The 55,873-nt window shown below is 69.5% G+C and carries 52 protein-coding genes (2 of these 52 cut by a window edge); 19 read left to right on the top strand and 33 right to left on the bottom strand.

Annotated elements, in window-relative coordinates; genetic code table 11:
- The 6 genes from paaB to JSQ98_RS11130 form a co-directional block, all read left to right on the top strand.
- On the top strand, positions 1 to 159 hold the 3' portion of the coding sequence (gene paaB, locus JSQ98_RS11155) for a 1,2-phenylacetyl-CoA epoxidase subunit PaaB (RefSeq protein WP_090145939.1). Its footprint begins 147 nt before the window's first position; 159 of the gene's 306 nt are visible here — the last part of the coding sequence; the start codon falls outside the window, past its left edge; it ends in the stop codon at positions 157 to 159.
- Positions 156 to 995 (top strand): 1,2-phenylacetyl-CoA epoxidase subunit PaaC, encoded by an 840-nt coding sequence (gene paaC / locus JSQ98_RS11150; RefSeq protein ID WP_211649728.1) that lies wholly within the window; start codon positions 156 to 158, stop codon positions 993 to 995. The genes paaB and paaC overlap by 4 nt, the downstream gene beginning before the upstream one ends.
- A complete protein-coding gene (gene paaD / locus JSQ98_RS11145) occupies positions 989 to 1,498 on the top strand; it encodes a 1,2-phenylacetyl-CoA epoxidase subunit PaaD (RefSeq protein ID WP_211649726.1) in 510 nt (169 codons plus the stop codon). Before paaC ends, paaD begins: the two co-directional genes overlap by 7 nt.
- 7 nt (positions 1,499 to 1,505) lie before the next feature.
- The gene (gene paaE, locus JSQ98_RS11140; RefSeq protein WP_211649724.1) at positions 1,506 to 2,609 is read left to right on the top strand and encodes a 1,2-phenylacetyl-CoA epoxidase subunit PaaE; all 1,104 of its coding nucleotides are present in this window, start codon (positions 1,506 to 1,508) and stop codon (positions 2,607 to 2,609) included.
- Between the two features lie 16 nt (positions 2,610 to 2,625).
- Positions 2,626 to 3,417, top strand: coding sequence for an enoyl-CoA hydratase/isomerase family protein (locus JSQ98_RS11135; RefSeq protein WP_211649723.1), 792 nt, complete (start codon positions 2,626 to 2,628; stop codon positions 3,415 to 3,417).
- A 77-nt stretch (positions 3,418 to 3,494) separates the two neighbouring features.
- The gene (locus JSQ98_RS11130) at positions 3,495 to 3,869 is read left to right on the top strand and encodes a PaaI family thioesterase (RefSeq protein WP_211650516.1); all 375 of its coding nucleotides are present in this window, start codon (positions 3,495 to 3,497) and stop codon (positions 3,867 to 3,869) included.
- Here JSQ98_RS11130 and pdxR read toward each other — a convergent pair.
- Positions 3,842 to 5,341 (bottom strand): MocR-like pyridoxine biosynthesis transcription factor PdxR, encoded by a 1,500-nt coding sequence (pdxR, locus tag JSQ98_RS11125; RefSeq protein ID WP_211649721.1) that lies wholly within the window; start codon positions 5,339 to 5,341, stop codon positions 3,842 to 3,844. The two genes, JSQ98_RS11130 and pdxR, sit on opposite strands and share 28 nt — an antisense overlap.
- A 126-nt stretch (positions 5,342 to 5,467) precedes the next feature.
- On the opposite strand from pdxR, the gene JSQ98_RS11120 reads away from it, so the two are divergent.
- Positions 5,468 to 6,364 carry a dihydrodipicolinate synthase family protein gene (locus tag JSQ98_RS11120; protein ID WP_211649719.1) on the top strand — a complete coding sequence of 299 codons (897 nt, stop codon included), beginning with the start codon at positions 5,468 to 5,470 and terminating at the stop codon, positions 6,362 to 6,364.
- The gene (locus JSQ98_RS15105) at positions 6,342 to 7,598 is read left to right on the top strand and encodes an MFS transporter (protein ID WP_249290814.1); all 1,257 of its coding nucleotides are present in this window, start codon (positions 6,342 to 6,344) and stop codon (positions 7,596 to 7,598) included. The genes JSQ98_RS11120 and JSQ98_RS15105 overlap by 23 nt, the downstream gene beginning before the upstream one ends.
- On the opposite strand, the gene JSQ98_RS11110 is transcribed toward JSQ98_RS15105, so the two are convergent.
- Both JSQ98_RS11110 and JSQ98_RS11105 read right to left on the bottom strand, forming a co-directional pair.
- Complete coding sequence (locus JSQ98_RS11110) at positions 7,552 to 9,642, bottom strand: YhgE/Pip domain-containing protein (RefSeq protein ID WP_211649717.1); 2,091 nt, start codon at positions 9,640 to 9,642, stop codon at positions 7,552 to 7,554. The genes JSQ98_RS15105 and JSQ98_RS11110 overlap by 47 nt on opposite strands.
- Positions 9,639 to 12,536, bottom strand: coding sequence for an MMPL family transporter (locus tag JSQ98_RS11105; protein ID WP_211649716.1), 2,898 nt, complete (start codon positions 12,534 to 12,536; stop codon positions 9,639 to 9,641). Before JSQ98_RS11105 ends, JSQ98_RS11110 begins: the two co-directional genes overlap by 4 nt.
- Before the next feature lie 188 nt (positions 12,537 to 12,724).
- Between JSQ98_RS11105 and JSQ98_RS11100 the strand changes: the two genes are divergently transcribed.
- Positions 12,725 to 13,387 carry a TetR/AcrR family transcriptional regulator gene (locus JSQ98_RS11100; RefSeq protein WP_200330662.1) on the top strand — a complete coding sequence of 221 codons (663 nt, stop codon included), beginning with the start codon at positions 12,725 to 12,727 and terminating at the stop codon, positions 13,385 to 13,387.
- Here JSQ98_RS11100 and JSQ98_RS11095 read toward each other — a convergent pair.
- Positions 13,374 to 14,000 carry an FMN-dependent NADH-azoreductase gene (locus JSQ98_RS11095; protein ID WP_090145919.1) on the bottom strand — a complete coding sequence of 209 codons (627 nt, stop codon included), beginning with the start codon at positions 13,998 to 14,000 and terminating at the stop codon, positions 13,374 to 13,376. The genes JSQ98_RS11100 and JSQ98_RS11095 overlap by 14 nt on opposite strands.
- A gap of 57 nt (positions 14,001 to 14,057) precedes the next feature.
- Here JSQ98_RS11095 and dcd point away from each other — a divergent pair, with 57 nt between their 5' ends.
- Positions 14,058 to 14,663: a dCTP deaminase gene (dcd, locus tag JSQ98_RS11090; RefSeq protein WP_090145917.1), complete on the top strand. Its 606-nt coding sequence runs from the start codon at positions 14,058 to 14,060 to the stop codon at positions 14,661 to 14,663.
- 27 nt (positions 14,664 to 14,690) lie between these two features.
- Here the strand turns inward: dcd and JSQ98_RS11085 are convergent, their stop codons facing one another.
- The 7 genes from JSQ98_RS11085 to JSQ98_RS11055 form a co-directional block, all read right to left on the bottom strand.
- Positions 14,691 to 15,017, bottom strand: a complete 327-nt coding sequence (locus JSQ98_RS11085) for a hypothetical protein (protein WP_211649715.1) — start codon at positions 15,015 to 15,017, stop codon at positions 14,691 to 14,693.
- Positions 15,018 to 15,083: 66 nt separating this feature from the next.
- Positions 15,084 to 17,090 (bottom strand): bifunctional copper resistance protein CopD/cytochrome c oxidase assembly protein, encoded by a 2,007-nt coding sequence (locus JSQ98_RS11080; RefSeq protein WP_211649714.1) that lies wholly within the window; start codon positions 17,088 to 17,090, stop codon positions 15,084 to 15,086.
- Positions 17,091 to 17,232: 142 nt separating this feature from the next.
- Positions 17,233 to 17,511, bottom strand: coding sequence for an HU family DNA-binding protein (locus JSQ98_RS11075; protein WP_090145911.1), 279 nt, complete (start codon positions 17,509 to 17,511; stop codon positions 17,233 to 17,235).
- Between the two features lie 281 nt (positions 17,512 to 17,792).
- Positions 17,793 to 18,098, bottom strand: a complete 306-nt coding sequence (rpsN, locus tag JSQ98_RS11070) for a 30S ribosomal protein S14 (RefSeq protein WP_090145910.1) — start codon at positions 18,096 to 18,098, stop codon at positions 17,793 to 17,795.
- A gap of 2 nt (positions 18,099 to 18,100) precedes the next feature.
- Entirely contained in the window at positions 18,101 to 18,268 is a 168-nt protein-coding gene (gene rpmG, locus JSQ98_RS11065) for a 50S ribosomal protein L33 (RefSeq protein ID WP_010155688.1), read from the bottom strand.
- Positions 18,268 to 18,504 (bottom strand): 50S ribosomal protein L28, encoded by a 237-nt coding sequence (gene rpmB / locus JSQ98_RS11060; protein ID WP_090145908.1) that lies wholly within the window; start codon positions 18,502 to 18,504, stop codon positions 18,268 to 18,270. The genes rpmG and rpmB overlap by 1 nt, the downstream gene beginning before the upstream one ends.
- A gap of 149 nt (positions 18,505 to 18,653) precedes the next feature.
- Positions 18,654 to 19,952, bottom strand: a complete 1,299-nt coding sequence (locus tag JSQ98_RS11055; protein ID WP_211649713.1) for an acyltransferase family protein — start codon at positions 19,950 to 19,952, stop codon at positions 18,654 to 18,656.
- Positions 19,953 to 20,007: 55 nt separating this feature from the next.
- Between JSQ98_RS11055 and JSQ98_RS11050 the strand changes: the two genes are divergently transcribed.
- The 3 genes from JSQ98_RS11050 to JSQ98_RS11040 all read left to right on the top strand — a co-directional run bounded on the left by JSQ98_RS11050 (position 20,008) and on the right by JSQ98_RS11040 (position 26,080).
- Complete coding sequence (locus JSQ98_RS11050) at positions 20,008 to 20,817, top strand: SGNH/GDSL hydrolase family protein (RefSeq protein WP_211649712.1); 810 nt, start codon at positions 20,008 to 20,010, stop codon at positions 20,815 to 20,817.
- Positions 20,814 to 22,040, top strand: coding sequence for an MFS transporter (locus JSQ98_RS11045; protein WP_234037121.1), 1,227 nt, complete (start codon positions 20,814 to 20,816; stop codon positions 22,038 to 22,040). The genes JSQ98_RS11050 and JSQ98_RS11045 overlap by 4 nt, the downstream gene beginning before the upstream one ends.
- A 293-nt stretch (positions 22,041 to 22,333) precedes the next feature.
- Entirely contained in the window at positions 22,334 to 26,080 is a 3,747-nt protein-coding gene (locus JSQ98_RS11040) for an efflux RND transporter permease subunit (RefSeq protein WP_211649711.1), read from the top strand.
- Between the two features lie 144 nt (positions 26,081 to 26,224).
- Here the strand turns inward: JSQ98_RS11040 and JSQ98_RS11035 are convergent, their stop codons facing one another.
- The 9 genes from JSQ98_RS11035 to JSQ98_RS10995 all read right to left on the bottom strand — a co-directional run bounded on the left by JSQ98_RS11035 (position 26,225) and on the right by JSQ98_RS10995 (position 34,630).
- Positions 26,225 to 27,343, bottom strand: a complete 1,119-nt coding sequence (locus tag JSQ98_RS11035; RefSeq protein ID WP_211649709.1) for a threonine synthase — start codon at positions 27,341 to 27,343, stop codon at positions 26,225 to 26,227.
- An 18-nt stretch (positions 27,344 to 27,361) separates the two neighbouring features.
- The gene (locus JSQ98_RS11030) at positions 27,362 to 28,303 is read right to left on the bottom strand and encodes an amino acid ABC transporter permease (protein ID WP_090145897.1); all 942 of its coding nucleotides are present in this window, start codon (positions 28,301 to 28,303) and stop codon (positions 27,362 to 27,364) included.
- Positions 28,300 to 28,950, bottom strand: a complete 651-nt coding sequence (locus JSQ98_RS11025) for an ABC transporter permease subunit (protein ID WP_090145895.1) — start codon at positions 28,948 to 28,950, stop codon at positions 28,300 to 28,302. Before JSQ98_RS11025 ends, JSQ98_RS11030 begins: the two co-directional genes overlap by 4 nt.
- Before the next feature lie 107 nt (positions 28,951 to 29,057).
- Complete coding sequence (locus JSQ98_RS11020; protein ID WP_090147289.1) at positions 29,058 to 29,939, bottom strand: glutamate ABC transporter substrate-binding protein; 882 nt, start codon at positions 29,937 to 29,939, stop codon at positions 29,058 to 29,060.
- A 90-nt stretch (positions 29,940 to 30,029) separates the two neighbouring features.
- A complete protein-coding gene (locus JSQ98_RS11015; protein ID WP_211649707.1) occupies positions 30,030 to 30,806 on the bottom strand; it encodes an amino acid ABC transporter ATP-binding protein in 777 nt (258 codons plus the stop codon).
- Between the two features lie 164 nt (positions 30,807 to 30,970).
- Positions 30,971 to 31,765 carry a metal ABC transporter permease gene (locus JSQ98_RS11010; protein ID WP_211649706.1) on the bottom strand — a complete coding sequence of 265 codons (795 nt, stop codon included), beginning with the start codon at positions 31,763 to 31,765 and terminating at the stop codon, positions 30,971 to 30,973.
- Positions 31,762 to 32,658 (bottom strand): metal ABC transporter permease, encoded by an 897-nt coding sequence (locus tag JSQ98_RS11005; RefSeq protein WP_249290813.1) that lies wholly within the window; start codon positions 32,656 to 32,658, stop codon positions 31,762 to 31,764. Before JSQ98_RS11005 ends, JSQ98_RS11010 begins: the two co-directional genes overlap by 4 nt.
- Entirely contained in the window at positions 32,658 to 33,560 is a 903-nt protein-coding gene (locus JSQ98_RS11000; protein WP_211649705.1) for a metal ABC transporter ATP-binding protein, read from the bottom strand. Before JSQ98_RS11000 ends, JSQ98_RS11005 begins: the two co-directional genes overlap by 1 nt.
- A complete protein-coding gene (locus JSQ98_RS10995) occupies positions 33,557 to 34,630 on the bottom strand; it encodes a metal ABC transporter substrate-binding protein (RefSeq protein ID WP_211649704.1) in 1,074 nt (357 codons plus the stop codon). The genes JSQ98_RS11000 and JSQ98_RS10995 overlap by 4 nt, the downstream gene beginning before the upstream one ends.
- Before the next feature lie 141 nt (positions 34,631 to 34,771).
- Here JSQ98_RS10995 and JSQ98_RS10990 point away from each other — a divergent pair, with 141 nt between their 5' ends.
- Positions 34,772 to 36,169, top strand: coding sequence for an amidase (locus tag JSQ98_RS10990; RefSeq protein ID WP_211649703.1), 1,398 nt, complete (start codon positions 34,772 to 34,774; stop codon positions 36,167 to 36,169).
- A gap of 164 nt (positions 36,170 to 36,333) precedes the next feature.
- Entirely contained in the window at positions 36,334 to 36,777 is a 444-nt protein-coding gene (locus JSQ98_RS10985; RefSeq protein WP_211649702.1) for an Hsp20/alpha crystallin family protein, read from the top strand.
- A 112-nt stretch (positions 36,778 to 36,889) separates the two neighbouring features.
- Here JSQ98_RS10985 and JSQ98_RS10980 read toward each other — a convergent pair whose 3' ends face one another.
- The 6 genes from JSQ98_RS10980 to JSQ98_RS10955 form a co-directional block, all read right to left on the bottom strand.
- Positions 36,890 to 37,939, bottom strand: coding sequence for a Gfo/Idh/MocA family protein (locus JSQ98_RS10980; protein ID WP_211649701.1), 1,050 nt, complete (start codon positions 37,937 to 37,939; stop codon positions 36,890 to 36,892).
- Positions 37,936 to 38,832 (bottom strand): sugar phosphate isomerase/epimerase family protein, encoded by an 897-nt coding sequence (locus tag JSQ98_RS10975; RefSeq protein ID WP_211649700.1) that lies wholly within the window; start codon positions 38,830 to 38,832, stop codon positions 37,936 to 37,938. The genes JSQ98_RS10980 and JSQ98_RS10975 overlap by 4 nt, the downstream gene beginning before the upstream one ends.
- A 39-nt stretch (positions 38,833 to 38,871) precedes the next feature.
- Positions 38,872 to 40,092, bottom strand: a complete 1,221-nt coding sequence (locus tag JSQ98_RS10970) for a Gfo/Idh/MocA family protein (protein ID WP_211649698.1) — start codon at positions 40,090 to 40,092, stop codon at positions 38,872 to 38,874.
- A gap of 405 nt (positions 40,093 to 40,497) precedes the next feature.
- Positions 40,498 to 41,487 carry an ATP-binding cassette domain-containing protein gene (locus tag JSQ98_RS10965; RefSeq protein WP_211649696.1) on the bottom strand — a complete coding sequence of 330 codons (990 nt, stop codon included), beginning with the start codon at positions 41,485 to 41,487 and terminating at the stop codon, positions 40,498 to 40,500.
- Positions 41,484 to 42,530, bottom strand: a complete 1,047-nt coding sequence (locus JSQ98_RS10960) for an ABC transporter permease (protein WP_090145874.1) — start codon at positions 42,528 to 42,530, stop codon at positions 41,484 to 41,486. Before JSQ98_RS10960 ends, JSQ98_RS10965 begins: the two co-directional genes overlap by 4 nt.
- 29 nt (positions 42,531 to 42,559) lie before the next feature.
- On the bottom strand, positions 42,560 to 43,582 hold the full coding sequence (locus JSQ98_RS10955) for a sugar ABC transporter substrate-binding protein (RefSeq protein WP_090145872.1): 1,023 nt from the start codon (positions 43,580 to 43,582) through the stop codon (positions 42,560 to 42,562).
- 389 nt (positions 43,583 to 43,971) lie between these two features.
- Here JSQ98_RS10955 and JSQ98_RS10950 point away from each other — a divergent pair, with 389 nt between their 5' ends.
- On the top strand, positions 43,972 to 45,030 hold the full coding sequence (locus tag JSQ98_RS10950; RefSeq protein WP_211649694.1) for a LacI family DNA-binding transcriptional regulator: 1,059 nt from the start codon (positions 43,972 to 43,974) through the stop codon (positions 45,028 to 45,030).
- Positions 45,031 to 45,107: 77 nt separating this feature from the next.
- Here JSQ98_RS10950 and JSQ98_RS10945 read toward each other — a convergent pair whose 3' ends face one another.
- From JSQ98_RS10945 to JSQ98_RS10930, 4 genes are all read right to left on the bottom strand, one after another.
- Positions 45,108 to 46,151: a LacI family DNA-binding transcriptional regulator gene (locus tag JSQ98_RS10945; RefSeq protein ID WP_211649693.1), complete on the bottom strand. Its 1,044-nt coding sequence runs from the start codon at positions 46,149 to 46,151 to the stop codon at positions 45,108 to 45,110.
- 48 nt (positions 46,152 to 46,199) lie between these two features.
- Complete coding sequence (locus JSQ98_RS10940) at positions 46,200 to 46,988, bottom strand: TIM barrel protein (RefSeq protein WP_211649692.1); 789 nt, start codon at positions 46,986 to 46,988, stop codon at positions 46,200 to 46,202.
- Positions 46,989 to 47,019: 31 nt separating this feature from the next.
- Positions 47,020 to 48,027, bottom strand: a complete 1,008-nt coding sequence (gene iolG / locus JSQ98_RS10935; RefSeq protein WP_211649691.1) for an inositol 2-dehydrogenase — start codon at positions 48,025 to 48,027, stop codon at positions 47,020 to 47,022.
- A 215-nt stretch (positions 48,028 to 48,242) separates the two neighbouring features.
- On the bottom strand, positions 48,243 to 49,262 hold the full coding sequence (locus JSQ98_RS10930; RefSeq protein ID WP_211649690.1) for a LacI family DNA-binding transcriptional regulator: 1,020 nt from the start codon (positions 49,260 to 49,262) through the stop codon (positions 48,243 to 48,245).
- Positions 49,263 to 49,510: 248 nt separating this feature from the next.
- Here JSQ98_RS10930 and JSQ98_RS10925 point away from each other — a divergent pair, with 248 nt between their 5' ends.
- Together JSQ98_RS10925 and JSQ98_RS10920 are read left to right on the top strand one after the other, a co-directional pair.
- Positions 49,511 to 50,701: a Gfo/Idh/MocA family protein gene (locus JSQ98_RS10925; RefSeq protein ID WP_211649689.1), complete on the top strand. Its 1,191-nt coding sequence runs from the start codon at positions 49,511 to 49,513 to the stop codon at positions 50,699 to 50,701.
- A 38-nt stretch (positions 50,702 to 50,739) separates the two neighbouring features.
- Positions 50,740 to 51,747, top strand: coding sequence for a sugar phosphate isomerase/epimerase family protein (locus JSQ98_RS10920; RefSeq protein ID WP_211649687.1), 1,008 nt, complete (start codon positions 50,740 to 50,742; stop codon positions 51,745 to 51,747).
- A gap of 196 nt (positions 51,748 to 51,943) precedes the next feature.
- Here the strand turns inward: JSQ98_RS10920 and JSQ98_RS10915 are convergent, their stop codons facing one another.
- Entirely contained in the window at positions 51,944 to 52,978 is a 1,035-nt protein-coding gene (locus JSQ98_RS10915) for a Gfo/Idh/MocA family protein (RefSeq protein WP_211649685.1), read from the bottom strand.
- A gap of 9 nt (positions 52,979 to 52,987) precedes the next feature.
- Complete coding sequence (locus tag JSQ98_RS10910; RefSeq protein ID WP_211649683.1) at positions 52,988 to 54,463, bottom strand: sugar porter family MFS transporter; 1,476 nt, start codon at positions 54,461 to 54,463, stop codon at positions 52,988 to 52,990.
- A 110-nt stretch (positions 54,464 to 54,573) separates the two neighbouring features.
- Here JSQ98_RS10910 and JSQ98_RS10905 point away from each other — a divergent pair, with 110 nt between their 5' ends.
- The gene (locus JSQ98_RS10905) at positions 54,574 to 55,383 is read left to right on the top strand and encodes a sulfite exporter TauE/SafE family protein (protein WP_211649682.1); all 810 of its coding nucleotides are present in this window, start codon (positions 54,574 to 54,576) and stop codon (positions 55,381 to 55,383) included.
- A gap of 42 nt (positions 55,384 to 55,425) precedes the next feature.
- Here the strand turns inward: JSQ98_RS10905 and JSQ98_RS10900 are convergent, their stop codons facing one another.
- On the bottom strand, positions 55,426 to 55,873 hold the 3' portion of the coding sequence (locus JSQ98_RS10900; RefSeq protein ID WP_211649681.1) for a sugar phosphate isomerase/epimerase family protein. It continues 425 nt past the right edge of the window; 448 of the gene's 873 nt are visible here — the last part of the coding sequence; its start codon lies beyond the right edge, outside the window; the stop codon is at positions 55,426 to 55,428.

The following is a 55,873-nucleotide window of genomic DNA, read 5'->3' as shown; positions in this document are numbered from 1 at the left end:
ACACGACGCCACGAGGGCGTCTCGATCTGGGTCGTGCCTGCGGCCGCGATCACTACGAGCGACCCCGACTCGAAGGGCGTGTTCTTCGAGTCACCGGCGGGCAAGAACTTCCGCCACGCCGTCTACTACTCGCGTGCGGAAGGGGTGAAGCACCTGTGAGCATCGAGCCCGCCGCGGCCGCCGCCGACCTCCACGGTGACGTCAGCGTCGACGACCTCGAACTCGCCGACGAGCTGACCGGCTCCGGCGAGGTAGCGACACCCGACGTCGCCGAGTACGCCCTGCGTCTCGGAGACGACGCGCTGATCCTCTCCCAGCAACTCGGGTGGTGGGTGTCGCGCGGGCCCGAGCTCGAGGAGGACCTCGCCCTGAGCAACATCGCGCTCGACGTGCTGGGCCACGCGCGATCGCTGCTGCGCTACGCAGGCAGCGCGACGGGTCGCAGCGAAGACGACCTCGCGTTCTGGCGCGACGAGCCCGAGTTCCGCAACTGCTGGCTCGTCGAGCAGCCGAACGGGCACTACGGCGACACGATCGCCCGTCAGTTCATCTTCTCCGCTTATCAAGCCGAGCTGTATCGCCAGCTGCTCTCGAGCACCGATGCGACACTCCGCGCGATCGCCGGAAAGGCCGAGCGGGAGGTGCGCTACCACCTCGACCATTCCGCTCAGTGGATCCTCCGCCTCGCCCTGGGCACCGAGGAGTCGCGCGAGCGCATCACGGTGTCGCTGCGCGATCTGTGGCCGTACGTCGACGAGCTCTTCGCCGACGATCCGCTCATCGACCGCCTCTCAGGCATCGCCGCGCGACCGAGCGACCTCCGAGCGGGCTTCGACGACACCGTGCGCACGGTGCTCTCCGAGGCCGAACTCGAGCTCCCCGACGTGCAGCCCGCCCGAGCGCGCGGGCGCGACGGCCAGCACAGCACGCGCCTCGGCTACATCCTCGCCGAGATGCAGTGGCTGCCGCGGCGGCACCCGGGAGCGTCATGGTGACCCCGCTGCGCCCGGCAGAGCCAGCAGCGGCGCAGGCGTGGGATATCGCTGCGCAGGTGCCGGATCCCGAAGTGCCCGTGCTCACCATCGAAGACCTGGGAGTGCTCCGCTCGGTGGTCGCCACCAACACCGAAGTGCGCGTCGTGCTGACACCGACGTATTCGGGCTGCCCAGCCATCGATCAGATGCGCGACGACGTCGCCGCGCGACTGCACGAGGCCGGCTACCCGCAGGTGCGCGTCGATACGACGCTCAGCCCGGCCTGGACCACCGACTGGATGAGCGACGCCGGCAAGAGCAAGCTCGAGGCCTACGGCATCGCTCCCCCCGACTTCCGCGCGGCTGGGCGCCGTGGCCCGATCACCGTCGCACTCGCCGTGAAGTGCCCGCGCTGCCACTCGACCCGCACCCGCGAGATCGCCCGCTTCGGCTCCACCTCCTGCAAGGCCCTCTACGAGTGCCAGGACTGCCTCGAGCCGTTCGACTACTTCAAGGTTCACTAGGAGCACCATGGCCGCCATCAATCTCGGCGCGAAGCAGCGCGCGACATTCCATGAGCTGCGAGTCGCGGAAGTGCGCCCGCTGACCGAATCGAGCGTCGAGGTGACCTTCGAGGTGCCAGACGAGCTCGCGTCAGAGTTCACGTACCTCGCCGGGCAGTACCTCGCCCTCCGCACCACCATCGACGGCGAGGACCTTCGCCGCTCGTACTCGATCTGCAGGCCCCCGACGTCCGGGCGCATCTCGGTCGCGATCAAACGAGACCTCGGAGGCCGCTTCTCCAGCTGGGCCAACGAGTCCCTGCGGGCCGGCGACACGCTGCAGGTGATGACCCCGCAGGGAGCCTTCACCTCGAATCTCGACGAGCTCGACGGCCGGCACGTCGTCGGCGTGGCCGCAGGCTCCGGCATCACGCCCATCATCACGATGGCGCATCGCGTGCTCACCCACAGCGAGACCAGCAGGTTCGACCTGCTCTTCACGAACCGCTCCTCCCTCGACGTCATGTTCGTCGAGGAGCTCGCGGATCTGAAAGACCGCTTTCCGCAGCGCTTCGCCATCCACCACGTGCTCTCGCGCGAGCAGCGGTCGGCCCCCGTGATGTCGGGCCGCCTCGACGAGGAGCGACTGCGCACCATCCTGAACACCGTGATCCCGGTCGGCATGGCCGACGAATGGGTGCTCTGCGGCCCCTTCGAGCTCGTGCAGCTGTGCCGCGACCTCCTCGCCGAGCACGGCGTCGAGGCATCGCACGTTCGCTTCGAGCTGTTCTCTACGGGCGAGCCCGCTCCGACGCGGGCGAGACCCGTCGAGGTGCGCACCGGAGAAGAGACGATCACCATCGACTTCACCCTCGACGGCACCTCCGCGTCGGTCGAGAGCCCGGTTGCGGCACGTGAGACGATCCTGAACGCGGCACTGCGCGTGCGCAGCGACGTGCCGTTCGCCTGCGCCGGAGGCGTCTGCGGCACCTGCCGCGCGCGAGTCGTCACCGGATCGGTGTCGATGACCGAGAACTACGCGCTCGAGGCCGAAGAGCTCGAGCGCGGGTACGTGCTCACCTGCCAATCCCACCCGCAATCAGACCGCGTGGTCGTCGACTACGACGCGTGACCCGATTGGAGCCAGCATGATCACCCTGACCGTCGCCGACGACATCGCCGAGATCACGCTCGACGCCCCCGAGCGGCTGAACGCGCTCGGGCCCGACGACATCGACCAGCTCTCCGAGGCCTACGCCGAGGCCGAACAGCAGCGGGTGCGCGCACTCCTGCTGCGCGGCGAGGGGCGCGCCTTCTGCGCAGGGCGCGACATCTCCGGCGTCGACCCCCGCTCCGACGATGTGCTCGGCTATCTCGACGGTCTCGTGCAGCCGTTGCTCGAACGCATGAGCCGCTTCCCCGCCCCCACGTTCGCCGTCGCGCACGGAGCGTGTCTCGGCGTCGGGCTCGGTCTGCTGATCGCGAGCGACGTGGTCTACGTGGCCGAGACCGCCAAGATCGGCAGCCCCTTCGCGAACCTCGGTGCAACGCTCGACTCGGGCGGGCACGCGCTCTTCTTCGAACGCCTCGGGGCGCACCGCACCCTCGATCTCATCTACACGGGACGCCTCATGTCAGGCGTCGAGGCGGTGGCAGCCGGCCTCTTCTCGCAGTCCCTGCCCGACTCCGAGGTGCTCCAGTCGACCCGGGCTGCGGCGGCGAGCGCGGCCCGCGGCGCCACCGAGGCGTATCTCGCGTCGAAAGCGCTCGTCGCCGAGCTGCGCGATGAACGGCTCGGCCTCTGGGGGTCGATGTCGCACGAGAACCGCGTGCAGGCCGCCCTCTGCGACACCGACGATTACCGCGAGGGCTTCGCGGCGTTCCAGCAGAAGCGACGGCCGCAGTTCACGGGCGGCTCGCGGCGAGGAACCCACGCGTGAGCGGCGCCGATCGAGGCGCCCCGGCCGCCGACGAGAACTGGGTGGCCGCGAACGGGGCCGGCGAACTCGCCGAGGCGATGGGGATCGAGTTCCTCGAGTTCGCCGTCGAGCGCACGGTCGGCCGCATGCCGGTGCGGGGCAACCGCCAGACCGTCGGGTTCTTGCACGGCGGCGCCTACGTGGTGCTCGGCGAGACGCTCGGATCGCTCGCCGCCAATCTGCATGCCGGCCCCGGCCGCCTCGCGGTGGGCGTCGACATCAATGCGACCCATACCCGGTCGGCGACCGAAGGCTTCGTGACCGCCGTCTGCACGCCGGTGCACCTGGGCGGCAGTCTCGCCGTGCACGAGATCGTCGTCACCGACGAGACCGGCCGCCGCTGCTGCACGATGCGCATGAGCAACCTCATCAAGCCGATGCCGGATCACGCCCGCACGGACCTGCAGCCCTGATCGTCGGCCGTGGTCGCGCTCCCCGGCCCGACGAGCACGTCGGTGATGTGTCGCAGGGCATCGTGCAGCTGCACATCGGTCGACGCTCCGTAGCCGAGCACGAGGCCATGGGGCGCGTTCGCTGGAGCGTCGTAGTAGGTGTGCAGCGGCGCCACGGTCACCCCTCGTGCCGCGAGACCGCGCGCCGCCGCAGTGGCTGACGGGCCGGGCTCCCATGTCAGCGTCGCGTGCAGTCCCGCTTCGACCGCGTGCACGGCGACCCCAGGCACCCCGTCGAACGCGGCGATGACGAGCGTGCGCCGATGCGCGTATTCGCGTCCGACCCGGGCGAGATGCCTGCGGAGGCCGCCGCTCTCCAAGAACTCCGCGAGCGCATGCTGCACCGTTCCCGAGAGCGGAAGCCCGAGGTCGGCGCGCGCCGCGATCGCTCGCTCGCGGATCTCCGGATTCGTCACGACGACGTAGCCGCACCGCAGCCAGGGCGAGAGCGTCTTCGAGTAGCTGCCGACCAGCGCGACGCGACGCTCGTCGTCGAGCGATGCGATCGCCGGCAGCGCCGGGGCGCCGTGCCGGAACTCGCTGTCGTAGTCGTCCTCGATCACCAGGGCGTCATGGTCGCGCGCCCAGTCGAGAACGGCGAGCCGGGCGGCGACCGGCATGCGCCCGCCGAGCGGGTACTGATGGCTCGGAGTGAGCAGCGCCCCCGCGAACCGCCCGCCCCGCGAGCGCAGCTCCTCGACGTCCATCCCGCCATCGCGCACCGGAATGGCGATCGACTGCCCGCCGAGTCTCCGGATCACCCGGCGCGATGCCGGATACCCGGGTTCCTCGGTCGCGATCCGCGCGCCGACGGGGCCCTCAGCGCTGAGCCCGTGCATCAGCAGCCCGATCCCGTCATTCGTGCCGGCGGTGAGCAGCACGTCGTCTCGCCCGCACTGCACCCCGCGGGCCTGCAGGAGGTGATCGGCGATGAGTTCTCGCAGGCGCTCGTCACCCGCGGGCGGCGGCGGCACCGAGGGGAGCTCGCGCCGGAGTGCCCGGCGCCAGGCGGTCTGCCACTCCCGAGTGCTGCTGAAGCGCGTCGATGGGCTTCCCGGCGAGAGGTTCTGCGTGTGAGGGGAGGTCGCACCGCTCGACGTGGAAGGCGCGGCGAGTCTGCGATCCGCTCGCGCCCGTTCCGGCGCCGCCCGGCGCACGGAGCCCGTGCTCAGGTCCGCAGCGACGAAGGTGCCCGATCCCGGTATGGATTGGAAGTACCCCTCGCCGATGAGCTCCTCGAACGCGGCGATGACGGTGCCCCGGGAGTATCCGGTCGCAGCCGCGAGCGATCGCGAGGACGGGAGCTGGGCGCCTGCCGCGATCTGCCCGGCGAGCACGACGTCGCGCAGCTGGGTCACCAGGTGCTCCCTCGCGGTCGCCCCGGGCGGCACCCCCGTGTCGAGAACGAGGTCTACCGGGATCCGATGCCGCATCACTGCCTTTCTGGTCTACTGAAGTCGAACGTTTCTGGAGTAACGGTACAACCAGTTCACGCGGCACGATAGTCCACAAGCCATCCGCGTCGCCCCGGCGCGCGCCCCCAGGAATGGAGTCCACCCGTGTTCACCGGTCTCAGCGCGTTTCCCCTCACCCCCTTCGTCGATGATGCGGTCGACGCGGCCGCGTACGCGGGGCTGATCGAACGACTCGCCGCCTCCGGGGTCGACTCGATCACGGCACTCGGTTCAACCGGCTCGTACGCCTACCTCAGTCTGGAAGAGCGCTCCCGGGTGGCCCGCCTCGCCGTGGCCCACGCGGGTGCGACGCCCGTGCACGTCGGAGTCGGGGCGCTGCGCACCTCCCACGTGCTCGAGAACGTGCGGAGCGCCGAGGCCGCTGGCGCCTCCGGGGTGCTGCTCGCGCCGATGACCTATCAGCCGCTGACCCCCGATGACGTCTTCCAGCTCTTCGCGACCGTCGCCGACGCGACGGAGCTCCCCGTGATCGTCTACGACAATCCCGGCACGACGCATTTCACCTTCACCACCGAGCTCTACGGCCGCATCGCGCAACTGCCCGGCATCGCGTCGGTCAAGGTTCCCGCCCTCCCGGAGGGCGATGCCGCAGCGTCGGATCGCATGGCGCAGATTCGTGCGGCGCTCCCCGACCACGTGACGGTCGGCATCTCGGGCGACGCATCCGCCGCCGCGGGTCTCACTGCGGGGTGCGACGCCTGGTACTCGGTGATCGCAGGCACCCTCCCAGAGGTCGCCCTGCGCATCGCGCGCGCGGCGCAGTCGGGAGATCGCGACGCGGCGCTCCAGGCATCAGCAGAACTGCAACCGCTCTGGAATCTCTTCAGCACGATGGGCGGAAGCCTGCGCGTCACCGCCGCAATCGCCGAACTGCTCGGACTCGTCGCACCGCGATCGCTCCCGTTGCCGATCCTCGGCCTGACCGCAGCGCAGCGCGCAGAGGTTGCGCGAGTCTCAGATGAGCTCGGCCTCGGCGGCTGAGGCGCCCGCCGCCTCCGGCGCCACCCGGCGGAGCGGCGGCCTCGCGCGATACGTCTTCGCCGCGACGCTCGTGCGCAGCGCCGACGGCGGCGCGGTCGTCGCGATCGTGCTGCTCGCGCAGCACACCGGTCTGCCCGCATGGGTGTCCGGCCTGTTGGGCGCGTCGATCACCGCGCCCCATCTGCTCGGCCCGTTCATCTCCCGGCGGCTCGACACCGCCCGAGACGGGCGCGTCGTCATCGCCGTCTCCGCCGTGATGCACGGTGCGCTTCTCGGCGTCGCCGCGCTCCTCCTGCCCCACACCTGGGCGGCTGTGCCCGCCGTCCTCCTGTTCGTCTCCGGCCTGTTCGGCCCGATGCTCACCGGCGGCATCAGCAGCAGGCTTCCGGCGATCGCCGGGCCGTCACGGCAGCACCAGCGGCGAGCGCAGAGCTGGGACGTCGCGAGTTACGGCATCAGCGGCACGCTCGGCCCCGCCGCGGTAGCATGGATCGCCGCCGGACCCGGGCCGCTGACGGCGGCCCTCGTACTCGCCGCGGCCGCGATCACCGGGGCGGCAGCGGTGCTGGCACTCCCCCGTCAGCCTCCCGTCACCGATGCGTCTGCAGTGCCCTCGCCACTGCAGACCTTCCGGCAGATCTGGGGCTCCGGCCCGCTGCGGCGCACGCTCGCGCTGACCGTCACGGTCGCGTTCTCCGTCGCCGTGCTGCCGATCTACGCCGTGGCGATCGCTCCGCAGTTCGGCGGCGCCGCTCTGGCCGGAACGCTGGTCGCGGGCTACGGCGTCGGCAACCTGATCGGGTCGGCGCTGCTCATGGTGAAACCGCTCCCGGGCGACGCCGATCGACTCGTCGTCATGCTGTGCTTCGTCGTCGCCGCCGCCTTGGCCGTCGTGGCCGCGATGCCGAGCTTCGTCGCAGCGCTCGTCGCCTGCGGGGCGGCGGGAATCGCGAACGCATTGTTCTTCGCTGCGACGCTCGCTGCGCGCAGCGAGTACGCACCCGCCGAGGCCCGCGGTCAGGTCTTCATCTGGGTCGGCGCACTGAAGATCGCCGCCGGTTCTGCGGGAACGGCCACCGCCGGCGTGCTGCTCTTCGGGGCGGCGTGGATGCCGGTGGCCCTGGTGGCGGGCGTCTGCGTCCTCGCGGCGCTCGCGGGCGCGCGGTCGCGAGCCGCGCCCGCTCCCGCTACCGCGCCGCAGACCGGCGAGCCCGCACGACGGCGAGCCCGGTGAGCACGAGGCCGGCCACCGCCCACAGCACCAGCAGCAACGCCGCGCTCCCGGCTGATCCTGCACCCGTGGCGATCGACTGGAAGCCGTCGAGCCCCGCCCCCAGCGGGCTGACATCGCCCACCGCGGCGAGCGCACCCGGAACCGTCGAAACGATGCCGACCGCGAAGGCGACGACCAGCAGCACGAAGGCGAGGAACCGGCCGAGGCCGCCGAGCAGCGCGGAGAGTCCCTGCACGAGCAGCGTGAAGGCGATCCCCGCGAGCAACGCGAACCCGAAGAACCGCGCCCCCTGACCGAAGTCGTACCCGAGTGCGATCGGCATCGCCACCCCGGCGGCGGCCCCCTGGATCGCGCCGAGCGCGATCGCCGGAACCGCGCTCCGCAGCGTGATGTACCCGACTCCGCGGGCCGCGTCGCGCGCACGTCGCCAGAGCGGTGACAGCACGAGGAACGCGGCCAGGGCTCCCGCCCAGAGTGCGATGCCAGCGAAGAGCGGCACGCCCGATGCGGTGAACAGTTCGTCGCTCGCGCCCTCGGCCAGCACCGGCGTCGCCGCGGCGCGTGAGAGCTGCTCGCGCTCCGCGTCGGTGGTGACGGGCACGTTGTCGGCCGCGGTCTGCAGACCCGTCGCGAGCTCGCCGGCTCCGTCTTCGAGTTGCGCGGTGCCGTCGACGAGCTCCGAAGTGCCGTCCGCGAGCTGCGACGCCCCGTCAGCCAGCTGCGGGGCGTTCGCGGCGAGCTCCCCGGTGCCCGCGCTCAACTGCGCCGCTCCGTCGGCGAGCTGTGCCGCGCCGGAGGAGAGCTGGCCGCCCTGCGCGGCCAGTTCGTTCAATCCGGAACCGAAGTCGGCGAGGCCCGCGGTGAGCTGGCCGAGCTGCGCCGCCGGGTCGACGCCAGGCGGGGTCGCACCGCCGAGTTGCTGCTGCAACGCCTGCGTGGCCTCGGCCACCCCGGCCGCGCCATTGCTCGCAGTCTTTAGACCTCCGCCGATCGCGCCGACGTGGCTCTGGAGCGTGCCGCTCAGCCGCTGGCAGTACGCCGCATCGCCCGTCGACACCATGCAGTCAGTCACCAACGGCGCGATACCGTCGCGCAATGCCGTGGCGCCGGTGCCGGCGGCCGTCAGCCCCTGCTCGAGCTGCGCCGACGGCTCGGCCGAAGCCGCCTGCAGCTGCGTCATCGCCCCGATGAGCGTCTGCAGCTGCTGCACCGCGGCGGTCGCACCCGCCGATAGCTGCGGATACGCGTCGGCCAGCTGCTGAGCGCCGGCGACGTACTGCCCGACGCCGGAGGCCAATTCGCCGGAGCCGCTCGCCAACGTTCCGGCACCGGACGCGAGCTGCTGCGTGCCGTCCGCGAGCTGCTGCGTGCCGTCCGCGAGCTGAACCGCGCCCTCGTCGAGCTGCGCGGTGCCCGTCGACAGTTCTGACACCCCGGTGGCCAACTGATCGGCTCCGTCGGCGGCGTCGCCCACTCCGTCTCCGAGCTCATTGAACCCGACGTAGACGCCGGCGACGAACTGCTCGCCGAGCTGCTCGTTCAGCACCTGCGTCGCGGTCTGCGTCACGATGCCAGACAGCGCTGCATCGATCAGTCGTCCCCGATCGCTCTCAGTGACGTCGATCCGCGCCTGCCTGGCGTCTCCCGGCTCGCCCGACAGCGACGTCGCATCGGCGGAGAAGGTCTTCGGAATCGTCACGACGGTCGCGTACCGGCCATCGGCGACGCCCTCAGCCGCGTCCTCGGCATCGGTCAGCACCCACGTGAAGTTCGCGGTGCCGTCGTCGCCGGCCGACGAATCGGATTCGGGCTCGCCGATCAGCTCGCCCGCGAGCACCCGTCCGAGCGGCACGGTCTGCCCGTCGACCTCGGCGGCCTCGTCGAGGTTCACGACGGCGGCGGTCACATTCTCGAGGCGCTCCGTGGGGTTCCAGAGCCCCCACAGCAGCACGCCGGCCACCGTCAGGGGCACGAGCATGATGCCGATGATCGTCGTCCATCGCACGGGTCGGTCGCTCTTGAGTCGGGTCAACGCGGCGCTCATCGTGCGCTCCCTTCACGATCGCTGAAATGCGACAGAACTTCTGGTTTCACGGGGCTGATGAGCGGACGTTCTGTCGCGCTTTCAGCGGGCGGAGTCGGAACGGGGGACGGAACGCGGGCCGAGGCCCAGGCCGAGGCGCGGTCGAGCGTCACCAGCTCCGTACCCTCTGGCAGGATCCGCCGCGCGAGCTCGGCGCCGCCGAGCACGACCGGCGTGACTTCTGGCGCCGCTCCCCGTGCGACCGACACCGCATGCGCTGCGAACGCCGAACGCATGCCGTCGACGGCCGCCGACGAGGCATCGGCCTGCCCCGCCTCGCGCAGGTCGAGCACGAGTACGGCCGGGTGATCCTGCAATGCCTCGCGCAGCGTCGCCGGCGTCGCCCAGGCCGCGCGCGAGCGCAGGGATGCCGCGCGCTCCGGCAGCAGGAGGCCTGCCACCTTCGCCGTACCGGCGATGATCGGCCCGCGGCCCGACAGCGCTTCGGCGAGCGGCACGGCTCGGCCCGTCTGCTGCGGGTCCAGCACCAGCGCTTCGCCGACTCCGACGCGAATCGTCGGCGCTCCGATGCCCGCCGCATCCGCGCCACCCGCGCCGCCAGACGTGCTCGCGGCGTCGCCGGGCAGGACGAGCGCGTCCGCCGCGATCCGCGCCTGTGGCATGTCCGCCGGCCATGCAGCGTGCGCGATCTCGCGGGCGAGACCTTCGCCTTCCACGTCGAACGACGGCAGCACGCGGCTCAGCCAGCCCGGCATGCTCCAGGCGCGGTCGCCGAGGAGCGCCAAGACCGCCGGCACGAGCGTCATGCGCACGATGAACGCGTCGACGAAGACGCCGACCGCGAGCCCGAGCGCGATCACCTTGATACTCGGGTCGCCCTCGGGCACGAAGGCCGCGAACACCGCGAACATGATGAGCGCCGCGGCGGTCACCACTTTCGCGCTGCCGACGAAGCCGCGCCGGATCGCGGTCTGAGCATCTGCGCCGTGCACGTACTCCTCGCGGATGCGCGAGACGAGGAACACTTCGTAGTCCATTGCGAGCCCGAAGAGCACCCCCATCAAGATGATCGGCATGAAGCTGAGCACTGGTCCGGTGGCGTGCACGTTGAGCGCATCGCCGAGCCATCCCCACTGGAAGACGGCAACCACGGCTCCGAAGGCGGCGCCCACGGAGAGCAGGTAGCCGAGGGTCGCCTTGATCGGCACCCAGACCGAGCGGAAGACCATGGCGAGCAGGATCAGCGAGAGTCCGACCACCAGCACCCCGAACGGCAGCAGCGCTTCGCCGAGCAGGTTCGACACGTCGATGCCCACCGCGGTGAATCCCGTCACGGCGAGACTGACCCCGTAGTCGTCGAGCCACTCGTCGTGGTGCGCTCTGAGTTCGGCGACGAGCTCGGAGGTGCTCTCGGCCTGCGGCCCGTCCTCCGGCACGACCTGGATGATGCCGGTATCCGCGTTCTGGTTCGGGGTCGCGAGCGGCACATCGTGCACGCCGGGAATGTCGCGCACCTCGTCGGCCAGGTCTTCCATCAGGCCGACGGGATCATCGCTGGTGATGATCGATCCGGTGAGGATGAGCGGCCCGTTCGCCCCCTCGCCGAAGTGCTCCCCGGTCAGCTCGTAGGTGACACGAGCCGGGTCGGTCTCCTCGAGTGTCTCGGCCCCGGGGAGCGCGAGCCGCAGCTGGGTCATCGGAATCGCTGCGACGCCGAGCACGACCAGAACGGCGAGGATCGTCGCGACCGGCTTCGCCGTCACTCCGCGCACCCATCCGCCGAAGAAGCGGTCGGCGCGGCTGGGGCCGTGGGAGGCGCTGGCCGGTGCTGACTCGATCGGTGCGCCGGCGGCGAGCGCGGCGCGCTGCCGTTTCGGGAGGATCTTCAGCCCGGCCATGGCGAGGACGGCAGGCGTGAGCGTCACCCCGATGAGCACGGCCACTGCGACACCGGCGGCGGCGGCGACCCCGAGCGCGGTGAGGAACGGAATGCCCGCGACCGCGAGGCCGAGCAGGGCGATGATCACGGTGAGCCCTGCGAACACGACGGCCGAGCCGCTCGTCGCCGTCGCCCGGGCGATCGACTCGGTGACTCCGAGCCCCGACCTCAGTTGCTCCTGATGCCTGCTCACGATGAAGAGGGTGTAGTCGATGCCGACCGCGAGCCCGAGCATGAGCGCGAGCATCGGGGTCGTCGAGGTCATCTCGGCGAAGGCCGTCGTGACGAACAGACCCGCGATCGTCACGCCAACGCCGATGATGGCGATGATGAGCGGCATGCCCGCCGCGACGAGCGACCCGAGCGTGAAGAGCAGCACGACGAACGCGATGACGACGCCGATCGCCTCGGTCGCGGTGAAGCCGGGGATCGAGACCGAGAACACGTCTCCGCCGTGCGAGACTTCCGCGTCGGCGGGCAGGCGATCCTGCAGCTGTTCGGCTACGGCGATGATGCCGTCGGCCGTCGCGTCGGACACATCGCTCTGCGCGCCGGTGATCTGCACGGTGACGAGCGCCGCCTGCCCGTCGTCGCTCAGGCCCGCCGCGGCCTGCTCGTCGAACGGGTGGGTCACCGCACTCACGTCGTCGAGTTGCTCGAGTTCGTCGACGGCGTCCACGATGGTCTGCTCGTAGGGCTGCTGGTCCGCCCGCTCACCGTCTGCGGCGACGACGATGATCGTCGCACTCGTGCCGCTCACCTCGGGGAATGTGCGCCCGAGCGTGTCGATCGCCTCCTGCGACTCCGTGCCGGGAATCGTGATGGGCGCGTTCGCCCCCTGCGAGAACAGGCCGGCGGCGATGCCGAGGACCGCGAGGATCGCGATCCAGGTCGCGAGCACCAGCCATCTCGCGCGGGTCGCCCAGAGTCCGATGGCGTGCAGCAGTGTCGACATGCGGGGTGAGGCCTTTCGATCTCGGGCGGGGAGGGGAACGGATCGGTGCGTCTGACCGCCGACTCAGCGATCGATACACGAGTGCATCCGTTTCGATACACGAGTGTATCCGACTGGGTACACTGATGTATCGGGATTCTTTCAGGCTAGGCTCTGCATGCTGTCTGCCGAGACGAGAAGGGGCTGCGATGACGAACGAGCCGCACCAGGATCCGCCGACCGCACGGCGACGAGAGACGCGCGGCCGCCTGCTCGACGCCGCCATCGAGGTCTTCGCCGAGGCCGGAGTGCAGGGCGCGTCAGTCGAGCAGATCTGCGCCCGCGCCGGATTCTCACGCGGCGCCTTCTACTCGAACTTCTCCACGAAGGAGCAACTGTTCCTCGCGGTGCTCGAACGCGAGTTCGATCGACGCATCGAAGAAGTCGAATCGACGATCGCCGAGCTCACGCCGGCGTTGCAACGACTCCAGGGCAAGATCGATGCGGAACAGGCTGCCGAGTACATCACGCGATTCATCGCCGTCGAGCAGGGCGATGCCCACTGGATCATTCTCGAAAACGAATTCGCGCTGCTCGCTATGCGCGATCCCGACATCGCGCCGGGATACCTCGCCCTGCTCGACCGCGCGACGGCAAGCCTCGCCGAACTCGTCGAGACGGCCATCGCCGCCGCGGGTCGCCGCTTCATCTTCCCCGCCGATCGCACCACCGAGATCATCAACGGCATGTGCGAGCGCGCGGCGCGCGTCTCCGCACTCGAGGGCGAGCAGCACCCGCGCGGCATCGCGGCGCTCCCCCACCAGATCGGCGAACTGCTCTTCGCCGTCACCGAACCCCTCAGCCCGCGCTGATCGTGCGGCCGAGCTCGGCCGCCTCCGCCCGCGCGCGCCGAAGATCGTCCGCAGCCCACTCCAAGCCGAGCTCGGGCAGCATCTCAGCGAGTGTGCGACTCGTGCCCACCACGAACACCTCCATGCCGAAGCCCGCTCCGAACAGATGGGCGAGCGGCGCCGTCACGAAATCCTGCACCTCGGGTTCGAGCGGGCCCCCCTGGGCGGTGACGATCACGGCGGGCCTGCCCTCGAGAGGCCGCGGCGATCCGGCCCACGACGACGTGAGCCCTGGCACATGGACCAGGTCGACCCAGGCCTTCAGCGTCGAGGGCATCGCGTAGTTGTACATCGGCGCACCGACGACGAGCGCATCCGCGTCGAGCAGTTCGGCGATCAGCTGATCCTGCACCCGCTGCCGCGAGGCGCGAAGGCTCTCACCGCCTCGCAACTCGGCGGGCCAGTGCTGCGAGCGCTCGGTCAAGTGCGGCGGCTGGTCGTAATGCAGATCGCGCTGCACCACGACGAACTCATCCCCCCTGGCGATCCAGGCCTCCGCGACCGCGTTCGTGAGCATCCGAGTGCGCGACGCGCTGTCGGCGATGGCGCCGTCGACCTGCAGCAGAGTCGGCATGACTTCCCCTTCCCTCGTTACGAGACGAGGATAACCGCCACCCCGTAGAATCGTCCCGTGCTGCTCTCAGATCGTGACATCAAAGCCGAACTCGAATCAGGACGCATCGGCCTCTCGCCGAGCGAGCCGTCGATGGTGCAGCCCTCGAGTGTCGACGTGCGACTCGATCGCTACTTTCGCCTCTTCGACAACCACAAGTACGCGGTGATCGACCCGTCCGAGGAGCAGCCGGAGCTGACGCGCCTGATCGAGGTCGACCCGGAAGAAGGCTTCATCCTGCACCCGGGCGAATTCGTGCTCGGTTCGACGTACGAACAGGTCTCGCTGCCCGACGACGTCGCGGCGCGCCTCGAGGGCAAGAGCTCGCTCGGGCGGCTCGGCCTGCTCACGCATTCGACGGCAGGCTTCATCGACCCCGGTTTCGAGGGCCACGTGACGCTCGAGCTCTCGAACGTGGCGACCCTGCCGATCCGGCTCTGGCCCGGCATGAAGATCGGGCAGCTCTGCTTCTTCAAGCTGACCTCGCCAGCGGAGCGCCCCTACGGTTCTGGTGCGACGTTCTCCCGGTACCTCGGCCAGCGGGGCCCGACGGCTTCGCGCTCGCACCTCAACTTCCACCGCGCCGATGTGCGCTCCACCGAAGCCGGCGCGATCGGCGCTTGAGGACGGGCTGGGCCCCGTCGCGGCTGCCTATGGCTGGCGCGATGCCTCGATCCGCACCGCTTCCTGACGCGCCTCCGACGCTGCGACGATCGCCTGCTGCCGCTTCATCTGACGTGACAGCACGACCGACAGCACAACGCCGCCGACCAGCGCGACCCCGATGAGCAGATACAGGCCGAGATCCGGGTCGATGATGCGCCCGGCGTACATGAGCACGATGAGGATCGCGAGCACTGCGCCCTCCGTCAGCGCGAACCGCAGAAAGAACCGCATGCGCTCCCGCGTGAGCGCGTGCATCTCCTGCCTGCCGGTCGCGTCGAGGGGCGGTGCGCCGTGCACGTCGTGTTGCGTCATGACCATGAGGCTATCAAGCGTCGGAGGCCCGCATGCCGCCCCGCTCCGCCCGCGTCGCGCGCGCGGCTAGCGGCGCTGAGGGTCGCTCGCGCGCTTCCCGTCGCGGCGGGCCTGCTGGGCGAGCATCTCGTTGTACGCCTCGAGCTCGGCGCCGCCGGAGCGGTCGTCCGCGCGATCCTTGCGCTTCTGCTCCTTCTCATCGCTCCGCGACCACTGCACGGCCACGATCAGGGCCAGCGCGAGGGTCGGCAGTTCGCCGATGCCCCAGGCGATGCCGCCGCCCGTCGACTGATCCTCGAGGGGAGGAGCGCCCCACGTCCGCCCCATGGCCCCGTACCAGTCGGAGAGCAGCAGTCCGTCGCCCGTCATGATCGTGACGCCGAAGAAGGCGTGCGACGCCATCGTGGCGAACAGGGTGACGATGCGCAGGGGATACGGGAAGCGGTAGGGCACCGGGTCGACGCCGATCATCGACAGGTTGAAGAGGTAGCCGGAGATCAGGAAGTGGATGATCATCCACTGGTGCCCCAGGTGCTCCTCGGCGGCCCAGCGGGCGATCGGCGTGAAGTAGAACACCCACAGCGAACCGGAGAACATGACGGCGGCGAAGGCGGGGTGCGTCACGATCTTCGAGAAGGGCGTCTGCACGGCCCACAGAATCCATTCGCGACCGCCCCAGGAGCCGTCGGATCGCTTGTGCGTCGCCCGAAGCGCGAGTGTGACGGGAGCGCCGAGAACGAGGCAGAGCGGGATCAGCATCGCGAACATCATGTGCCCGAGCATGTGCACGCTGAAGAGGTACTGCTCGTACGCGTTGAGCGCACCGTTCGTCGTGTAGGCGAGTAGCAGAATGCCGAGGAGCCATGCCGTCGTGCGGCCCGACGACCAGCGATCGCCGCGACGAGCGAGGCGCACGACCGCAGCGAGGTACATTCCCGCTGCGAAGATGCAGACGAGCACCCAGAGCAGGTCGAACTTCCACTCGGTGAGATAGCTCAGCGGCGTGAGCTCTGGCGGCAGGGGGTCACCGGTGAGCCACTCGGCCGGACTGATCCCGCCCGGCTGGTCGCGCACCGGTTCGAGGGCCACCGGTGTCGCGGTGCGGCCGAGGGCGCCCGCGATGCCGCTCGCGACGCCCATGACGGCGAGCTCGCAGACCACGAACCAGGCGAACGGGCGCATGCCTCGTGCGGAGTCAGCGATGCGCGGGATCAGGCGTACGCGCTGTATCGCGCCGAACGCCCCGAGCACCACGAGCGATCCCGTCTTGAGCAGCACGAGCTGCCCGTACCCGGTGCCGAGCAGAGCGTCCCAGGTGCCGACGCGCAACCACGCGCTCACGACTCCCGACGCCGCGACTCCGATGAAGGCGAGCAGCGCGATCGAGGAGTAGCGGGCGGTGACCGCGGCGAGTCGCCTGTGGTCGACCGAGCGCGCGATGAAGATGAGCGTGAGCAGACCGCCGAGCCACACTGCGGCGCCGACGATGTGCACGAGGAGCGCGTTCACCGCCGCACCGTGACCCGACGCCCCGGCCGCGTGCCCCTGCTGAGCGAGTGGAAGCGCGGTCGTCAGAGCCGCCACCAGCACGATCAGCATCAGCTTGCGGCCGCGAATCGCGAACGCGAGCACCGTCGTCACCGCCGCGAGCAGCAACTCGAGGAGCCAGAGTTGACCGAGTTCGATCTCCGTCAGGAACTGCGCGAGGCCGGCACCGAACGAGGCGTCACCGGAGAGCGGCTGGCTCGACACGTCGAGGTAGGTGAACAGCGTGGCCGCGGCACTCGCGACGGTGAGCACCGCTGCGGAACCGGCAGCGAGATCCATCGCGAGACGCGTCTCCGGGCGATCGCTCGCGAACACCCACACCGACATCACGATGGAGCCGATGAGAGCAGCCATCGCGATGTTCACGATCGTCCGGGTGAGCGGCAGGCCGACGCGCACGATCGCACCCGGGTCGGCGAGCGAGCGCTCGGCGGCCGCACCGCCGATACTCAGACCGAGCCACAGCGCCAGGAGGGTCGCCGCGAGCAGCGCAGCGGGGGCGAGAACGCGGACGAAACGGGGCACCCGACTAGCCTACGCGTAGTGCGGTGGGAGCGTGATCGATGCCCCGTCGCCTGCGGTCCGGCTCACCACGCCGCCCGACGGGCCCCGAAACGACGAAGCTCCCGAGCCGCAACGCGGCCCGGGAGCTTCGAGGAAGACGATGTTACTTGACAGCAGCCTTGAGCTTGCTGCCGACCGACACCTTGACGCGCTTGCCAGCGGGGATGTCGATGGACTCGCCGGTGCGGGGGTTCCGGCCGGTGCGAGCAGCGGTGGTCGCGGTCTCGAAGGAGATCCAGCCCGGGATCGAGACCTTGTCGCCCGAAGCGACGGTCTCGGAAACAGCGGAGAACAGTCCGTCGATCACGCTGGAGACGGCGGCCTGGCTCTGGCCGGTCTCGGCAGCGATCTTCGCGACAAGCTCGGTCTTGTTGAGTGCCATGTTGTGTCCTTCCAAGGCGATGCGCCGCAACCGGGCACGCCCCTAGATCTTGGTTCAGGGTTCCCTCCGGATGGAGAGTCCGATCGATTGATCGGTTCGAATCTACCCCAATTCGGCGGAATGATGCGGAACTTCGGTCGGGGATTCCCCAGAGTGACGCACTGCGACCTGGTATTGCGGCTGATCGGAGACCGTTTCGGGTGCGGGGCGCCGGCAACGCAAAATGGCGTGGACCCCGAAGGATCCACGCCATTCTCAGCTCAAGCGCCAGCTACGAGTCGTTACCAGCTCGACTTGGTGATGCCGGGCAGCTCGCCGCGGTGCGCCATGTCGCGGAAACGCACACGCGAGACGCCGTACTTCGTCAGCACGCCACGGGGGCGGCCGTCGATGACGTCGCGGCTGCGCACGCGCACCGGTGACGCGTTGCGGGGCAGCTTCTGCAGGCCGACGCGTGCGGCCTCGCGGCTCTCGTCGGTGCCGTTCGGGTCCACGAGGGCCTTCTTCAGCTCGAGGCGCTTCGCCGCGTAACGCGCAACGATGACCTGGCGCTGCTTGTTCTTCGCAATCATGCTCTTCTTCGCCATGATTAACGCTCCTCTCGGAAGTCGACGTGCTTGCGGATGACCGGATCGTACTTCTTCAGCACGAGACGGTCGGGGGTGTTGCGACGGTTCTTCTTCGTCACGTAGGTGAACCCGGTGCCGGCCGTCGAACGGAGCTTGATGATCGGACGTACGTCCTTATCCTTAGCCATTAGAGCTTCACCCCGCGCTTCTGCAGATCAGCGATTACCGATTCGATACCGCGAGCGTCGATCATCTTGATGCCCTTGACCGAGAGGGTCAGGGTCACCTTGCGGCCGAGCGAGGGCACGAAGTAGGTCTTCTTCTGGATGTTCGGATCGAACCGACGCTTGGTGCGACGGTGCGAGTGCGAGATGTTGTGTCCGAAGCCGGGAACGGCGCCGGTCACCTGGCACACTGCTGCCATGATGTTTCCTCTCATACCGTGAGACCGGACGGCCTCACCCAAGATTTCTTGTCTGCACGAACCCGCGGCGAGATCGAGAATCGATTCGCTGCGATCAGTTCGCGCGGTCTGCGCACTGGGACGGCGCACAGCCAAAGACCGAGCCTACGTCAGGATCGCACGGCGCGCAAGCCGGGCGTGTCGTCCGCAGTGCCGGAAACACGTCGTCTGCGCGCCGGGCCGCCCGCCGTCAGCCACGCGATCGCCGCGGCGAGCGCCACGATCGCACCTGCGGTCCCGCCGGTGAGATAGCCCTGCGTCAGCACCCATCCGACCGACCCGACGAGCAGGCCGGTCGCCGTGAGCGCCGCCCAGGCCGGCATGTCGAGCTCTCGCTCCCGCGGCCAGCGACGCTCGAGCGACGACACGGCGGGGCACAGCACCGCGAGCACTCCGGCGATCGCCAGTATCCAGGGGATCCGCGTCACCCACCACACGGGCGTGAGCGGCTCTGGGAACGGGAGGCCGAGCGCCATCTGCGCACCGACGACGATCGCCATGGCGACGACGTGCCACAGGTAGATCGTCATGCCGAAGGCGCCGAGCATCCCCGCGACGATCAGCACCCGAGGCCGTCGCACGACACGGCGGATCGCGGGCTGCAGCAGTGTGAAGAGGTAGACCTGCGCGAGGCCGAGCAGGAGCAGCAGCACGGTGGGCGGGTTCAGGTTGTCGAGCATGTCGGGCGAGTACCCGAGCCCCCACACCGCAACGGCCATCAGGGCGTACGCCGCGACGGCGAGAGCCACCAGCAGCCAGCGCGGCCGCTTCGCGTACCAGCCGTCCCGCACGCCGAATCCCAGCTGCTGCACGAAGAGCCACACGAGCACCCAGTTCAGCGGCGCGATCGGAAGGTCGGCGAAGCGACTGAGCAGGTCGACCGAGACGGCCGCACCGGCGAGACCGAAGTAGGTGGGCCATGCGGCGAGACGGTGCAGGCGCGCCATCACGGGCACGAACGCGGTGCAGATCGCGTAGACGGCGATGAACCAGAGCGGCTCTGCGAGACGGAAGGCGAAGCTGCGGAGAAAATCGGGATCGGCGCCGCACAGCCGCATCGCGCCGAGGGTCACGAGCACTGCGAGCATGGCCGACAGCACGGGGCGCGCCAGCCGCAACGCCCTGATGCGAAGGTAGTCGCCCGGGGTGCCGCCCCGGCCGCGCAGACGCCGCCAGGTCGTGATCCCCGCGAAGCCGCCCGCGATGAAGAACGTCGGCATGATCATGCCGACCCAGGTGATCCAGACGAGCGGCTGCCACTCTGCGAGTGCGTTCTGCGCGCGGAGCAGATCCCCCGAGATTCCCATCTGCAGCGCGTGCAGCAGGACGACGATCGGCAGGCACAGGGCGCGCACCGCGTCGATCGAGAGGTCGCGATCCGGAGGGATCCTGGGCAGCTGCTTCACCACCCGCCCAGCTTAGGCCTCCGCGGTCCCGCATCGGCGATGGGCGTAGGCTGGGCCCGTGAGCGAGCCGCACGAAGCCACTGAACGCGCCCCGATCCGGTACGTCGCCATCGGCGATAGTTTCACCGAGGGGGTCGGCGATGAGCGACCCGACGGCTCGGTTCGCGGGTGGGCCGACCTCGTGGCGCAGGGGCTCGCGGATGCAACGGGCGCCGCCGTCGATTACGCGAACCTCGCCATTCGGGGGCGACTGCTCGCTCCCATCATCGCCGAGCAGCTCGAGCCGGCACTCGCCCTGCAGCCGACGGTCGTGACGTTCAACGGCGGCGGCAATGACATGCTGCGCCCGCGCACGAATATCGCGTGGGTCGCCGCGCAGACGGAGCACGCGCTGATGCGCATCCGCGATTCGGACGCCGAGCCGATTCTGCTCGCCGGCGCCAATCCGACGGCGGGGCTACCCGGCGGTGCCCGTGTGCGAGTGAAAGGCGACGAACTCGTGCGAGCCGCGCGCGCCATCGCCGAGCGCCTCGACGTGCGCTTCGCAGACAACTGGAACGATCCGGAACTCGCCGGCGGGCAGTACTGGTCGCCGGATCGCCTGCACCTCGCGCCGGTCGGGCATCGCCGCGTCGCCGCCAACGTGCTGCGGGCGATGGGCTACACCGCGCCGGCCGATTGGGAGCTGAACGCCGCGGCGATCCCGCGCCCGACTCGGAGGGATCAGCTGCGCTACACCCGTGAGCACGTCGTCCCCTGGGTGCAGCGCCGCCTCACCGGGCGCTCCAGCGGAGACGGACGCACCGCGAAGTACGCCGAGTGGACGCGTGTGGAGCCGCGCGCACTCGGCGCCGACCCCGAGGCATGACCCAGCCCCGCGACTCGAGCGCCGGCCGCACGGGGCCGCTCGCAGCGGCATTGGCGCTCGCCGGGCTGCTGCTCGTCGCCGGCAACCTCCGAGCGAGTCTGACCTCGGTCGGCCCGATCCTCGATCGCCTGCAAACGGAACTCGAACTGAGCTCGCTCGCCGCGTCGATGCTCATCAGCCTGCCGCTGCTCGCGTTCGCCGGCGTTTCACCGTTCGTGCCCAGGATCGCGCTCCGCTTCGGGCTCGAACGCCTGCTCGGCGGGAGTCTCGCGCTGCTCGCCGCCGGAATCGCGCTCCGGTCCGTCGGAGGGGTGTGGCTCTGGGCGGGCACCATCGTGCTCGGCGTCGCGATCGCCGCGCTCAACGTCTCCCTGCCCTCGTTGGTGAAGCGGGACTACCCGAAGCGCATCGGGCAGGTGACGGGTGCGTACTCCGTGGTGCAATCGGTCTTCGCGGCGATCGCAGCCGGCGTCTCAGTGCCGCTCGCCGACGCCTCAGAGCTGGGGTGGCGGGCGTCGCTCGGCATCTGGGCGGGGTTCGCACTCCTCGGGCTTGCCGCGCTCCTTCCGCGGATTCTGCGCTCGCGATCACCGCGCAACGAGCCGCCGAGTGAGACCATCGCACTGCCCGGCGGCGGCACCTCGCGCGACCGATTCTCCCCGTGGAGATCGGCACTCGCCTGGCAGCTCACCGCGTTCATGGGCGTGCAATCCGTCGCCTACTACATTCTGATTCTGTGGCTGCCCTCGATCGAGATCGCCGCCGGCATCTCCCCCGCGGCAGCCGGCTTCCACCTGCTCATCATGAACGCCGTCGCCATCGTCGGCAGCACGGTGTGCTCGGCCCTCATCCCCCGGTTCCGCGATCAGCGCGGCCTCGGCGCCGTCTCCGGCGTCTTCTTCGTGGTGGCGGCGGTCGGGTTGGCGTTCGCGCCCGAATGGGGAGCGCTGTGGGCCGGCTGCGGTGGGCTCTCGGGCGGAATCTCCATCGTGCTCGCCCTCTCCTTCTTCGGCCTGCGCACGCATCATCACCGTCACGCCGCTGCCGTATCGGGCATGGCCCAAGCGGTGGGGTACCTCTGCGCGGCCGCCGGGCCTCCCGCCATCGGGCTGCTGCACGACGCGACCGGCTCATGGGCGCCGGCGCTCTGGACGCTGGGCGGCATCGGCGTGCTGGTCATGGGCCTCGGCGTGCTCGCGGGCCGCGACCGTTACGTGCGGTGACCGGGGCGGACCCGGCGCACGGAGCCACGCGGGGAGCGCGAATGCCTCGGAGAATCGGCGCGGGAGCCGCTTCCGGCTTCCCGGAATCATCCCGCGGGATGATCCGAAATGGTACCGGAGCACGATGCCGTCGAACGGTTCACCGGCCAAGCTGAAAGGGTTGATCTCGCCGCTCGGCCCGCGCCCGGCTGCGTTCCCCGTCACGCCGCTCCACGATGCACGGTCGCCGACGAATCCTCGGATCCGTCGGCCCCGATCCATTACGCAGTGCGAGACCCCAGCCGAAAGCGTTCATGTCGTTCCTCACGCGCACCAGTCTCAAGAACCGACTCATCGTCGGGCTCACCACCCTCGCGATCGCCGTGATCGGCATCGTCTCGATGGGATCGCTCAAGCAGGAGCTGATGCCCTCGATGCAGGTGCCGATGGCGTATGTCATGGCGCAGTCGCAGGGGCTCGCGCCCGAGGAGATGGCGCGCACGGTCACGGAGCCGGTGGAGCAAGCGCTGCTCGCCGTGCCCGGTGTCACGAGCGTGACGTCGACGACGGCCAGCGGTGACGCGCAGATCCTCGCGGAATGGACGTTCGGCACCGACGACGACGAGACGTTGCGCGCCATTCGGAGTGCGGCCGAGGCGCTGCGGCCGACATTCCCCTCGGGCAGCGAGCTGCAGGTCATGTCAGGCGGCGCCGACGACATGCCTGCGATGATGCTCAGTGCTGGAACGTCGGGCGACCAGGAGGCCTTCGGCGACGCGCTCGCCCAGACCGTGGTCCCGGCGTTGCAGAACGTCCCCGGCGTGCGCACGGTCGAGCTCGCCGGGCAGGAGGAGCATCGGATCTCGATCGACCTCCGCCCCGCAGACGTCACCCGCCTCGCAGTCGATCCGTCGACGCTGCAGCCCATCCTCCAGGCGAACGGCGCGGCGCTTCCCGCCGGTCAAGCCGAATCCGCCGAGGGGCCGATCTCCGTCACCGTCGGGGCCGCGCTCACGTCGATCGAAGACATCTCGAATCTGCCCGTGCCCACCGCGGAGGGTGCAGTGCGCATCTCCGACTTCGCCGACGTCGAAATGGAAGCGGTTCCCGCGCAGAACATCTCTCGCGTGAACGGCAACCCCTCGCTGACGCTGCAGATCACGCCGTCGCAGGGCGCGAACGTCGTAGACATCTCGCACGCGGTGAACGCCGAGCTCGATCGCCTCGCCCCCACCCTCGACGCCGAGTTCATCACCATCTTCGATCAGGCACCGTACATCGAGCAGTCGATCCACGATCTCTCGGTGGAGGGCGGGCTCGGACTCCTGTTCGCCGTGCTGGTGATTCTCGCGTTCCTCTGGTCGTGGAGGTCGACCATCATCGCCGCGGTGTCCATTCCGCTCTCCCTGCTCATCACCCTCATCGGCCTCTGGTCGAGCGGCAACACGCTCAACATCCTGACCCTCGGCGCGCTCACGATCGCGATCGGCCGTGTCGTCGACGACTCCATCGTGGTCATCGAGAACATCAGCCGCCGGAGGGGCGACGGGCCGCTCACGATCGAGGGCGTCGTCGCCTCGGTGCGGCAGGTGGCGGGCGCCATCACCGCATCGACGCTCACCACCGTCGCGGTGTTCCTGCCGATCGCATTCGTGTCGGGCATCGCGGGCCAGCTCTTCCGGCCGTTCGCCATCACGGTTTCGATCGCGCTCCTCGCCTCGCTCGTCGTCGCACTCACCATCGTGCCCGTGCTGGCCTTCTGGTTCCTGAAGAACGCTCCCGCCCATCGGGGCGAGCCCAGCGCCGAGACCGACGCGTCGGACGACGCCGAGCAGGATCCCGCCGCGGTCTCCGAACTCGACGAGATCCACACCGCACCCGACCGACTGCAGCGCACCTTCATGCCCGCGCTCAACGCCACCCGGCGCCACCCGGCCATCACGCTCGTCGTGTCGGGCCTGCTGCTCGTCGCCACACTCGGCATGACCGCGTTCATTCAGACGGACTTCCTCGGCTCCTCCGGCCAGGAGAGCCTGCAGCTCACGCAGGCGCCGCCCCAGGAGACCGGCGATGACCTCGTCGCCGCAGCTGAGCCCGTGGAGGCCGCACTCAGTGAGATCCCTGGCATCGCGGATGTGATGACGTCGATCCCCATGCCCACCCCGGGCACCCCGAGCACCATCAGTTACGATCTGCAGCTCGCCGATGACGCAGAGGTCGCCACAGTCGAATCGGCCGTGCAAGACGCGATCGATGCGCTGCCGGACTCGGGCGAGATCTCGCTCGCCTCGCAAGACGCGTTCGTCGCGGGGGCGGGCGACGGCATCGCGCTGCAGATCTCGGGCAACGACTCCGAGGCGCTCCGCGAGGCCAGCGACCTGCTCGAGCAGCAGCTCGCCGACGCCGACGGGGTCCGCTCCGTGACGAGTGAACTCTCGGGGGAACAACCCGTGCTGCGCGTGCGGGTCGACGAGCTCGAAGCGACGCGTCTCGGGTTCGACCGGACGACCATCGCGACGGCGGTGCAAGAGGCCCTCTCGGGATCGACCGTGGGCTCGCTCATGCTCGACGGCCAAGAGCGCGACATCATCGTGCGCACCCCCGGCACTGCGCGCGCCGCCGACCAGCTCGGCGAGGTGCTGCTGCCCGTCACAGCTCAACAGACGGCGGAGGCGCAGAAGGCCGCGAACCAGGTGCTCGAGGACAGAGCCAAAGCCGAAGCGGAGACCGCGCGCATCGAGGCGGCGAACGAGCTCGACTCCCAGATCGCCGAAGCGGCGAATCAGCGGGCCGAGCTGGTGTCGCAGATCGGAGCGCTGAACGAGCAGCTCGCGCAGCTCTCGAGCGCGCCGATCGTCCCGGAGGAGCCGCGCACCCCCGACGAGGATGCGATGCTGCGGGCGCAGCAGGAACGCGCTGAGCAACTCGCCTCGCTGCAGGGCGCGCTCGAAGGCGCCCAGTCGGGCATCACCGGCATGGATGAGCAGATCGCCTCGCTCCGCCAGGCGCGGAACGATGCGGCGACGCAGCAGGCCGAAGCTGAGGCGGCGGAGGCCGAACAGCGCGCAGCCGCCGAGGTCACCGGCGCCGCGATCCCCCTCTCCGCGATCGCGACCGTCGAGGAGGAACTCACCGCGCCGACGATCACGCGCGCCGATGGCGAGCGTCAGGTCTCGCTGACCGTGACTCCGAAGGAGGGCGAGCTCGAGACCGCGAGCCTCTCGATCGACACCGCGATCGCCGAGACCGAGCTGCCGGCCGGCGTGCAGTTCGAACAGGGCGGCGCGGCGGCCCAGCAAGACGAGGCGTTCGGCCAACTCGGCCTCGCGATGCTCGCCGCGATCATGCTCGTACTGCTCGTGATGGTCGCCACCTTCCGCAGTTTCCGCGGGCCCCTGGTGCTGCTCATCTCGATCCCGTTCGCCGCGACCGGCGCCATCATCGGGTTGCTCGTCACCAACACAGCCCTCGGGCTTCCCGCCCTCATCGGCCTGCTGATGCTCATCGGCATCGTGGTGACGAATGCCATCGTGCTCATGGACCTCGTGAACCGCCTCCGCGAGGCCGGCGCCACCCTCGACGAGGCGGTGGAGCACGGCACCCGACTGCGTCTGCGCCCGATCCTCATGACCGCGGCAGCCACGGTGTTCGCCCTGATCCCGATGTCGCTGGGCCTGACCGGGGGCGGTGTGTTCATCTCGAAGCCCCTCGCGATCGTCGTGATCGGCGGCCTCGTGTCATCGACGCTGCTCACGCTCATCCTGGTGCCGATCCTCTACACGCTCGTCGAGCGCCGCCGTGACCGCAAGATCGCGAAGCGCGAGGCGCGTCGCGCGAGAAAGCTGGAGCGGCAGGCCGAGAGTGCGGGCGCTCCCGGCGAAGCCCGCGAGGCCCAGCGAGCATTCGCTGCCGAGCAGCGCTCGACGAAGGGCTCCGCCCGCGAGGCGAAACGCGAAGCCAAGCGCGAGGCGAAGGCGGCCCGCCGGGATGCTCGCGCGGCGCGCAGGGAGAGCGGCAGTCGGGAAGACGAGAGCGGCGAGGCAGGTGAGGCCGGGCAGTAGCGCTGCACCTTGGTGCGCCCCGCCCCGCCCCGGGTGCTCGACTGCGCGGCGCGAAGCTGCGCGGCGCGAAGCTGCGCGGCGCGCAGGCTCAGCCTCGGCGCAATGGCGCGAAGGGGCGACGGCGCGAGACGAATGAGCGGTGCCTCACGCCGCGGCCTTCAACCCGGACCCGGTGAGCAGCACGACCGTCGTCTCGGAGGGCAGGACCGCGCCGCGCGCGACGAGCTCGCTCACCGCTGCGGCAGCCGTCGCGCTCGTCGGCTCGGCGTAGAGTCCGTGCGAGGCGAGCTCCGCGTGCGCTGAGCGGATGTCCGCTTCCGGAATCGCCACCGTGCCGCCGCCGCTCTCGCGCAGTGCGTCGAGCATCGCGCCGAGCCGCAGTGGGTGGGAGATCGCCGTGCCTTCGGCGATGGTCGCGCGCACCGGGCGGTTCGGCACCGGTTCTCCTGGTTTCACGTGGAACGCCGCATCCACCGGCGAGCAGTTGAGCGGCTGCGCGGCGTAGAGCCTCGGCACGCGCTCGATCTGGCCGGCGCGCAGCAGTTCGCGGAAGCCGAACGCGCACCCGAGCAGGCTGCTCCCCGCACCCACCGGCAGCACGACGGCGTCGGGAGCGCGGAACCCGAGGTCCTCCCAGATCTCGTAGGCGAGGGTCTTCGTACCCTCCAAGAAGAACGGCTGCCAGTTGTGGCTGGCGTACCAGCCCGCACCGTGCGCAGCCGCAGCGATCGCCGCCTCCTGCGAGGCGACGCGCGGTCCCTCCACCAGCTCGATGCGCGCCCCGTACGCGCGCGCCTGCACGAGCTTGCCGGGCGAGGTGGTCGCCGGCGCGAAGACCGTGACGTCGAGCCCGCCCGCGGCCCCGTAGGCGGAGATCGCGGCTCCGCCGTTGCCCGAGCTGTCCTCGATCACCGCGCGTGCCCCCTGCTGCCGCAGCACCGAGAGCATCACGCAGGCGCCCCGATCCTTGAAGCTGCCGGTCGGGGAGCACCACTCCAGTTTCCACAGCGGCCGAGCGCTCCCCCAGACGCCGGGCACCAGCGGAGTCCGCCCCTCGCCGAGCACGAGTGGTTCGTCGACGTCGAGGGCGAAGGCGGCCCGGTACCGCCAGAGCCCGGGAGCGCCGTGCTCGATATCCGCGCGGGTGATCCCCCGGCCCGGCGCGAGCAGCAGGGGTCCTCCCGAGTCCGAACGCCAACGACCCGGCTCGAGCGCGTATCGTGCGCCCGTCGCCGGGTCGAGGTAGGGAAGGTCGTCGCTCACATGCGCCTCAGCGAGAGATCAACGGGTCCGGCGGCGGCCACCGGCATCGTCGTCGCCGTCCGTCGCGCCGAGCCCTGCACCGAGCTCACCGCCGATCGAGGCCGCCACCGCTGCCGGCTTGGCCGCGGCCGTCGGCTTTCCGCTGCGCGTCGCTGCGAGCCGGCCTGCACGACGACCGAGCCACGACACCGTGAGGTTGATCGCCAGGTAGATCACGACGGCCACCACCCAGAAGGTGAAGAGGTATCGGTTGCCGTAGAACGTGGACGCCTGCTTCACCGTCGAGGCCAGCTCGGAGTAGGCCACGATGTAGCCGAGCGAGGTGTCCTTCAAGAGCACGACGAGCTGCGCGATGATGATCGGCAGCATCTGAGTGAAGGCCTGCGGGAACTCGATGAGCAAGCGCGTGCGCATCGGGGTCAGACCGATGGAGAGCCCCGCCTCCCGCTGGCCCTTGTTGAGGGCCACGATGCCCGCGCGCAGGGCCTCGCCGATGATCGCCCCGTTGTAGATGATGAGTGCGATGACCACCGCGCCGAACGCACCGGTCGACGCCACGAGCAGGATGAAGAGCATCATCAGCAGCACGGGCATCCCGCGGAAGAATTCGAGCAGCACGGTCGTCGGGATGCGGATGAATGCGTTCGTCGCCAGTCGTCCGAACGCGAAGACCATGCCGAGCAGCACCGCGCCGACCATTGCGACCGCAGCGGCGCGCAGGGTGTTCCACACGCCCCGTCCGATGAACTGCCAGACCTCGCCGTAGGCGAGCACGTCCCAGCGCGACGCGTCGAACATTCCGGGGTTCTCGTTGCCGTTGACCGAGATCTGCGGCTGAGCCAACCGCCAGACCACCCAGCCGAGCAGTGCCGCGAGCGCGATGACTCCGACGACGGAGATGATGCGGGATCGCCGACGCGCTTTCGGGCCGGGGGCGTCGTAGAGAACGGTCGCACTCATCGCAGCACCCGCACCTTCTTCTCGATCTGCCCGGCGAGCAGGCCGAGCGGAATGGTGATCAGGAGATAGAAGCAGGCGACACCGACGAGAATCGGGATCACCGCCTGGCCGTTGCTGTTGGTGAGCTGCCGTGCGGTGGCGAACAGCTCGACCACGAAGAACCCACCGGCGACCGACGTATTCTTCGTCAGCGCGATGAAGACGTTGATCAGGGGCGGGACGACCATGCGCAGCGCCTGGGGCAGGACGATCAACGAGAGCGTCTGCCCGAAGCCGAGCCCGATGGAGCGGGCGGCCTCGGCCTGACCGACGGGCACGCCGTTGATGCCGCTGCGGAGCGCCTCGGCCACGAATGGCGAGGTGTAGACGGCGAGCCCGATGGAGGCGAGCAGCGCGTAGGGCGGCTTGTCCGGCACGATCAGCGGCAGCACGAAGACCATGAAGAGCAGCAGCAGGGTCAGCGGAATATTGCGGATCAGCTCGGTGTATGCCGTCGCGAAGCCGCGCAGCGACGACACCGGGCAGATGCGCAGCACGGCGACGACGAGTCCGATGAGCAGCGCGCCGACACCTCCGAAGAGCAGCAGCTGCAGCGTCATCAGGAAGCCGGCGAGAATGTCGTCGGCGTTCGCCAGTAGGACGTCCACGATCGGGATCCCTTCTTGAGGGCGGATCCCGGGGGCGGCTCGCACCGCCCCCGGGTCAGCTCAGTTCCGAACGAGTGGATGGATAGGAGAAAAGGTGTCGAGCGAGGTCAGTAGCGGTCGATCGCCGGGGGTTCCGGCGTCTCCAGCACCTTGCCGGCGGTCTTCTCCCAGGCCGCCGCCCAGTCGCCGTTGTCGAAGGACTCCTCGAGCGTGTCGTTCACGAAGGCGCGGAACTCGTCGTCGCCCTTCATGAGCCCGATGCCGTAGGGCTCCTCGGTGAACGGGTTCTCGACGACCTCGAACTCGCCCTCGTTCTGGTCGGCGAGGCCGGCGAGGATCACGTTGTCGGTCGACACTGCGACGACCTCACCCGAACGAAGCGGCTCGAGGCAGTTGGAGTAGGTGTCCGTGGCGAGGACCTCGACGCCGGCCTCCTTCAGGTTCTCCTCGGAGGTCGAACCGGTGACCGAGCAGACCTTCTCGCCCTTCACATCGTCGATGCCCGTGATGCCGTCGGGGTTGCCCGAGAGCACGAGGAGATCCTGACCCGCGGTGTAGTAGGGGCCGCCGAAGTCGATGACCTTCTTGCGGTCGTCGTTGATCGTGTACGTGGCGATGACGAGGTCGACCTCGCCGTTCTCGATGAAGGGCTCGCGGTTCGCGGAGACCGCTTCCTTCCACTCGATCTGGTCTTCCGAGATGCCGAGCTTCGCGGCGATGATCTTGCCCATCTCGACATCGAAGCCCTCGGGGGAGTTCGTGGTGGGGTTCATCAGGCCGAAGAGCGGCTGGTCGTACTTCGTGCCGATCGTGATCTTGCCGGCTTCATTCAGCTTCGCCATGGTCGTGCCGTCTTCGAAGCTGACGTCCTCCGCCGGCGCCGGCGCCGACGATTCCTCGCCGGCGTCGTTCGGCGAGCCGGAGGCGCAAGCGGTGAGGGCCAGGAGTCCTGCTGCGGCGAGGACGGCTCCGTACTGAGCAATTCGCATCATTTCTGCTTTCTCTTCGGTGAGTTGGGGCGCGGTGACGTTGTCGGCCTGCGGCCAGCGGCGTCGAATTCGTTGCGGGGGGGGGACGAGTCAGTGGCCCAGGATCTTCGACAGGAAGTCTTGCGACCGCGACGTCTTCGGGTCGGTGAAGAACTGCTCGGGTGTCGCCTCTTCGACGATCTGGCCATCCGCCATGAAGATGATGCGATCGGCCGCGCGCCGGGCGAAGCCCATCTCGTGCGTCACCACCAGCATCGTCATCCCGTCGTTGGCCAGCCCGATCATCACGTCGAGCACTTCGTTGATCATCTCGGGATCGAGTGCCGAGGTCGGCTCGTCGAGCAGGATGAGCTTCGGGTCCATCGCGAGTGAGCGGGCGATGGCGACGCGCTGCTGCTGGCCGCCGGAGAGCTGCGAGGGCAGCTTCTGCGCCTGATTGGCGATGCCGACGCGTTCGAGCAGCGCCATCGCCTTCTCCTCCGCATCCTTGCGAGAGAGCCCGCGCACCTTCATCGGACCGAGGGTGACGTTCTGCAGGATCGACTTGTGCGCGAACAGATTGAACTGCTGGAACACCATGCCGACGTCGGCGCGCAGCGTGGCGAGCCCGTTCCCTTCTTCGGGAAGCGGTTGGCCGTCGATCGAGATCGTGCCGGAGTCGATCGTCTCAAGGCGATTGATTGCGCGGCAGAGCGTCGATTTTCCGGAGCCCGAGGGCCCGAGCACGACGACCACCTCGCCACGGCCCACCTGCGTGTTGATGTCGTTCAGCACATGCAGATCGCCGTAGTGCTTGTTCACCGAATCGATGATGACGAGCGGCTCCCGATCGTCGCGGACCACTCTGACCGCTGTCGTGTCTCCCATGCTGCGATCGTACAAACAGAGCGGCTCGCGGTGCTAGTTCTTGTGCCACTGCCACAAAGCTGGCTAGGGTGAGGGAAAACGCCTGATGATCGGCCAGAACGCTCGAAGATGCGCACCGAAGCGCCGAGCGTTCTCGAAGAATGCCCGAATCGGTGACGCAATCGTTACCGAGCTGACACCTTCCGGGCGCCCCATGCCGCGCAGACGAGGAACATCGCGGTGAGCACGAGCCCGACCGATCCACCCGCCGCGATCGAGAACTCCCTCGAGATCCACAATCCGATCAGGCCCCCCGCGATCCCCAGCACGGCCGAGATCACCGGTATCCACTCGAGCCGCTGAGTCAGCGCGCGCGCAGCCGCGGCAGGGGCGATGAGCACCGCGACGCCGAGGATCGCGCCGACCGCAGGCATCGCGACGACGACCGATGCGGCGATCACTCCGGTCACGGCGAGCTCGATCGGCCAGCTGCGGAAGCCGGCCGCGGCGAAGCCGACCGGGTCGAACGTGTGGAAGAGCATGCGGCGCCCGAACACCGCGACGAGCACGAGGGCTGCGACCAGCACGCTCGCGGTCACGACGACGTCGGTGACGCTCACCCCGAGCGGCGAGCCCACGAGCAATGCCTCGACCGGCACGCCGAGCCCGGGATTCAGTGCGGCGAGCAGCGTGCCGAGCGCGAAGCCGAACGAGAGCACCACTCCGCTCGTGACCTGACGGCCCTGTCCGGGAATGCGGGCCAGCACCGTCATGGCGAGCACGAGCACCGCTGCGAAGAGCGCCTGGCCGATCAGCAGGTTCCACCCGGCCAGCGCGAACACCACGCCGCCCGGAAAGGTCGCGTGGCTGAGCGCCACGGCGAAGAACGAGCGCCGGCGCAGCACGATCAGCGTGCCGGCGACTCCGGAGAGCAGGCCGAGCAGCACGAGTTCGAGCGACGCGAGTGCGAAATAACTCATGCCGCGACCGACCTCCGCAGGGCCGCGGCACCTCCGCGGATCAGTGCCGCGACCACGTAGGCGGCGACGAGCAGGAGCACCACGACAGCCCCCGGAGACACCGTCGCCCCCAGCGACGTCGACCACTCGAATGAGAGCCACAGCCCCGCGATGCCCGCCCCGAGGGGAAGCAGGATCGCGACGGGGATGAGCAGCGCGAATCCGCGCGTGAGCAGTCGCGCCGCGGCCATCGGAACGGTGAGCAGTGCGATGACCATGAGCACGCCCAGCGCCTGCACCCCGGCCACGACGAGCAGCGCGACGGCGACCGAGAGTGCGAGGTCGGCGCGCAGCACCCGGAACCCCGCGGCCTCAGCCCCGGCGGCGTCGAACGAGCGGAAGAACTGCGCGCGCCAGGTGAGGCCCACGACCGCGACCGCGACGATCGCGACGATGAGGATCTGCCAGAGCTGCGTCTCGGTCACCGTGAGGAGTCGCCCGAACAGCAGTTCCTTGAGTTCCGAGACGTAGCCCTCCTGCTTCGACACGAGCACCACGCCGAGGCTGAAGAGACCGGTGAGCACCACCGCGATCGCCGCGTCGGCCCCGACGCCGCCCCGATGCTCGATGACGGTGAAGAGCACGGCTGCGAGGATCGCGGTGACCACCGCTCCCGGGAGCAGACCGGCGGAGCCGCCGATCGCGGAGCCGACGACGAGGCCGGGAAACACGGAGTGCACGAGACCGTCGCTCACGAACTCGAGTTCCCGAAAGCTGATGAAGAGCCCGACGATGCCGGCCGCGACCGCGAGGATCGCGACGGTGACCAGGGCGCGCCACATGAACGGCAGTGAGAAGATGTCGATCGGACCGAGCAGCATGAGGTGGAAGGCGGGCGACAGCACCGACGGCATCACTCGGTCTCCCGCGTCGTCGTCACGGTGTGGTGATCGAGTTCCACCGTCGTGTCCTGGAACGCGTGCTGCACCGCGTCGAGGGTGAGCGCCTGTTCGACGGGACCGTACGCCGCCGGATGGCCCGGCTGATTCGGGTGGTGACCGCTCGCGAGCAGCAGCGCGTGGGAGCACGCCTCCTGAGCGATCTCCAGATCGTGCGTCGACACGATGATCGTGCGCCCCTCTGCTCGCAGCTCTCTCACGAGACGCAGCAGCACGTCGCGGTTCTCCCGATCGAGCCCGTTGAAGGGTTCGTCGAGGAGGAGGAGCTGCGGGTCGGAGACGAGCGCCCGCGCGAGAATGCCCCGCTGCTGCTGACCGCCCGAGAGCTCGCCGAAACGGCGCGACGCCCAGGCGGAGAGACCCACGCGTTCGAGCGCGCGAGAGACCGCCTCGCGGCCGGTTCGGCCGATCGGGCGCAGTGCTCCGCGCGAGCGGTAGAGACCCATGGTCACGACCTGGCGGAGCGTGACCGGAAGCGTCGCATCGCGGGTGTCCGCCTGCGGCAAGGACCCGATGCGGCGCCTGGCACGATCCGGAGTCTCGCCGAACACCCGGATCGAACCGCCGGTGAGTTCGGCCAGCCCCAGGATGCCGCGCAGCAGCGTCGATTTGCCCGAGCCGTTCGGTCCGATCAGCGCGACCGCAGCGCCCACGGGAACCGCGAGCGTCAGGCCCTCGACCCTCGACGTCCCGTGGTATCCGAAGGCTGCCCCTTCGAGCACCAACGCCGCATCGGAGGCTGCGAGCGCGCCTCTCTCGGCACCCCCGTCGGCCCCGCCTGCCTGCATCGGCTCCGGGGCTGCGCAGTGCTGCGCGTCGCCGGGATCAGATGCTGCTGCGTCGCGTGCGGCCGTCATCCCTGCAGACTATCGGGCACCGCATCCACCTGGGCGCCCCACGCGTCGAGAATGAGTTCCGTGTTGTGCACCGTCGCGCCGATGTAGGTCGCTCCATCGCTGTCGGGTGCGCCCAGCGAATCCGCGTAGAGGTTCTCGGAGTCGACGACCTCGACGCCCGCCTCGTCGGCGATCGTCTGCGCGAGCTTCGGGCTCATCGACGACTCGACGAATACCGCTCGCACGCCGTGCTCTTCGATGGAGGCGACGAGCGCGTCGATTTCGGCGGCGCTCGGCTCGGCGTTGTCTTCGAAGCTGGGCAGGATCGACCCGGCGAACTCGATCCCGTAGTCATGCAGGTAGTACCGGAGCGAATCGTGGCCGCTCACGAGCACCCGCTCGTCTGCCGGCACCCGTTCGAACTGCGCGGCGATCCACGTGTCGAGCTCTTGCAGACGCTCGGTGTACGACGCGGCGCGCTGCTCGTAGTCGCCCGCGTGATCCGCGTCCGCCGCTGCGAGTCCGTCGGCGATCTCCGTCACCATGCCGACGGCGTTCTTCGGCGACGTCCAGATGTGCGGGTTCACGTCGCCGTGATCGTGGTCGTGCTCGGCCTCATCCGCGTGATCGTGTTCGTGATCCGCTTCGTCAGCGTGCTCGTGCTCGTGCTCGTCCGTTGCGGCGCCCTCGGCGGTGATGTGCTTCGCCTCGTCGAGGTCGATGCCATCGGCCGCTGTGATGATGGTGCCGTCGAAGCCGGAGGCATCCACCGCATCGTCGACGAAGCTCTCGAGGTCGGCCCCGTTCACGATCAGCACGTCGGCCTTCCCGAGCGCCAGCAGATCGGCGGGACTCGGGTCGAAGTGGTGCGCCGAGGCGTTCGGGGCGAGCAGGCCGGTGAGCTCGATGTCGTCGCCCCCCACTTCGCTCGCGAAGTCGGTCAGCTGCGTCGTGGTCGCGACGACCTTGAGCCCGGCGTCGCCGCCGTCGTCGGCATTGGCGCCGCCGCTGCAGGCGGTGAGTGCCAGGAGCGATGCGAGTGCTGCGGCGGCGAGAACGGCGGGTTTCACGGAGCGGGGCTTCTGAGTCATGACACACTTTCTAATGAGAACGAGTATCACTATACACCCCGCGCCGGGAACGGCGTCCTCGCTGCGCCGGCACCGGGCGCCTCGGAGGAACGGATGCGCTTCGACGCGCATTCCCGGCGCTGGCGCTCGTAAGCTGGGCGGATGGAATACGCGACGGCGGAGACCGCGCTGGCATGGCGCGACGCGCTCCGCCGCGGCGACGTCTCCGCGCGCGAGGTGGCCGAACGGTATCTGCGCCGCATCGAGGCGCACCACGAACTCGGAGCATTCCTCGCGGTCATCGGCGACCAGGCTCACACGGACGCGACGGCAGCCGACGCGCGATTCGCGGCGACATCACGCTCGGAACGCTCGACGCTGCCTCGTCTCCATGGGCTGCCCATCGCCGTCAAGGACCTCGTAGAGGTCGCCGGAATGGCGACGACCCGCGGCAGTGCCGCCCTTCGCCACCGCGTGGCCACCGCCGACGCTCCGGGAGTCGCGATGCTGCGCGCGGCCGGAGCGATTCCGCTCGGGAAGACGCAGGTGTCGGAGCTCGGCCTGACCGGTTACTCCGAGAACGCCATCGCGCCACCCGCGCGCAATCCGCTCGACCCCTCGCGCACTCCGGGCGGATCCTCCGGCGGGAGCGCGGCTGCGGTCGCGGCCGATCTCATCCCCATGGGTCCGGGAACGGATGGCGGCGGTTCGATCCGCATCCCAGCGCTCGCGTGCGGTCTCGTCGGGCTCAAGCCGGGTCTCGGCGCGGTGCCAGGGGATCTGGCCGCGGCCGCTCCCTCCCTGCACGACGAGTTCGGTGCGCCGCGGTTGACGGTGAGCGGCCCCTTGGCCCGGGACCCGGCCGACGCGGCGATGCTCTTCGATGCGCAGCGCGGCGCGACGGGGGAGCCAGCCTTGGCGGCCGTGCGCGCCGCCGATGAGCTCACCGGACTCCGCATCGCGTACTCTGCGGCCTCGCCGTTCGCATCGGTGTATCCGATCGCGCTCAGTGCCGAATCAGGCTCCGCGTTCGAGGCGGCCAGGGAGCGCCTCGCCGCCCGCGGTCACCGCATGGATGAGGCGACCTTCGCCTACGACCCGGAGTACCCCGAGGCGTTCACGACCTCGTGGACGGCGGGCCTCTCGCGTCTGGCGCTCGCTCCCGATGCCGCAGCACGCCTGATGCCCCTCACCGGCCTCTTCCGCGAGCGCGCCCGCGCACGAACCGTCGAGGCGCATGAGCGCGCAGGGGCACGGCTGCGCGATTTCGCCGCAGACGCGCGACAGCAGTGGGGCGCCTACGATGCCGTCCTCACTCCCGGACTCACGATGCTCCCCCCGCGCGTCGGCGCCTTCACATCGATGCATCCGGATGACGACTACCGGCTGCAGTGCGAGTGGGCTCCCTTCACGTCGATGGTGAACGTCTCAGGGCTGCCAGCGGTCGCTGTGCCGGTGATGCGGCTGCCGACCGGGCACGCAATGGGGGTGCAACTCATCGGCAGGATCGGCTCCGAGTCGCAGTTGCTGCAACTCGCGGCGCAGCTCACGTCCCCGTGAGTGCGCCGTCGCGCCCCTCTCGGCACCTCGACCGCGACGGCCGACAGACCGCGATTTTCAGAGATCTTGCAGCGAGCTTCATTAGCACTCTCAGGTACCGAGTGCTAATTTATATTCACATTGAGTGACCTCCACTCAAGTTTCACTGGAAGGAGAAAATCATCATGGCAATGACATTCGATCCCTTCAGCGAGCTGGATCGCTGGGCCGCAGGAGCGCTCCAGCAAGCGCGCTCCGGTCCGCGCCAGATGCCGGTCGACCTCCAGCGCGACCACGAGCGGTACGTCTTGAACGCCGATCTGCCCGGCGTCGACCCGGGCTCGATCGACGTCGGTGTCGACGGCCAGCTCCTGACAATCCGTGCGCAGCGCACCGCCGACGTGGCAGAAGGCTCGAAGTGGCTGACGCGTGAGCGCCCCTCCGGCACCTATCTGCGGCAGTTCAGCGTCGGGCAGGGCGTCGACATCGCCGGCATCTCCGCCTCGTACGACAACGGCGTGCTCAGCGTCGTGATCCCCGTGAGCGAGCAGGCGAAGCCGCGCAAGATCGCCGTGCAGGGTCAGTCCGAGCACGTCGAGAGCGACACTCAGAAGTCCCTGACCCACTGATCCGGCACCGTACGCACGCCGCGTGACGCAGTGGGGCGCCGGGCGCCCCACTGCGTCACGCGCGAACCGGGACGCGCGGACTCAGGGAGCTTCCGATCCGCCGCCGCAGCGATCAGGAGGCCAGGCGGCCCGGCCGAAGCGGCAGACCCGCCGCCGTGTACACCTCGTCGATGAGAGCCATCGTACGACGGGAGTGCTCGAGGCCGACGCGCGACCGCTCACCGCTGCGCACCGCTGACCGAATGCGGCGCAGTTGGTGGGTGTACGACGGCGAGGCGCCCAAGTGCTCCGAACGCTCTTCGACGCCGGCTCCCGTCGTCGTGCGCACGATGAGGCGCCCGTCCTCCTGGGGTTTCACGAAGTTCGGCAGCACGACCTCGCCCAGGCTTCCGTGCACTCGGAGCCCGAAGTTCCATTCGTCGCTCGCCATGCTCGTGTGCATCGACACGGGCACGCCTCCGAGCTCCAATCCGGCGACGACCGTCGCATCGACCCTCGCATCACCCGTGTGCCCCTCAGCCCGCGCGAAGTCGAGGGTGAGCGGCGCCGCAGTCGGCAGACGCACACCCCCGAGCTCTCCTCCGAGCTGATCTCCGAGCAGGAGCAGGGCGTGCAGCGCGTAGCACCCGAGATCCATCAGCGCGCCGCCGGCGAGATCGAAGCTCCATCGCGGGTCGCGCGGCGCGGGCGCCGGCATGTCCATATGCACGTCGACACCGCGGATCTCCCCGATCGCGCCCTCGCGCACGTGACCGATGAGGCGATGCATGGCCGGATGATCGGCGTAGTGGAATGCCTCCCACGCCCAGCCGGCCGAGCGCTCGAGTCTGGCGGCGACGCGATCGAATTCTGCGAGGTTCGCCGCGAACGGCTTCTCGACGAGCACATTGCGTCCGGCTTCGAGCGCTCGTGCCGCCCACTCGGCGTGCAGCCCGTTGGGAAGGCCGATGTAGACGAGGTCGAGCGAGTCGTCTTCGATGAGCGACGCGTAGCTCTCCGCTGCCGCCGAAAAGCCCCGTTCGGCGGCGTAGTGACGAGCGCGCTCGGGATCCCTCGCCGCGACAGCGGCACGAATATCACCGGTCTCCGCCGTCGCCGCGATGATCGACTCCTCGGCGATGCGCGACGCGCCCAGCATGCCGATGCGCAGCGGCGCACTCATGACGCCTCCGGGATGTCGGTCGCGCCGAGCGCCTCGCGCAGGCAGGCGACGCTGCGGCGCGCGCTGTCGAACGCCGCTACCGCGTGAGCTTCGTGCTCGATGACCGTATCCTGCTCCACCACGTACCATCCGGCATACCCCACGCCGCGCAGCGCGCGGACGATCTCCACGATACGCGCGTCGCCGGCGCCGAGTGACCGATACATGCCCTGGCGCACCCCCTCGCGATAGTCGATCTCTCCGGCTCGCACCCGCGCGGCGACGGCGAGACTCACGTCCTTCAGATGCGCGTGCACGATGCGGTCCGCGTACTGCTCCACGAAGGCGACCGGATCGCCGCCGCCGAGCGTGTAATGACCCGTATCGAGGCACAGGCCGATACGGGAGCCTGCGATCACGCGCTCCACCGCATTCGGGGACTCGACCACCGTGCCGAGATGGGGGTGCAGGGTCGCCACCACCCCGACGGCGGCGGCGGCATCGTGCGCACGATCGAGGTTGGCGAGCAGCGTGACCCATTCCGGGTCGCTCAACTCGATCGCACCGTCATACCCTTCCGCTCCCGTCACCGCCGAGAGCACGAGCGTCGTGGCGCCGGAGGCGACGTACGCCTCGAGCTCGCGCTCGATCGCCGGCAGCGGATCCACCGCCGCCCGGTGCAGCACGACCGGGAAGAACCCGCCGACGGCTTCGAGGCCCGCTGCGGCGAGCGCTGCGGCGCGCTCGGCCGGAGCGTCGGGCAGAAACCCTTCCGGCCCGAACTCCGTCGCCGTGATCCCGAGCGACACCATCTCGGAGAGCACGCGCTCCCGCTCCAACTGCAGCCCCCAATCGGGGACCTCGATGACGCCCCAGCTGATGGGGGCGGCTGCGATGCGTGCGCGATGTGCCATGTGCGACTCCTTCGTCGGTGCAGTGCGAGTGGATGAGGATCAGGCGCCGGCCGCGGTCGTGCCCTCGACCGGCGTGCTCGACTGCCAGGTGCGCGTCTCGGCCGATCGCTCGGCCGCTGATATCACCTGGGCCGCCGACAGCGCATCCTGAATATTCGAGTTGATGGCCTCTCGTCCGAGCACCGCCTGGAGGAACTTCTTGGCCTCGATCACCTTGAGGTCGTCGTATCCCATCGAGGTCCCCGCTCCCGGCTGGAAGCGGTTGAAATCACCCATCCCCGGCCGGGCCATGACGCGCGTGTACCCCTGGTTCTCCGCGCCCAGACCGCCCGAGAGGTGCAGCTCATTCATGCGCTCGAAGTCCCAGTGCGCCGAGCCGCCCGTGCCGTAGACCTCGATGCCGTAGCTCGCGCGAGGGCCCACCGAGACCCGGGAGGCCTCGAGGGTGCCGACCGCGTGCGCCGCCGGAGCCCCGTCCGCGACGCGCACGAGCATCCCGGCGTAGTCCTCGTTCTCGACCGGTTTCATGTCGCCGTTCTCGATCAGCGCGAAGTGGGTTCCCGTGCCCATCGGAAGCTCGGGGCGCTCGGCGTACACCGTCGAGGTGACTGCGCTGACCTCGCCGATCGGGCCGAGCGTGTACTGGACGAGATCGACCAGGTGGCCCATGAGGTCGCCCAGAACGCCGTTGCCCGCCAGCCCCCGCACGAAGCGCCATGACAGGGCGCCGCGCGGGTCGGCCGAGTAATCCGCGAACATCTGCCCGCGGACATTCGTGATGCGCCCGAGCCTGCCCTCGGCCACGAGTTCGCGCAGGTACTCGATCGCGGGGGCATGGCGATAGTTGAACCCGATCGACGTGACGACGCCGGCCTCCTTGGCCGCGTCCGCGACCGCGCGGGTCTCGTGCTCGCCGCGGCCGACCGGCTTCTCGATCCAGAAGTGCTTGCCGGCCCGGGCCGCCGCGATGCCGATCTCCGAGTGCAGGAAGTTCGGGGCGCAGATCGACACGACGTCGACGTCTGGATCGTTCAGCACATCGTGGTAATCCGCCGAAGCCCGCTCGTACCCGAGCACGCGCACCGCCTCATCCGTACGCGCCGGTGCCGGGTCCGCCGCGTGCACCAGGTGGGGTGCGAGCCCGAGATCCGGGTACGCGTACTTGAGGTTGGCGTAGGCGCGGCTGTGCAGCTGGCCCATCCACCCGACGCTGATGAGGCCCACCCCGATCTCGGTGGTGCCGTCTGCACGTGTCCGCATCTTCGCTCGTTTCGTCTTCGTGGTGCCGTGCACCGGTTCTCGCTGTGGGGCCGGCCGGGGCCGGGCCTGGGTCTGGGATCCTCGCCTGTCGACCGGAGTGATCCTGACTCTGGACTCGATTCTGGACCGGTCCAAATTGTACGGACATGGTGGCTGCGGTGTCAACAGTCCCGTGGGACCGAGGGTGTCCACCGAGCCCGAGCGAATCCCCCCGTCCGAATCCCTCGTGCTCAGCACTCGAGCTCGATCTCGGTGCGGGGCGCCGGTGCAGCGCAGCGGGGGCGGTGCAGTGCAGCGGCGCAGTGCAGCGGCACAGCGGGGGCGGTCGGTGCGCCCCCGGGATGCAGAACGGGCGCCCGATCCTCATCCGGATCGGGCGCCCGCCCTCGCGGAACCAAGAGATGCTCAGCGGCGTGAACGCCCTGGGGCGTCCTCCCCGTCGTCGTCCTCGTCTTCCGCGTACTCGCCGGGGACGACGGTGACGGCCTCGGTCACCTGCACGCGTCCCACGCCCGCCGCGGCGTCGCCCTCGATCTCATCGCGGATCGTGCGCACCGCGTCGGTGCTCGTGCCGACATCCCGCAGTTCGTGGACCAGCTGCTCGAGCTCCGCGCCGCCGGCCATGAGTCCGGTGAGCTCCTCGAGCGAGATCGCCGATTTCTCGTGGTACCCGATGCTCTGTCCGCGCTTCAGCAGCAGGAAGCGATCGCCCACCGGGTAGGCGTGGTGCGGATTGTGGGTGATGAAGATCACGCCGAGGCCCCGATCGCGCGCCTGGATGATGTAGCGCAGCACCACACCCGACTGCTTCACGCCGAGCGCGGCGGTCGGCTCGTCGAGGATCAGCACCTTCGCGCCGAAATACACGGCTCGCGCAATGGCCACGCACTGGCGCTCGCCGCCCGAGAGGGTGCCGATCGGCTGATCCACGTCGCGCAGATCGATGCCCATGTCGAGCAGCTCCTGCTTCGCCGTCTTGCGCATGAAGTCGACGTCGAGCCGCTGGAACGGACCCCAGCCCTTCGTCTGCTCCGACCCGAGGAAGAAGTTGCGCCAGACCGGCATGAGGGGCGCGACCGCGAGATCCTGATACACGGTGGCGATGCCCCGGTTCAGCGCCTCGCGCGGCGAGTTGAACTTCACCGGTTCGCCCTCGACGAGGTACTCGCCGGCGGTGTGCTGATGGAGCCCTGCGATGATCTTGATAAGCGTGGACTTGCCGGCGCCGTTGTCGCCGAGCACGCACATCACCTCGCCGCTCGCCACCTGCAGGCTGACGTCGCGGAGCGCGATGATGTTGCCGTACCGCTTCTCGGCGTCGCGCAGCTCGACGAGCGGCGCCTTCGCGGTTGCCGTGGCCGTCGCCGGAGCGGCGGCTGTCGATGTGGCGTTCACTTTTTCCCTCCTCGCGCCGCGCGGCGCTGCAGCGTGAAGTTCAGCACGGTGGCTCCGAGGAGCATGGCGCCGAGGAAGAACTTCAGCCAGTCCGGATTCCACTCCGCGTACACGACGCCCTTGAGCGCCATGCCGTAGATCAGTGCGCCGATCGCGCCGCCGATCGCCGAGCCGTATCCGCCGGTCATGAGGCAGCCGCCGACGACGGCCGCGATGATGTAGAGGAACTCGTTGCCGATGCCCTCACCCGACTGCACCGTCTTGAACGCGAAGAGCTGGTGCATGCCGAGCAGCCACGCGCAGAAGCTGACGCCCATGTAAAGGCCGATCTTCGTCTTCACCACGGGGACGCCCACGGCGCGAGCCGCGTCGGGGGCGCCGCCCGACGAGAAGATCCAGTTGCCGACCTTGGTGCGCTGCAGAATCCAGGTCGCGATGAGCACGAGGATGATCCAGTAGAAGACCGTGATCTTGACGTTGACGCCGAAGACGGGGATGTCGGCCGCGAACACCGCTTCCGCGGAGGCGAACCCGGGCCACTGCGCGATGGAGGGGGCTGCGACGCCGCCCGTGAGCGCGCGCGTCACCCCGAGGTTGAGGCCGGTCAGCATGAAGAAGGTCGCGAGCGTGATGATGAAGCTCGAGAGCTTCGTCTTCGTCAGCAGCCAACCGTTGAGCAGCCCGATCAGCAGCGAGAACACCAGGCCGACGATCGCTCCGACCCAGACGTTCCCCCCGAACCAGTACATGAAGAGGGACGAGGAGAGCGCCGCCGAGATGACGCCGACACCCGCCGACAGGTCGACCTCGCCGCCGATCATCAGGAGCGATACGCCGACCGCCATGATGCCGACGGTCGAGGCGCCATACAGGATCGTCGCGATCGAGCTCGGCTGGGTGAACTGGGGGGCGACCACGGCGAACATGATCGCGAGTACCAGTGCGGCTGCGGTGGCGCCCGCCTCGGGCTTCGTGAAGAACCTGGTGAACAGGTTGCCAGAGGCGACGCGCTCATCGAGCTTGGGTGCGGTTGCTGTACTCATGGATTCGACCTTCCGGCGCGACCCTTCTCTTACTCTGCCGACTCGTCGTCGCCGCTGCCTTCGAACTGCGCGGAGACGCTGTCGGCGTTTTCGGCGTTGACGACGGTGGGTCCGGTCAGCACGGCCTGGCCGCCGCCGAGCACGTATCCGCCCTCGGTGTAGAGGCGCACCGCTTCAACGGCGGAGTATCCCTGCACGAACGGCTGCTGATCGATGCCGAAGAGGATCGTGCCGTCCTTGATCGCGGTGTAGACGTCGGCGTTGAGGTCGGTCGTGGCGAGCGTCGCGCTGCTGCCGGCGTCGGCGATCGAGTCCATCGCGGTCATCGCGAAGGGTGCTCCGAGGGTGAGCACCGCGTCGATGTCGGAGTTGGTCTGCAGCTTCGACGTGATGGTCGAGGCGACGTTGGTCATGTCGGTGCCCTGCACGTAGAGCACTTCCGATGTGCCCTCGAAGGTGTCCGCGAGCCCCTCGCAGCGGGCTTCGAGGCCGACGTGCCCCTGCTCCTGGATGACGCAGACGGCCTTCTTCAGGCCGGCGTCGTTGAACTGCTCGCCAGCTGCCTGGCCTGCGATGAACTCGTTCTGCCCGAAGTGCGCGAGCACTCCGAGGTCTTTGTAGGCCTCTTCGCCCGCGTTGATGCTGAAGACGGGGATGCCCGCGTCGACGGCCTTCTGCACTTCGCCCGCCATGGCGTCCGACTTCGCGAGCGTCACAACGATGCCGTCCACACCCTGGTCGACTGCCTGCTGCACGAGCTGAGCCTGGCGCGCACCGTCGGGGTCAGAGCTGTAGAGCAGCTCGACGTTATTGCGTTCGGCGGCGTTCTCGGCCCCCGAGCGGATGGTGTCCCAGAAGGTGTCGCCCGGTGCGGCGTGCGTGACGAGTGCAACCTTGATCTCTTCTTCGTCGACGCCACCGCCGCCGCCACCACCTGCAGCACCGCCGCCGGCGCCGGCGGGAGTACCGCACGCAGCGAGGGCCAGTGCTCCGACGCCCGCGAGGCCTGCGAGGCCGATCTTCGACCAACGCCCGAAACGTGATTTCAACATAGCTGCACTCCATCGTGTAATTGAACTAATGTCGTTACAAAGCTTGCGCTCTGCGTTTACAGTACCGTAACTTCCGCGATCCGGCATCTCTTCCGGTAAAGGTTGAATAACGACCACTCGGCACCTCGCTCATGTCTGTTGCAGCCATCCGTACGGTCTCTCGCAGCGTCCCGCGGAGCGCTGCGACTCACGGGCGATGCCGACAGCGCCGGTCGCTCTCGAGCGCCGCGCGCCAGCCGCAGCTGCCGCGTCGACTCGCTTTCGAACGGCGAGAAACCCCTCCGCCTCTAGTATCCCGCTGTCCGGCGTCTCCCCCGGGCGCACCGAGCGCGGACGGGTGCGGGACGCGCAGTGCCGGTGACCGCGGCACGCCGTGGCACGATGGGAGCGTGAGCACCCGCGAGCCGGCACCCCGTCGCCCCACGATGCGCGACGTCGCTGCGCGCGTCGGCCTGTCGCGGCAACTGGTCTCGATCGTGCTGCGCGGCGCACCGGGCGCGAGCGACGCGTCTCGCGAGCGGATCCTCGCAGCGGCGCACGAACTCGGCTACCACCCCGACGATTCAGCTCGCATGCTGCGGCGACGTCGCAGCGGGCAGCTGGGCGTCCTCTTCACCGTGCGGCAGCCGTTCGAGGTCGATCTCGTCGATGCGCTCTATCGTCGCGCCGACGAACACGGGTTCACGCTCGCGCTCGGCGCCATCGGCGAGCAGCGCGATCTCGAGACCGCTCTGTCGGGCCTCATGCGCCAGCGCATCGAGGGCCTGATCGTGCTCGACGCCGGAACCGGCGGGCACGAGATCACCGGGCTCCCCTCCGGCCTTCCCGCGCTGCTGCTGGGAGGCCCGACCTCACCGGACGCGCACGACCGGATCGATATCGAGAACGAGCGAGGGATCAGCCTCGCCGTCGAGCACCTCAGCGCTCTCGGGCACACGAGAATCGCCTATCTGGGTGCGGCGAGCGGGCCGAATGCCGCCTCCAGGCTCGCCGGATACCAGCGCGCGATGGCCTCACGCGGCCTCCCAGGACGCGTCGTTCCGAGCGACTTCACCGAACTCGGCGGTCATCGGGCAGCACTGTCGCTCCTCGCGGATGGGAGCGTCCGGGAGCACAACCGCGGAGGGGGAGGCACGGCCGACGCGCCTGGCAGGGTGACGGCACTCGTGTGCATGAACGACCACTGTGCGATCGGCGCCCTGCAGACCCTGGTGCGCGCCGGCGTGCGGGTGCCGGAGGAGGTCTCGATCGTCGGCTTCGACGACAGCTCGGCCGCGGCACTGCCCTACGTGGCGCTCACCTCGGTGCGACCCGATCCTGATCATCTGGCGCAGTTGGCCGTCGAGACACTGCGCGCCCGCCTCGCCGACCCGGGAGCGCCCGCGGTCAGGCGCCAGGTGGCTCCGACCCTGTGCACCCGTGCGAGCACCGGTGCAATGAGAACGTGACGACGCAGCGCGCCGGTGGCGCCGTGAGCGGGCAGGCGATGTCGCGCGCGGAGCACGAAGCCCAGCCGGCGGCTCGATCATGCGGAGGCGCGCACCACCAGAGCGGGCGGGATCAGCAGTTCGCCGGCCGGCTGATCGGGATCGCCGGCCTGCGCCCCGAGCAGCGCCTCAGCAGCCTCACGGCCGATGCGGCGGTTGTCGGGGTCGACGCTCGTTAGCGAGATGCGCGGGATCCCCGCGAGTGTGGTGTCGTCGTACCCCACGACCCGGCAGCCGCCGGGCACCGGCACGCCCGCCGTCTCGAGCGCGGTGATGACGGCCACGGCCGTCAGATCGTTGAAGGCCACGATCGCCTGGGGCAGGCGGTCTTCGGCGAGGAGCCGTTCGACGGCCTCGCGCACGCCCTCCTCGGTGAACGCGGCCGGTTCGACCCACGCCCGACCGCCGAACTGGCGGGCCTCGACCGCCGCGCGGAATGCGGCTTCGCGAGCGGCCGCCACCGTCCCGCCGTCGCCCCCGACGAACGCGATGCGCTCGACGCCCCGCGCGGCGAGGTGCGCGATCACGAGATCGAGCCCTGCGTCGTCGTCGGTGCGCACCGTGGCGACCACGTCGTCCGTCGCGTCGATCGCGCTGGCGACCACGGTCGGAATCATCGCGGTCAGTGCGGCGAGCTCCCGGAACTCGGGGATCGTGCCGACCGCGATGAGCCCCGACGGGCGTAGGTCGCGCAGCACGTCGAGGTTGTCGCGATCCAGCACAGCCCCACCAGCGCCATCATCGACCTGCGCGCTCATGATCATGGTCCGCCGCCCGGCTTCGGCGAGCCGCGCCTTCGCTGCCCCGACGATCTCCGCGAAGAGCGGGTTGTGCAGGTTCGACACGAGAATCGCCACGATGTCGCGGCGCCCCGCAGACAACGACTGCGCGACGAGGTTGGGGCGGTAGCCGAGCTGCGCTGCGGCGTGCAGCACACGGAGACGGCGCTCCTCGCTGACGTTGTCGCCGTTGGTGAAGACGAGGGAGACGAGAGACTTCGAGACACCGGCCACCCGTGCCACATCCCGGATCGTCGGCGGGCGCACGGGGGCGTCAGGCGTCTCGCCCGGTGTGCGCTCCATCGTCCCTCCTCATGCCTCGTTCATCATATGGGGGCCGCACTCATGAGCTCAGGGCGCGAGCGCAACCGGGAACGCGGCCGCGAACGCGTCGAGCGCAGCATCGGCGTCTCCGCTCGCCCAGGCCTCCATGCCGATCACGCCGTCGTATCCGACCTCGCGCAGCACCCGCGCCACGGCCTCGTATCGGATCTCGCCCGTGCCGGGCTCGCAGCGCCCCGGCACGTCGGCGATCTGGATCTCACCGATCCACGGCAGCGCCTCGCGCACGAGCTCGACGAGATTCCCCTCGCCGATCTGCGCGTGGTAGAGGTCGAGATTGAGTCGCAGGTTGGGATGATCGACCCCGCGCACGAGGGCGAGCGTGTCGGCAGCCCTCGCGAACGGTGTGCCCGGATGGTCGACCGCGGTGTTCAGATTCTCGAGTACGAAGGTGCGCCCGGCTGCCGCACCCAGATCGGCCACTCGACGGAGGGTGTCGGCGGCGTGCACCCAGTCCGCTCCCGAGACCCGCGCGCCGGGCACGACCGGCAGGCCGCCCTCGCCGAGACCGGTGCCGTGCAGGTTGAGACGCGGGGCATCGATGACCTCTGCAGCCCGCAACGATTCGCCCGCGGTCGCGAGCAGGGCAGCACGGCCCTCGGCCGTCGTGAGGTCGCCGCGCAGGTAGCCGGTCATCGAAGAGAACTCGGCCCCGGTCGCGGCGAGGGCGGCGAGATCCTTCGTGCTCCAGTCCCAGATCTCCACGAGAAATCCGCGCTCGTGGATGCGTCGCACGCGCTCCGCGATCGGCAGGTCGGTGTACAGCATCTCGGCGCAGGCCGCGAGACGATAGCTCATGCGCGCACTCCCGCCCGCTCGGTGCCCGGGATCACAGCTCGACCGCGACCGCGGCGCCGGTCTCGGCCGATCGCTGCGCCGCATCGGCGAGGATCAACGCCGCGCGCCCATCCTCGAACGTCGGGCTGGTCGACGACTCTCCGCGCACGAGCTTCACGAACTCGCCGAGTTCAGCCGCATACGCCTCCGCGTACCGCTCGAGGAAGAACTCGGGGTAGGGCGGCCGGGCTTCCACGGCGTGCCCGTTCGAGAGCACCACCGTGTTCTGCAGAGGGTTGCCGACCTGCAGCATCCCCTTCGATCCGAAGGCTTCCATGCGCTGGTCGTACCCGATGGCGCTGTGCCGGGAGTTCACGATCGTCACGATCGCGCCCGACGCAGCCCGCAGGGTGGCGACGGCGGTGTCGAAATCACCGTGCTCGCGGGCGCCGGCGTCGAAGGTGCGCGTGCCGGTGGCGCTGACCGAGACGATGTCGTCGATGAAGAATCGCGCCATGTCGAAGTCGTGAATGGTCATGTCGCGGAAGATGCCGCCCGAGACGCCGATGTAGTCCGCGGGAGGAGCCGCCGGGTCGCGGCTCACGATGATCAGCTGTTCGAGATCGCCGATCTCTCCAGCACGCACCCGCGCCTGCGCGGAGGCGTGATTCGGGTCGAACCGGCGGTTGAACCCGAGCGCGACCGGAACGCCGGTCGATGCGACCAACGGCCGGAGGGCGTCGACGCGCGCGATGTCGAGGTCGATCGGCTTCTCGCAGAGCACGGGGAGGCCCGCGCGCAGGGAGGCCTCGATGAGGTCGACGTGCGTGGGGGTCGGCGAGGCGATGAGGATCGCGTCGACCTCTCCCGAGGCGATCAGCGTCTCGGCGGATTCGGTCGCCGTGGCGCCGTAGCGCGCAGCGACCGCGTGCGCTCCGTCGACGAATGGGTCGGCGACCCAGGAGAGCGTCGCCTCCGGCGAAGCGGCGATGCTGGCCGCGTGCACCTGGCCGATGCGGCCGGTGCCGATGAGTCCGAAGCGGATGGGCTGTTGCGTCATTGCGATTCCCTTGCGGTGGGTGCCGGGGCGGGCGCTACCGTTCCTGCGCCTAGCACGAGCTAAATTGTTAGTACAAAGTATGATTGTAGGGCCGGCGCAGGCCGAGCGCCACTCGGGTGGCGTGCGCCCGGCTGCGCCCCGGCACATATGCGCCGAAAGCGCACTTCGTGTCGCGCCGAACGGCGGGGAGAGCCGCAATTGCGCTTTCGGCGCGATCAGACGTGCGGGATCCCCGCCGTCGAGGCGCGCACGACGATGCGCGGCGGGAAGATCCGCGATTCGGTGGCCGTTCCCGACAGCAGCGCGAGCAGCGCCTCCCCCGCAGCCTCGCCGAGCTCCGCGGGGTCTCCGCTGATCGTCGTGAGCGCGATGAGGCCGTAGGCGGCGAGCGGCGAGTCGTCGTACCCCACGACGGAGAGGTCTCTCGGCACCGCGAGCCCGGCATCGGCGGCCGCTCCGATCACTCCGACGGCCATCGGATCATTCACCGCGAAGACGGCCGTCGGCCGCGCTCGTGAGCGTCCGGCGGGGCGTTCTCCAGCGGACGGTCCGGCGAACAGCGGCGCCATCGCCGCGCGGGCGGCGTCCTCTCCGGTCGCATCCGCCGGCACGACGAGCGGTTCGAGGCGGGCTTCGGTCATGGCGGCGACGTACCCGCGCGCACGTTCGGTCGCGCTCGCTCCCGGCCCTGAGACGCAGACGATACGGCGATGACCGAGCCCGAGCAGGTGCCGCGTCGCAAGGCGCCCGCCGGCGGCCTCATCGCTGGCGATCACGGGCACCCGCGGCGCGCCGACGGCTCGCGTGCCGAGCGCGACTGCCGGCACTCCCGAGCGCTCGACGGCATCGGCGCTCACCTCGCCAGCGATCACGATCCCGTCGACGCGCAGGGCGCGGAACGCGTCGAGCGGATCGATGTCGAGGTGCGCGTTGAGGTGCGCGTCGGCGATGCTGAGTGCGTAGCCGTCGGCGCGGAGTGCCGCCCGGAGACCGGCGAGCGCCTCGACGAACCACAGATTCGAGAAGTCGTCGACCACGACGCCGATGCTGCGCGTGCGGGTTCCCGCGAGACCGGCGGCGAGCCGGCTCGGCGTGTAGTCGAGCTCGGCGACAGCTGCGAGCACCGCCGCGCGCTTCTCATCGCTGACCTGCGAGGAGTTGCGCATCACGAGCGAGACGAGGGACTTCGAGACGCCGGCGCGCGCGGCAACGTCGTAGATGGTCGGTCGTCGCATCGTTCGCCTTTCGCGCAGCTGGCAGGTCCCCCTGCCGACATCAGGGTACGCGACTTCGGTTCCGGGTGAACGCGGTGGGCTCGGGCGAACGCAGTTGGGGCGGCCGACGCGCGATCGCATGCCGCGGTCCAATTGACAGGACATGGACGCCCGGCTACGGTGGTGCAAATTGGAGCGCTCCAATCAATGACGCGCTGCTGGTGCCCAGCACCGAAGTTCCCCAGCAAGGAAGCCCGAAAGGAACCCCCATGACCACATCACTCGGCGTCGCCGTCATCGGAGCCGGCATGGCCGGCAAAGCTCACGCCGCCGCATACCGGGCCGCCTCGACCGTGTACGCGCCCGTGCTGCCCGAGATCCGACTCGTCGCGATCGGCGACTCCTTCGAGCCCCTGGGCGTCGAGACCGCGAAGCGCTTCGGCTTCGAACGGCACGTCGTCGACTGGCGCGACATCGCCGCCGCAGACGACATCGACGTCGTCAGCGTCGTCGTCGCGAACTCGCTGCACCGCGAAATCGTCGAGGGCCTCCTCGCGGCCGGCAAGCACGTGCTCTGCGAGAAGCCCCTCAGCGACACGATCGCAGATGCGCGAGCCATGGCCGAGGCCGCACGATCCGCCGAAGCGCAGGGCCTCGTCGCCCGCATCGGATTCAGCTACCTCCGCTCCCCCGGCATCGCGTTCATGCGGCAGCTCATCGACGACGGACGGCTCGGAGACCTGCTGCACTTCTCCGGCCGCTATTGGACCGACTACGGGTGCCGCCCCGACGCACCGATCAGCTGGCGCTACCAGGGCCCCCAGGGATCGGGCGCTCTGGGCGACATCGGCAGCCACGTGAGCTACATCGCGGAATACCTGTGCGGACCAGCGCACGACGTCTCCGGCGGTCGCTTCCACACGTCGATCGTCGAGCGCCCGAAGCCGCTCGGCCAGGTGATCGGCCATACCGGGGGCGACGTGAGCGATGAGACATCCCCCGTGACGAATGACGACTACGCGACCTTCAATGCGCGCTTCGCGGCCTGTGTCGGCACGATCGAGGTCTCACGCGTCGCGGCCGGTCACCCGAACAGTCTCGCGCTCGAGATCTTCGGAACGCGCGGGGCCGCACGCTGGTCGCAGGCGAACCCGGCGCAGGTCGAGGTCATGCTGCACGACGAGCACGCCGACGTCGCCGGTTACCGCACGATCCCACTGGGGCCGGCGCACCCCCACTACGCCGGTGGATGGGCGATGGACGCCCCCGGCGTCGGCATCGGCCAGAACGATCTATTCGTGCACCAGGCCCGCGCCTTTCTCGAAGAGGTCGCCGGCGTCCCCGCCGAAGCGTCGCTCCCCCGCTGCAGGAGTTTCGACGACGGCGTGCACAACATGGAATTCCTCGCCGCCGTCGCCGACTCGGCCGCGCACGGCGGCACGACGGTCGCCGTCCGCTGATCCTCCCGGCTTCCACCTCTGGCGAAAAGAGCCCTCACATGAAACTCGGCGTGTACAACGCGATCCTCCACGACCGCAGCCTGCCGCAGGCGATCGAGATCGTCCGCTCGCTCGGCCTCACCGGCATCGAGCTCAACTCGGGCGGATTCCTCCCCGCCACGCACATCCCGAAGCTCGGGGACGTCCTCGACTCCGACGTCGCTCGCGACGAGTTCCTCGAGCAGTTCGCCGACACGGGAGTCTCCATCGCGGGCCTCAACTGCAACGGCAACCCGCTGCACCCGAAGCGCGCGATCGGTGAGGCGCACGCGGCAGATGTGCGGCGGTCGATCCGGCTCGCTGAGCGACTCGGCCAGGATCGCGTGGTGACCATGTCGGGTCTTCCCGGCGGCGAACCGGGCGCGACCGTGGTCAACTGGGTGGTCAACGCCTGGAACTCGGCCGCCCTCGACGTGCTCGACTACCAGTGGGATATCGCAGCGGAGTTCTGGCGCGAGATGGACCGCTTCGCCGCCGACCACGGCGTGAAGATCGCACTCGAACTGCACCCGCAGAATCTCGTGTTCAACTCGGCCGACGTGCACAAGCTCATCGAGCTCACGAATGCGACGCACATCGGCGTCGAGCTCGACGCCTCACACCTCTTCTGGCAGCAGATGGATCCCGTCGCCGTCGTACGGCACCTCGGCGAACTCGTCGTGCATGCCGCGGCGAAGGACGTGCGCGTGAACCCCGAGTGGGCGCGGCTCAACGGGGTGCTCGACAACTCGTTCCGCCGCCTCGGCCCCGACGAGCCCCGCACCAATCTCGGCGGCGACGAGTGGGCGAACGAGTGGCCGAAGCGCTCGGCGTGGGACTTCGTCGCGCTCGGGCGCGGCCACGACACCGAGTTCTGGACGGAGTTCCTCCGCGCGATCCGCGATGTCGACCCCGGCATGTGGGTCAACATCGAGCACGAGGACGTCTCGCTCGGGCGCATCGAGGGGCTCGAGGTCGCATCGAAGGTGCTGCTCGAGGCCGACGCGGCGCTGCAGGGCGCCCGCTAGCCGGCCCGGGCGACCCGGCGGGCCAGCGAGAGCGCAATTGGAGTCGGTGTGCGGGCGGCGGCGCGCACGAACTGCGCTTTCGCGGGACTCGTGGCGCGCGGCGGGCGGCGCGCGGCGGGTGGCGCGCGGCGGGTGGCGCGCGGCGGGTGGCGCGCGGCGGGTGGCGCGCGGCGCGTGGCGGGCGGCGCGTGGCGAGTTACGGACGCACGGCGACGCGCACCCGTTCCCCGGTCTCAGCGCTCTCGCGAGCCGCATCGAGCACCGCGACCGTGTGCAGCGCTTCATCCAGGGTGACGCTCGGCGAGGTGCCGTCGACGAGCGCACGGTGCACGTCGCGGTAGAACTCCGTGTAGTCTCCGCGCAACGACGGGACGCGGATCGCGCCGGCCCCGGTGGTGAGCACGCCCCAGCGCTCCTCCGCTTCGACGCCCCACACGTCCGCGTTCGCGGCGGGGGTCAGGCCCGCGAGCAGCTGGTCGACCTGCACGTCGGCCATGTGCGACTCGTAACTGCCCTCGTGTCCGATGACGATCATGCGCCGATCGTTTCTGCGCGCGCCCTTCGTCGAGGAGACCGAGCTGAATACGCCGGAGGCGTGGTGGAGCCCGAGGAAGAACCCGACATCGACGCGCGCGTCACGCGAGCCGAACCAGTCGAGATGCGCATCGACACGGTCGACGGGCCCGAAGAGCTGCGTGAGCTGGTCGACGACGTGCGCGCCCAGGTCTCGCAGCAGCCCCTCGTCGGGGCCCTGATCGAGCACCGCGCGATCGTCCTGGTCGAGCGCGAAGTCGGCGCGCCAGACGGGCCCGAGCGCACCGGAGTCGAGCACGGATCGCAGGGTGACGAGATCCGTGTCCCATCGCCGGTTGTGGAACACGGTGAGCATGCGCTCCGCCGCGGATGCCGCGGAGATGAGCTCGCGCGCCGTCGCGGCGTCGGGAGCGAACGGCTTGTCGGCGATCACATGCACCCCGCGCTCGAGCGCGCGCAGCACCAGCTCGCGTCGCGTCGCGGGCGGCGTCGTGATGACGACGGCGTCGACCCCGGCGTCGATGAGCGCATCGAGCGACGCGAACGCGGGCACGCCCGGCGCCGCCTCGGCGAGCGAGGACCGCGTGGCCTCCGATCGGGCGACGACGCCCGTGAGCTCCCATTCGGTCGCGGCCTGAATGTATGGCAGGTGGAAGCGCCGCCCTCCGACGCCGAATCCGACGATCCCGATGCGCACGCGCGCTCCCTACTTGCTTCGCGGCACGTAGATCGCGCCGGTGGTGACTTCTTCTTCGAGCGCTTCGAGCGTACGCCCGCGGGTCTCGGGAATGCACTTCCAGACGAAGAGCAGCGCGAGCGCCCCCACGGCGGCGAACACGAAGAACGTGTTCGAGATCCCGACGCCGTCGACGAGCGGCAGGAAGAAGAGCGCGACGATGCCGTTCATGATCCACAGTGCGAAGACCGAGATGCCCATGCCGATGCCGCGCATGTGCAACGGGAAGATCTCCGAGAGGTACACCCACACGGCGACGTTCAAGAACGTCTGCATGGAGCCGACGAAGATGACGACGAGTGCGAGGATCACCCAGGGGCGGGCAGCGCTCTCAGCCGGCAGCGTCAGCGATGCGACGCCGATGAGCAGGTGGCTCACCGTGGTGAGCGTGAATCCCGTGGTGAACGTCTTGCGGCGATCCAGCCGGTCCATCATCTGCAGGGCGATGATCGCGCCGATCACGGCGATGATGCCCGGTGCGACGTTCGCGATGAGGGCCGCGTTCTGCGAGAAGCCCGACTGCTCGAGCACCTGGCTGCCGAAGTACATGATGGAATTGATGCCGGTGAGCTGCTGGGCGATGCCGAGCCCGATGCCGACGAAGATGATCTTCGTCAGGTTGCGGTTCGCGAAGATGGCACGCCATCCGATCTGCGATGCTCCGCGCTCCTCCTCGATGAGTGCGCGGAGTTCGCCGATCTCGGCCGCTGCGCGCTCGGGGGTGCGAACGGTCGCGAGAACCCGCTCGGCGTGCTCGTAGTCGCCCCGGTTGACGAGCCAGCGCGGCGATTCCGGCATGCGCAGCATGCCGAAGAAGAGCGCGATCGCCGGCAGCGCGCAGACGGCGAACATGACGCGCCAGATGTTGTCGATGTGTCCCCAGACGTTGCCGATGATCGCGTTGACCACGAACGCGGCGAGCTGACCCACGACGATCATCAGCTCGTTGCGGCCCGCGATGGAGCCGCGGATCTCGTAGGGCGCGAGCTCGGCGAGGAAGACGGGCACGACGGTCGACGCTCCGCCGACCGCGAGGCCGAGCAGCACCCGGCCGAGGATGAGGGTGCCGAATCCGAGTGGCGTGTGCGTTCCGTAGGTCTCGCCGCCCGGGGCGAAGACCACAAACGCGGTGCCGACGAAGAAGAGCACGGCGAGCAGGATGATCGTCTTGCGTCGGCCCCAGCCGTCGGAGAGCCGACCGCACGCCATCGCGCCGAGCGCGGCCGCGAATACGAGCGAACTGGTGAACCAGCCTTCGAGGAACGGCGTCAGACCCAGTTCCTCCGACATCGGGCTGAGGGCGCCGTTGACGACGCCCGTGTCGTAGCCGAAGAGCAGTCCGCCGAAGGTGGCGATGAGCGCCACGAGACCGAGTCGACGTCGATGCGGTCCGTTGCCGAGTGGCGGCAGTGCCGTACGACTCTCTCCCGCGGTTCCGACTGTCATCTCGTTGACTCCTTCGTCGCCCGGGCCCGTCGAGTAACGGACCGCTCATCCGAGCTTAACAATGTCGTTACATTTGGACAAACTTTGGCGAGCGGTACAGTGGTCCGGTGATGTCAGCCCTCCCCGATCTCGCCCCGCTCGCCTGGGTGGTACTCGGCATCGCAGCGTGCATCGTCGGATTCTCGAAGACGGCGCTCCCGGGCGCGAACACGGTGTCGATCGCGATCTTCGCCGCGATCCTGCCCGCGAAGCAGTCCACGGGGGCACTGCTTCTGCTGCTCATCGTCGGCGATGCCTTCGCGGTGTGGGCCTACCGGAAGCATGCGAGTTGGCCGACGATGCTGCGCCTCGCACCCGCGGTCGTCGCAGGACTCGTGCTGGGCGCCGTGTTCCTCGCGTTCGCCGACGACGACTGGGTGCGCCGCGTGATCGGCGCGATCCTGCTGCTCGTGGTCGCCTTCACGATGTGGAGGCGCTACTTCTCGCTCGGTCGGGGCACGACTGCCTCGCGAGGCTCGGCGGACGGCGCTGCACCTCCCACCGGAGCTGGCAGCGCCACCGGCCGCGGTCTCGCCGGCAGCATCGGCTACGGCTCCCTCGCCGGCTTCACGACGATGGTCGCCAACGCCGGAGGGCCCGTCATGTCGATGTACTTCCTCGCCATGAAGTTCCCCGTGCAGGCGTTCCTCGGCACGGCGGCCTGGTTCTTCGCGATCATCAACATCGCGAAGCTCCCGTTCTCCATCAGCCTCGGCCTGATCGATGCGTCGAGCCTCGCACTCGACCTGGTCCTCGTGCCGGGCGTCGTCATCGGCGCCGTGCTCGGGCGCTGGATCGCGATGCGCATCAAGCAGCGCGTGTTCGAGCGCGCCGTGCTCGCCGTGACGATCCTCGCCGCGCTCTACCTCGTCATCTTCTGAGCCGCGGCGCGGCGGCTGCGGAGGCTCCGGGAGCGGCCGCTCTCAGACCACGCCGGCCAGCTCGCGCAGTTTGGCGAGCTGGAAGCGGGAGATCTCATCTGCGCGCTCGTCTTCGGCGAACACGTTCGACACGATCAGCGCGTCGTCGCGTTCGAGGTACCCCGAGTCGCGGAGCACGGTGAAGAGCTCGATCCAGTCGACATCGCCGTCGCCGATCGCCAGGTGCTGATGCACGCGCACCGCGTTGCCCGGAGGGTTGGTGATGTAGCGCAGGGCGTTCGACCGCGTGTGGTCGAAGGTGTCGGCCGCGTACACGGCGCCGAGGCGATTCCCGAGCTGCGGGATCAGGCTCGTCGCCCGGTCGCCGTAATGGAACGTGTGCGCGGCGACGTAGACGAAGCCGACGCGGTCGGTGTTCAAACCGCGGATGATGCGCCACGCCTCGAGCCCGTCCTCGACGAAGTCGTCTGGGTGCGGGTCGAAGTTCATG

This window comes from Leucobacter manosquensis, assembly GCF_018304845.1.
Classification (GTDB): Bacteria; Actinomycetota; Actinomycetes; order Actinomycetales; family Microbacteriaceae; genus Leucobacter; species Leucobacter alluvii.
This window is presented reverse-complemented; position numbering and strand designations above follow the sequence as displayed.

What these genes read in the sequence shown, in the direction of transcription:
- JSQ98_RS10960 (WP_090145874.1), bottom strand. Translation starts at nt 42,530, where the DNA reads ATGAGTACAGCAACCGCACCCAAGCTCGATGAGCGCGTCGCCTCTGGC.
- JSQ98_RS10970 (WP_211649698.1), bottom strand. Translation starts at nt 40,092, where the DNA reads ATGCGGACACGTGCAGACGGCACCACCGAGATCGGGGTGGGCCTCATC.
- JSQ98_RS10990 (WP_211649703.1), top strand. Translation starts at nt 34,772, where the DNA reads ATGGAATACGCGACGGCGGAGACCGCGCTGGCATGGCGCGACGCGCTC.
- JSQ98_RS10980 (WP_211649701.1), bottom strand. Translation starts at nt 37,939, where the DNA reads ATGAGTGCGCCGCTGCGCATCGGCATGCTGGGCGCGTCGCGCATCGCC.
- JSQ98_RS10905 (WP_211649682.1), top strand. Translation starts at nt 54,574, where the DNA reads ATGTCAGCCCTCCCCGATCTCGCCCCGCTCGCCTGGGTGGTACTCGGC.
- JSQ98_RS10955 (WP_090145872.1), bottom strand. Translation starts at nt 43,582, where the DNA reads ATGTTGAAATCACGTTTCGGGCGTTGGTCGAAGATCGGCCTCGCAGGC.
- pdxR (WP_211649721.1), bottom strand. Translation starts at nt 5,341, where the DNA reads ATGCGGCATCGGATCCCGGTAGACCTCGTTCTCGACACGGGGGTGCCG.
- JSQ98_RS11015 (WP_211649707.1), bottom strand. Translation starts at nt 30,806, where the DNA reads ATGGGAGACACGACAGCGGTCAGAGTGGTCCGCGACGATCGGGAGCCG.
- JSQ98_RS11040 (WP_211649711.1), top strand. Translation starts at nt 22,334, where the DNA reads ATGTCGTTCCTCACGCGCACCAGTCTCAAGAACCGACTCATCGTCGGG.
- JSQ98_RS10945 (WP_211649693.1), bottom strand. Translation starts at nt 46,151, where the DNA reads ATGGAGCGCACACCGGGCGAGACGCCTGACGCCCCCGTGCGCCCGCCG.
- JSQ98_RS11020 (WP_090147289.1), bottom strand. Translation starts at nt 29,939, where the DNA reads ATGCGAATTGCTCAGTACGGAGCCGTCCTCGCCGCAGCAGGACTCCTG.
- rpmG (WP_010155688.1), bottom strand. Translation starts at nt 18,268, where the DNA reads ATGGCTAAGGATAAGGACGTACGTCCGATCATCAAGCTCCGTTCGACG.
- JSQ98_RS11105 (WP_211649716.1), bottom strand. Translation starts at nt 12,536, where the DNA reads ATGTCGACACTGCTGCACGCCATCGGACTCTGGGCGACCCGCGCGAGA.
- paaD (WP_211649726.1), top strand. Translation starts at nt 989, where the DNA reads ATGGTGACCCCGCTGCGCCCGGCAGAGCCAGCAGCGGCGCAGGCGTGG.
- JSQ98_RS15105 (WP_249290814.1), top strand. Translation starts at nt 6,342, where the DNA reads ATGAGCTCGGCCTCGGCGGCTGAGGCGCCCGCCGCCTCCGGCGCCACC.
- JSQ98_RS10910 (WP_211649683.1), bottom strand. Translation starts at nt 54,463, where the DNA reads ATGACAGTCGGAACCGCGGGAGAGAGTCGTACGGCACTGCCGCCACTC.
- JSQ98_RS11135 (WP_211649723.1), top strand. Translation starts at nt 2,626, where the DNA reads ATGATCACCCTGACCGTCGCCGACGACATCGCCGAGATCACGCTCGAC.
- JSQ98_RS11075 (WP_090145911.1), bottom strand. Translation starts at nt 17,511, where the DNA reads ATGGCACTCAACAAGACCGAGCTTGTCGCGAAGATCGCTGCCGAGACC.
- JSQ98_RS10995 (WP_211649704.1), bottom strand. Translation starts at nt 34,630, where the DNA reads ATGACTCAGAAGCCCCGCTCCGTGAAACCCGCCGTTCTCGCCGCCGCA.
- paaE (WP_211649724.1), top strand. Translation starts at nt 1,506, where the DNA reads ATGGCCGCCATCAATCTCGGCGCGAAGCAGCGCGCGACATTCCATGAG.
- JSQ98_RS11095 (WP_090145919.1), bottom strand. Translation starts at nt 14,000, where the DNA reads ATGCCGACTCTGCTGCAGGTCGACGGCGCCATCGCCGACAGCGCGTCG.
- JSQ98_RS11000 (WP_211649705.1), bottom strand. Translation starts at nt 33,560, where the DNA reads ATGACGGCCGCACGCGACGCAGCAGCATCTGATCCCGGCGACGCGCAG.
- JSQ98_RS11100 (WP_200330662.1), top strand. Translation starts at nt 12,725, where the DNA reads ATGACGAACGAGCCGCACCAGGATCCGCCGACCGCACGGCGACGAGAG.
- JSQ98_RS11010 (WP_211649706.1), bottom strand. Translation starts at nt 31,765, where the DNA reads ATGAGTTATTTCGCACTCGCGTCGCTCGAACTCGTGCTGCTCGGCCTG.
- JSQ98_RS11110 (WP_211649717.1), bottom strand. Translation starts at nt 9,642, where the DNA reads ATGAGCGCCGCGTTGACCCGACTCAAGAGCGACCGACCCGTGCGATGG.
- JSQ98_RS11045 (WP_234037121.1), top strand. Translation starts at nt 20,814, where the DNA reads ATGACCCAGCCCCGCGACTCGAGCGCCGGCCGCACGGGGCCGCTCGCA.
- JSQ98_RS10940 (WP_211649692.1), bottom strand. Translation starts at nt 46,988, where the DNA reads ATGAGCTATCGTCTCGCGGCCTGCGCCGAGATGCTGTACACCGACCTG.
- JSQ98_RS10925 (WP_211649689.1), top strand. Translation starts at nt 49,511, where the DNA reads ATGACCACATCACTCGGCGTCGCCGTCATCGGAGCCGGCATGGCCGGC.
- JSQ98_RS11085 (WP_211649715.1), bottom strand. Translation starts at nt 15,017, where the DNA reads ATGACGCAACACGACGTGCACGGCGCACCGCCCCTCGACGCGACCGGC.
- JSQ98_RS10930 (WP_211649690.1), bottom strand. Translation starts at nt 49,262, where the DNA reads ATGCGACGACCGACCATCTACGACGTTGCCGCGCGCGCCGGCGTCTCG.
- rpmB (WP_090145908.1), bottom strand. Translation starts at nt 18,504, where the DNA reads ATGGCAGCAGTGTGCCAGGTGACCGGCGCCGTTCCCGGCTTCGGACAC.
- rpsN (WP_090145910.1), bottom strand. Translation starts at nt 18,098, where the DNA reads ATGGCGAAGAAGAGCATGATTGCGAAGAACAAGCAGCGCCAGGTCATC.
- JSQ98_RS10985 (WP_211649702.1), top strand. Translation starts at nt 36,334, where the DNA reads ATGGCAATGACATTCGATCCCTTCAGCGAGCTGGATCGCTGGGCCGCA.
- JSQ98_RS11005 (WP_249290813.1), bottom strand. Translation starts at nt 32,658, where the DNA reads ATGCCGTCGGTGCTGTCGCCCGCCTTCCACCTCATGCTGCTCGGTCCG.
- JSQ98_RS11030 (WP_090145897.1), bottom strand. Translation starts at nt 28,303, where the DNA reads ATGAGTGCGACCGTTCTCTACGACGCCCCCGGCCCGAAAGCGCGTCGG.
- iolG (WP_211649691.1), bottom strand. Translation starts at nt 48,027, where the DNA reads ATGACGCAACAGCCCATCCGCTTCGGACTCATCGGCACCGGCCGCATC.
- JSQ98_RS10920 (WP_211649687.1), top strand. Translation starts at nt 50,740, where the DNA reads ATGAAACTCGGCGTGTACAACGCGATCCTCCACGACCGCAGCCTGCCG.
- JSQ98_RS11130 (WP_211650516.1), top strand. Translation starts at nt 3,495, where the DNA reads ATGGGGATCGAGTTCCTCGAGTTCGCCGTCGAGCGCACGGTCGGCCGC.
- JSQ98_RS10975 (WP_211649700.1), bottom strand. Translation starts at nt 38,832, where the DNA reads ATGGCACATCGCGCACGCATCGCAGCCGCCCCCATCAGCTGGGGCGTC.